Origin of the sequence: Lysinibacillus sp. NPDC097279, from assembly GCF_044761745.1 — a bacterium.
Classification (GTDB): Bacteria; Bacillota; Bacilli; order Bacillales_A; family Planococcaceae; genus Lysinibacillus.
The window spans coordinates 327,089-369,568 of the sequence record NZ_JBIWDA010000004.1 but is presented as its reverse complement, the minus strand read 5'-3'; the positions used below and the strand labels follow the sequence as shown (position 1 = coordinate 369,568).

The 42,480-nt window shown below is 38.3% G+C and carries 39 protein-coding genes, 16 tRNA genes, 1 rRNA gene and 1 other annotated feature (1 of these 57 running past the window's edge); of the genes, 39 read left to right on the top strand and 17 right to left on the bottom strand.

What is annotated here, in order from left to right; all coding sequences use genetic code 11:
* The 20 genes from rrf to ACIQ1H_RS17715 all read left to right on the top strand — a co-directional run.
* A 5S ribosomal RNA gene (gene rrf, locus ACIQ1H_RS17810) occupies nucleotides 1-95 on the top strand; the annotation flags it as partial.
* A gap of 18 nt (nucleotides 96-113) precedes the next feature.
* Nucleotides 114-190, top strand: a tRNA-Asn gene (locus ACIQ1H_RS17805).
* Nucleotides 191-195: 5 nt separating this feature from the next.
* A tRNA-Ser gene (locus ACIQ1H_RS17800) sits at nucleotides 196-287 on the top strand.
* Nucleotides 288-310: 23 nt separating this feature from the next.
* Nucleotides 311-385, top strand: a tRNA-Glu gene (locus ACIQ1H_RS17795).
* Between the two features lie 20 nt (nucleotides 386-405).
* Nucleotides 406-481, top strand: a tRNA-Val gene (locus ACIQ1H_RS17790).
* 25 nt (nucleotides 482-506) lie between these two features.
* Nucleotides 507-581, top strand: a tRNA-Met gene (locus tag ACIQ1H_RS17785).
* 6 nt (nucleotides 582-587) lie between these two features.
* Nucleotides 588-663: transfer RNA gene (locus ACIQ1H_RS17780), tRNA-Asp, on the top strand.
* Nucleotides 664-682: 19 nt separating this feature from the next.
* Nucleotides 683-755 (top strand) — tRNA-Phe (locus ACIQ1H_RS17775).
* Nucleotides 756-765: 10 nt separating this feature from the next.
* Nucleotides 766-841: transfer RNA gene (locus ACIQ1H_RS17770), tRNA-Thr, on the top strand.
* A gap of 9 nt (nucleotides 842-850) precedes the next feature.
* Nucleotides 851-934: transfer RNA gene (locus tag ACIQ1H_RS17765), tRNA-Tyr, on the top strand.
* A gap of 13 nt (nucleotides 935-947) precedes the next feature.
* Nucleotides 948-1,021 (top strand) — tRNA-Trp (locus ACIQ1H_RS17760).
* A gap of 12 nt (nucleotides 1,022-1,033) precedes the next feature.
* Nucleotides 1,034-1,109, top strand: a tRNA-His gene (locus ACIQ1H_RS17755).
* A gap of 36 nt (nucleotides 1,110-1,145) precedes the next feature.
* Nucleotides 1,146-1,221, top strand: a tRNA-His gene (locus ACIQ1H_RS17750).
* A 4-nt stretch (nucleotides 1,222-1,225) separates the two neighbouring features.
* Nucleotides 1,226-1,300, top strand: a tRNA-Gln gene (locus ACIQ1H_RS17745).
* Nucleotides 1,301-1,305: 5 nt separating this feature from the next.
* Nucleotides 1,306-1,380 (top strand) — tRNA-Gly (locus ACIQ1H_RS17740).
* A 7-nt stretch (nucleotides 1,381-1,387) separates the two neighbouring features.
* Nucleotides 1,388-1,461, top strand: a tRNA-Cys gene (locus tag ACIQ1H_RS17735).
* A 51-nt stretch (nucleotides 1,462-1,512) separates the two neighbouring features.
* Nucleotides 1,513-1,593: transfer RNA gene (locus tag ACIQ1H_RS17730), tRNA-Leu, on the top strand.
* A 158-nt stretch (nucleotides 1,594-1,751) separates the two neighbouring features.
* Nucleotides 1,752-1,937, top strand: a complete 186-nt coding sequence (locus ACIQ1H_RS17725; protein WP_402890533.1) for a hypothetical protein — start codon at nucleotides 1,752-1,754, stop codon at nucleotides 1,935-1,937.
* A gap of 1 nt (nucleotide 1,938) precedes the next feature.
* The gene (locus ACIQ1H_RS17720) at nucleotides 1,939-2,289 is read left to right on the top strand and encodes a VOC family protein (RefSeq protein ID WP_402890531.1); all 351 of its coding nucleotides are present in this window, start codon (nucleotides 1,939-1,941) and stop codon (nucleotides 2,287-2,289) included.
* Between the two features lie 213 nt (nucleotides 2,290-2,502).
* On the top strand, nucleotides 2,503-3,591 hold the full coding sequence (locus ACIQ1H_RS17715; protein ID WP_402890529.1) for an S-layer homology domain-containing protein: 1,089 nt from the start codon (nucleotides 2,503-2,505) through the stop codon (nucleotides 3,589-3,591).
* 37 nt (nucleotides 3,592-3,628) lie between these two features.
* Here ACIQ1H_RS17715 and ACIQ1H_RS17710 read toward each other — a convergent pair whose 3' ends face one another.
* Nucleotides 3,629-4,372, bottom strand: coding sequence for an arylamine N-acetyltransferase family protein (locus tag ACIQ1H_RS17710; protein ID WP_337980410.1), 744 nt, complete (start codon nucleotides 4,370-4,372; stop codon nucleotides 3,629-3,631).
* Nucleotides 4,373-4,569: 197 nt separating this feature from the next.
* Between ACIQ1H_RS17710 and nagB the strand changes: the two genes are divergently transcribed.
* Complete coding sequence (gene nagB, locus ACIQ1H_RS17705) at nucleotides 4,570-5,283, top strand: glucosamine-6-phosphate deaminase (protein ID WP_402890552.1); 714 nt, start codon at nucleotides 4,570-4,572, stop codon at nucleotides 5,281-5,283.
* A 100-nt stretch (nucleotides 5,284-5,383) separates the two neighbouring features.
* Complete coding sequence (locus ACIQ1H_RS17700; RefSeq protein WP_402890526.1) at nucleotides 5,384-6,286, top strand: S66 peptidase family protein; 903 nt, start codon at nucleotides 5,384-5,386, stop codon at nucleotides 6,284-6,286.
* Between the two features lie 153 nt (nucleotides 6,287-6,439).
* On the opposite strand, the gene ACIQ1H_RS17695 is transcribed toward ACIQ1H_RS17700, so the two are convergent.
* The 3 genes from ACIQ1H_RS17695 to ACIQ1H_RS17685 all read right to left on the bottom strand — a co-directional run bounded on the left by ACIQ1H_RS17695 (nucleotide 6,440) and on the right by ACIQ1H_RS17685 (nucleotide 9,508).
* Nucleotides 6,440-8,014: a catalase gene (locus ACIQ1H_RS17695; RefSeq protein ID WP_337980412.1), complete on the bottom strand. Its 1,575-nt coding sequence runs from the start codon at nucleotides 8,012-8,014 to the stop codon at nucleotides 6,440-6,442.
* Between the two features lie 280 nt (nucleotides 8,015-8,294).
* Entirely contained in the window at nucleotides 8,295-8,804 is a 510-nt protein-coding gene (locus ACIQ1H_RS17690; protein ID WP_402890522.1) for a hypothetical protein, read from the bottom strand.
* Between the two features lie 14 nt (nucleotides 8,805-8,818).
* Nucleotides 8,819-9,508, bottom strand: a complete 690-nt coding sequence (locus ACIQ1H_RS17685; RefSeq protein WP_337980413.1) for a B3/B4 domain-containing protein — start codon at nucleotides 9,506-9,508, stop codon at nucleotides 8,819-8,821.
* Between the two features lie 59 nt (nucleotides 9,509-9,567).
* Between ACIQ1H_RS17685 and queG the strand changes: the two genes are divergently transcribed.
* Together queG and trmL are read left to right on the top strand one after the other, a co-directional pair.
* The gene (gene queG, locus ACIQ1H_RS17680) at nucleotides 9,568-10,698 is read left to right on the top strand and encodes a tRNA epoxyqueuosine(34) reductase QueG (RefSeq protein WP_402890519.1); all 1,131 of its coding nucleotides are present in this window, start codon (nucleotides 9,568-9,570) and stop codon (nucleotides 10,696-10,698) included.
* 14 nt (nucleotides 10,699-10,712) lie between these two features.
* Nucleotides 10,713-11,186 (top strand): tRNA (uridine(34)/cytosine(34)/5-carboxymethylaminomethyluridine(34)-2'-O)-methyltransferase TrmL, encoded by a 474-nt coding sequence (gene trmL, locus ACIQ1H_RS17675; protein WP_402890517.1) that lies wholly within the window; start codon nucleotides 10,713-10,715, stop codon nucleotides 11,184-11,186.
* A 183-nt stretch (nucleotides 11,187-11,369) separates the two neighbouring features.
* Here the strand turns inward: trmL and ACIQ1H_RS17670 are convergent, their stop codons facing one another.
* Together ACIQ1H_RS17670 and ACIQ1H_RS17665 are read right to left on the bottom strand one after the other, a co-directional pair.
* Entirely contained in the window at nucleotides 11,370-12,404 is a 1,035-nt protein-coding gene (locus ACIQ1H_RS17670; protein WP_402890515.1) for an LLM class flavin-dependent oxidoreductase, read from the bottom strand.
* Nucleotides 12,405-12,416: 12 nt separating this feature from the next.
* A complete protein-coding gene (locus tag ACIQ1H_RS17665; protein WP_402890512.1) occupies nucleotides 12,417-13,262 on the bottom strand; it encodes a VOC family protein in 846 nt (281 codons plus the stop codon).
* 423 nt (nucleotides 13,263-13,685) lie between these two features.
* On the opposite strand from ACIQ1H_RS17665, the gene ACIQ1H_RS17660 reads away from it, so the two are divergent.
* On the top strand, nucleotides 13,686-13,856 hold the full coding sequence (locus ACIQ1H_RS17660) for a hypothetical protein (RefSeq protein ID WP_173479841.1): 171 nt from the start codon (nucleotides 13,686-13,688) through the stop codon (nucleotides 13,854-13,856).
* A gap of 716 nt (nucleotides 13,857-14,572) precedes the next feature.
* Complete coding sequence (locus ACIQ1H_RS17655) at nucleotides 14,573-15,403, top strand: aldo/keto reductase (RefSeq protein WP_402890509.1); 831 nt, start codon at nucleotides 14,573-14,575, stop codon at nucleotides 15,401-15,403.
* A 49-nt stretch (nucleotides 15,404-15,452) separates the two neighbouring features.
* Here ACIQ1H_RS17655 and ACIQ1H_RS17650 read toward each other — a convergent pair whose 3' ends face one another.
* The 3 genes from ACIQ1H_RS17650 to ACIQ1H_RS17640 all read right to left on the bottom strand — a co-directional run bounded on the left by ACIQ1H_RS17650 (nucleotide 15,453) and on the right by ACIQ1H_RS17640 (nucleotide 19,381).
* Nucleotides 15,453-17,627 carry a 5'-nucleotidase C-terminal domain-containing protein gene (locus ACIQ1H_RS17650; protein WP_402890506.1) on the bottom strand — a complete coding sequence of 725 codons (2,175 nt, stop codon included), beginning with the start codon at nucleotides 17,625-17,627 and terminating at the stop codon, nucleotides 15,453-15,455.
* Between the two features lie 284 nt (nucleotides 17,628-17,911).
* Complete coding sequence (locus ACIQ1H_RS17645) at nucleotides 17,912-18,751, bottom strand: RluA family pseudouridine synthase (RefSeq protein ID WP_337980416.1); 840 nt, start codon at nucleotides 18,749-18,751, stop codon at nucleotides 17,912-17,914.
* A 204-nt stretch (nucleotides 18,752-18,955) separates the two neighbouring features.
* A complete protein-coding gene (locus ACIQ1H_RS17640; RefSeq protein WP_173479836.1) occupies nucleotides 18,956-19,381 on the bottom strand; it encodes a disulfide oxidoreductase in 426 nt (141 codons plus the stop codon).
* A gap of 234 nt (nucleotides 19,382-19,615) precedes the next feature.
* On the opposite strand from ACIQ1H_RS17640, the gene ACIQ1H_RS17635 reads away from it, so the two are divergent.
* Nucleotides 19,616-20,731 carry a GAF domain-containing sensor histidine kinase gene (locus tag ACIQ1H_RS17635; RefSeq protein ID WP_173479835.1) on the top strand — a complete coding sequence of 372 codons (1,116 nt, stop codon included), beginning with the start codon at nucleotides 19,616-19,618 and terminating at the stop codon, nucleotides 20,729-20,731.
* Nucleotides 20,732-20,743: 12 nt separating this feature from the next.
* Entirely contained in the window at nucleotides 20,744-21,391 is a 648-nt protein-coding gene (locus ACIQ1H_RS17630) for a response regulator (protein WP_402890502.1), read from the top strand.
* A 489-nt stretch (nucleotides 21,392-21,880) separates the two neighbouring features.
* On the opposite strand, the gene ACIQ1H_RS17625 is transcribed toward ACIQ1H_RS17630, so the two are convergent.
* Nucleotides 21,881-23,002, bottom strand: a complete 1,122-nt coding sequence (locus tag ACIQ1H_RS17625; protein WP_402890500.1) for a response regulator — start codon at nucleotides 23,000-23,002, stop codon at nucleotides 21,881-21,883.
* 411 nt (nucleotides 23,003-23,413) lie between these two features.
* On the opposite strand from ACIQ1H_RS17625, the gene ACIQ1H_RS17620 reads away from it, so the two are divergent.
* On the top strand, nucleotides 23,414-24,346 hold the full coding sequence (locus tag ACIQ1H_RS17620) for a helix-turn-helix transcriptional regulator (protein ID WP_402890497.1): 933 nt from the start codon (nucleotides 23,414-23,416) through the stop codon (nucleotides 24,344-24,346).
* Between the two features lie 75 nt (nucleotides 24,347-24,421).
* Nucleotides 24,422-25,165, top strand: a complete 744-nt coding sequence (locus ACIQ1H_RS17615) for an effector binding domain-containing protein (RefSeq protein ID WP_402890494.1) — start codon at nucleotides 24,422-24,424, stop codon at nucleotides 25,163-25,165.
* 46 nt (nucleotides 25,166-25,211) lie between these two features.
* Here ACIQ1H_RS17615 and ACIQ1H_RS17610 read toward each other — a convergent pair whose 3' ends face one another.
* The 4 genes from ACIQ1H_RS17610 to ACIQ1H_RS17595 all read right to left on the bottom strand — a co-directional run bounded on the left by ACIQ1H_RS17610 (nucleotide 25,212) and on the right by ACIQ1H_RS17595 (nucleotide 28,750).
* A complete protein-coding gene (locus tag ACIQ1H_RS17610) occupies nucleotides 25,212-26,120 on the bottom strand; it encodes a cation diffusion facilitator family transporter (protein WP_402890491.1) in 909 nt (302 codons plus the stop codon).
* 75 nt (nucleotides 26,121-26,195) lie between these two features.
* Complete coding sequence (locus ACIQ1H_RS17605) at nucleotides 26,196-27,539, bottom strand: hemolysin family protein (RefSeq protein ID WP_255639588.1); 1,344 nt, start codon at nucleotides 27,537-27,539, stop codon at nucleotides 26,196-26,198.
* A gap of 425 nt (nucleotides 27,540-27,964) precedes the next feature.
* Nucleotides 27,965-28,375: a hypothetical protein gene (locus ACIQ1H_RS17600; RefSeq protein WP_402890488.1), complete on the bottom strand. Its 411-nt coding sequence runs from the start codon at nucleotides 28,373-28,375 to the stop codon at nucleotides 27,965-27,967.
* 171 nt (nucleotides 28,376-28,546) lie between these two features.
* Nucleotides 28,547-28,750: a YheE family protein gene (locus ACIQ1H_RS17595; protein WP_173479828.1), complete on the bottom strand. Its 204-nt coding sequence runs from the start codon at nucleotides 28,748-28,750 to the stop codon at nucleotides 28,547-28,549.
* 221 nt (nucleotides 28,751-28,971) lie between these two features.
* Here ACIQ1H_RS17595 and ACIQ1H_RS17590 point away from each other — a divergent pair, with 221 nt between their 5' ends.
* From ACIQ1H_RS17590 to ACIQ1H_RS17580, 3 genes are all read left to right on the top strand, one after another.
* The gene (locus tag ACIQ1H_RS17590; protein ID WP_337980421.1) at nucleotides 28,972-30,114 is read left to right on the top strand and encodes a DUF445 domain-containing protein; all 1,143 of its coding nucleotides are present in this window, start codon (nucleotides 28,972-28,974) and stop codon (nucleotides 30,112-30,114) included.
* Nucleotides 30,115-30,132: 18 nt separating this feature from the next.
* On the top strand, nucleotides 30,133-30,477 hold the full coding sequence (locus ACIQ1H_RS17585) for a YlbF family regulator (protein WP_173479826.1): 345 nt from the start codon (nucleotides 30,133-30,135) through the stop codon (nucleotides 30,475-30,477).
* A 137-nt stretch (nucleotides 30,478-30,614) separates the two neighbouring features.
* Nucleotides 30,615-31,277, top strand: coding sequence for a ribonuclease H family protein (locus ACIQ1H_RS17580; RefSeq protein WP_173479825.1), 663 nt, complete (start codon nucleotides 30,615-30,617; stop codon nucleotides 31,275-31,277).
* Between the two features lie 54 nt (nucleotides 31,278-31,331).
* Here ACIQ1H_RS17580 and ACIQ1H_RS17575 read toward each other — a convergent pair whose 3' ends face one another.
* Nucleotides 31,332-31,712, bottom strand: coding sequence for a hypothetical protein (locus ACIQ1H_RS17575; protein ID WP_402890483.1), 381 nt, complete (start codon nucleotides 31,710-31,712; stop codon nucleotides 31,332-31,334).
* Between the two features lie 189 nt (nucleotides 31,713-31,901).
* Here ACIQ1H_RS17575 and ACIQ1H_RS17570 point away from each other — a divergent pair, with 189 nt between their 5' ends.
* On the top strand, nucleotides 31,902-33,407 hold the full coding sequence (locus ACIQ1H_RS17570) for a coproporphyrinogen III oxidase (RefSeq protein ID WP_402890480.1): 1,506 nt from the start codon (nucleotides 31,902-31,904) through the stop codon (nucleotides 33,405-33,407).
* 309 nt (nucleotides 33,408-33,716) lie between these two features.
* On the opposite strand, the gene ACIQ1H_RS17565 is transcribed toward ACIQ1H_RS17570, so the two are convergent.
* Nucleotides 33,717-34,790: a CdaR family transcriptional regulator gene (locus ACIQ1H_RS17565; RefSeq protein WP_402890477.1), complete on the bottom strand. Its 1,074-nt coding sequence runs from the start codon at nucleotides 34,788-34,790 to the stop codon at nucleotides 33,717-33,719.
* 205 nt (nucleotides 34,791-34,995) lie between these two features.
* On the opposite strand from ACIQ1H_RS17565, the gene ACIQ1H_RS17560 reads away from it, so the two are divergent.
* The 5 genes from ACIQ1H_RS17560 to ACIQ1H_RS17540 all read left to right on the top strand — a co-directional run bounded on the left by ACIQ1H_RS17560 (nucleotide 34,996) and on the right by ACIQ1H_RS17540 (nucleotide 40,018).
* On the top strand, nucleotides 34,996-36,135 hold the full coding sequence (locus ACIQ1H_RS17560) for a glycerate kinase (RefSeq protein ID WP_402890474.1): 1,140 nt from the start codon (nucleotides 34,996-34,998) through the stop codon (nucleotides 36,133-36,135).
* Nucleotides 36,136-37,482, top strand: a complete 1,347-nt coding sequence (locus tag ACIQ1H_RS17555) for a GntP family permease (RefSeq protein WP_402890472.1) — start codon at nucleotides 36,136-36,138, stop codon at nucleotides 37,480-37,482.
* Nucleotides 37,483-37,557: 75 nt separating this feature from the next.
* Complete coding sequence (locus ACIQ1H_RS17550; protein ID WP_402890469.1) at nucleotides 37,558-38,733, top strand: MBL fold metallo-hydrolase; 1,176 nt, start codon at nucleotides 37,558-37,560, stop codon at nucleotides 38,731-38,733.
* Nucleotides 38,720-38,965, top strand: coding sequence for a DUF3006 domain-containing protein (locus ACIQ1H_RS17545; RefSeq protein ID WP_402890466.1), 246 nt, complete (start codon nucleotides 38,720-38,722; stop codon nucleotides 38,963-38,965). The genes ACIQ1H_RS17550 and ACIQ1H_RS17545 overlap by 14 nt, the downstream gene beginning before the upstream one ends.
* Nucleotides 38,966-39,229: 264 nt before the next feature.
* The gene (locus ACIQ1H_RS17540) at nucleotides 39,230-40,018 is read left to right on the top strand and encodes an HAD family hydrolase (RefSeq protein ID WP_173479818.1); all 789 of its coding nucleotides are present in this window, start codon (nucleotides 39,230-39,232) and stop codon (nucleotides 40,016-40,018) included.
* A 479-nt stretch (nucleotides 40,019-40,497) separates the two neighbouring features.
* Here ACIQ1H_RS17540 and serA read toward each other — a convergent pair whose 3' ends face one another.
* Nucleotides 40,498-42,105, bottom strand: a complete 1,608-nt coding sequence (serA, locus tag ACIQ1H_RS17535; RefSeq protein WP_402890463.1) for a phosphoglycerate dehydrogenase — start codon at nucleotides 42,103-42,105, stop codon at nucleotides 40,498-40,500.
* A 142-nt stretch (nucleotides 42,106-42,247) separates the two neighbouring features.
* Nucleotides 42,248-42,480 (bottom strand) — a binding site (T-box leader) (it continues 5 nt past the right edge of the window).

Below are 42,480 nucleotides of genomic sequence, written 5' to 3'. Positions count from 1 at the left end.
GTCACACCCGTTCCCATACCGAACACGGAAGTTAAGCTCTTTAGCGCCGATGGTAGTTGGGGGCTTCCCCCTGTGAGAGTAGGACGTCGCTAGGCTATACATAATAAAATCATTCCGAAGTAGCTCAGTTGGTAGTAGCACCTGACTGTTAATCAGGTTGTCGCAGGTTCGAGTCCTGCCTTCGGAGCCATTCTTGGAGAGTTGTCCGAGTGGCCGAAGGAGCACGATTGGAAATCGTGTAGGCGGTTAACACTGTCTCAAGGGTTCAAATCCCTTACTCTCCGCCAGCACTTACGATTCCAATTAGTAAGGCCCCTTGGTCAAGCGGTTAAGACACCGCCCTTTCACGGCGGTAACACGGGTTCGAATCCCGTAGGGGTCACCATTTATAACGAATACCCAGATGGAGGATTAGCTCAGCTGGGAGAGCATCTGCCTTACAAGCAGAGGGTCGGCGGTTCGAGCCCGTCATCCTCCACCATTTTATAAAATTAAATTAGTATTGTCGCGGGGTGGAGCAGTGGTAGCTCGTCGGGCTCATAACCCGAAGGTCACAGGTTCAAATCCTGTCTCCGCAACCAAATAAAGGTCCCGTGGTGTAGCGGTTAACATGCCTGCCTGTCACGCAGGAGATCGCCGGTTCGATCCCGGTCGGGACCGCCATTTTTTAAATAATAAATATGGGTCAGTAGCTCAGTTGGTAGAGCATTAGATTGAAGCTCTAAGTGTCGGCGGTTCGATTCCGTCCTGACCCATCGTTTTTTTGCCGGTTTAGCTCAGCAGGTAGAGCAACTGACTTGTAATCAGTAGGTCGTGGGTTCGATTCCTATAGCCGGCACCATGTTTTCCCGGAGGGGTAGCGAAGTGGCTAAACGCGGCGGACTGTAAATCCGCTCCTTAGGGTTCGGCGGTTCGAATCCGTCCCCCTCCACCAGTTTTTATTTAATAGGGGCATAGTTCAACGGTAGAATAGAGGTCTCCAAAACCTTTGGTGTGGGTTCGATTCCTACTGCCCCTGCCAATTAATTTTATGGCGGTTGTGGCGAAGTGGTTAACGCACCGGATTGTGGTTCCGGCATTCGTGGGTTCGATTCCCATCAGTCGCCCCATTAATATAAAATTAAAATTAAAACTATAAAGCAATGGCGATTGTGGCGAAGTGGTTAACGCACCGGATTGTGGTTCCGGCATTCGTGGGTTCGATTCCCATCAGTCGCCCCATTGTTGGGGTATAGCCAAGCGGTAAGGCAACGGATTTTGATTCCGTCATGCCCTGGTTCGAATCCAGGTACCCCAGCCATTTATGCGGAAGTAGTTCAGTGGTAGAACACCACCTTGCCAAGGTGGGGGTCGCGAGTTCGAACCTCGTCTTCCGCTCCAATAATATGGCGGCATAGCCAAGTGGTAAGGCACAGGTCTGCAACACCTTTATCACCGGTTCAAATCCGGTTGCCGCCTCCATATTTTTTTCTTAATCGGATACTCCGATTTTTTTTATCTCTAAAGTATTATGCCGGTGTGGCGGAATTGGCAGACGCGCACGACTCAAAATCGTGTTCCTTTGGAGTGTCGGTTCGACCCCGACCACCGGTATCCAAAGTGAATTTAAAAGACTTCAACAACTGTTGAGGTCTTTTTTGTTTTTAAAATAATGGCAGATAACAAGCGTAAAGTAATAGGTATTTGATATAATAGAGTTTGTATATTCAGAATTATTATATTTTTAGATGTTAGGATTGGAGGTAATACTTATGAAAAATAAACTATTATCATTTTCACTACTCTTAGCAGCTATTTTTTTATTTCTAGATGCCTTTACAAATATATTTAGCGATTATGCAATGATTAAAAAAATAGTTGCGATCGTGCTTATTTGTTTAGCAGGTACTTTCATCTATTTTTCTTTAATTTTTACAAGTGAAAAAAGGGGGAGATGAATTGGGTCGAGTAATAGGATTTGAGCTAAATAGTCAAGATCCTGAAAAAGCAGCGAATTTTTATTCTAAAGTTTTTGCATGGGAAATTGCGGAGCCTCGTTGGGATTACTGGGCTGTCACAACAGGTGCCAGCGAGCAAAATGGTATTGACGGTGGAATTGGTAAAGGTCCAAGCGATTATCCACATGGAGTACGTGTGCAAATTGAAGTAGATTCGATCGATGACTCTATTGTGAAAGCTTTAGAGAATGGGGCTACTATTGTCCGAGAAAAAATGGAATTTAATGATTTTTTTCTTGCCTATTTAGTAGACCCTACTGGACTAGGTTTTGGTTTAATTCAAAATAAGTAAAATGAATAAGCTTTAACGCCTCTGCAAAGTTGCAGGGGGTTTTTTATTTTACAAGAGTTATGAAGTCTATTAGAAGTGTAAGCGTATTTTGAAACGGGTATGGAATGATTAGTGTTAATTGCAAGAAAACTATTAAAAATATCTTTTTAGTTAATATTTATTTTACTTGATGAATAGGATAACAAGGATGGGAGTAAATATAGGGGGAATAGCATGAAGAAAATAAGTAGGATCTTAATTGTAGTGATGATTTTTGGGTTATTACAGATTCAGCCAGTATACGCAGCTAGTTTTAAAGATGTGTCATCTGACAATACGTTAAGTACCGAAATAGATTACTTAGTTGAGCGGGGGATTATTAAAGGTTACCCTAATGGCACTTTCAAACCCAATGATTATGTAACTAGGGCACAGGTAGCTGTCATGTTAACTCGTGCGGTAGGGTTGAAAACGACGAATGTCAAAAATCCAAAGTATCAAGATGTGCCGACTTCACATATCTATTATAAAGAAATCGCTGCTACCCAAAATGCGGGGATATTCGAGGCAACAAAAAAATTTAATCCGAATGGGACGCTGACGAGAGCAGATATGGCTGTTGTTTTGCAACGTGCATTTAAATTAAAGGGAACGAGCCCTTATTATTTTACAGACGTTACAGAGAAGACGCCAGGCTATAAGGAAATATTAGCGGTAGCGAATAATAATATAACGAGCGGTTATCAGGATGGTTCCTTTAAACCAAAATTGCCGTTAACACGTGCGCATTTTTCAGCATTTGTTGCACGTGCCATGACCCTTTCAAAGCCGAATTTACAAAAGGATCCTGCATATAAATACACTTATGCATTTTACTCACCAGATGATGGCCTACGATACACATTAAATTATCAATACAGCCATAATGATAATAAAAACGATGTTTGGTCAATTGCTAATACAACGAATAATAAGCAGTTTAATGATGAGTTATTATATTATGATGGCTCTGTATATGCACAAGCAATTGCTCAGGAATATAGCTCACATTACGACTTTTATATAGGGCTACCTCTTAGAATTGGTGTAATAGTTCACGAAGACGATGAAGGTCCAGTTAACGGCAATCGAATAACTGTTCAAACGACGGATGGAACGGTTCGAGCAGGTGGTGTTAACTATAAAAATGTAGCTGTATTAGAAGAAAGTTTTAAATATATTGATGTAGTGAAAACCTATTATTTTGTAGACGGTATTGGTTTAGTCAAGGAACTGCACAATGGCGAAGTAGTATATGAGTTGCTAAAACGAACAGCAAATTAAAAGCGTAAAAGGATGCATCCAACAATGCATCCTTTTTTTAAGTGATCGATATATGAAAATAACGTTCAAGTGCTTGTTGCCACTCTTTCTCAGTGTGGGTTGTATAAGTAGTTAATGAGTGCCCTTCATATATACGGAATTCATTATTGAACATAGTATGTCGACCAGAAGAAGTGCGAATCATTGCGATTTTATTTTTTTGTTGAGAAAGTCGTGGGGCAAAATTAGCATCATTATCGTTATCTGTGAAGTTATAAAGTAGGCGCCAATTGTGTGGTGTTTGCTCATAAAGCATCCATCCATACGTGTCATCCCATTCAATTTTATAAAGCTCTTTCCCTTCTCGATGTTCATGATGAGCAATTAATGGAACTGGTTTACAAGGGGCTAGTGCACCTACTCCAACGTCCGAGATATAAGGTACGCCGTCAAATTGGACGAGAAGTAGCTGATGCATAGGAACTTCTTCAAGTGGTGTATCTGCATCCATATTGCGCCAAAATTGTGCATAGCGATTCGTTACAGAAAAACCGAGCTCACGAAGTAACCAGCTATATAAAATATTTAGCTCGAAGCAATTGCCTCCGCGTTGTTGAACGATAATTTTTTGAAAAAGATCAGGAATAGCAAAGGAGATGCCACGTTTCAAGGCAACATCTATATTTTCATAAGGTATCGTATGTAGATGTTTTGTTTGTAGTTGACCAAGTAGTTTTATAGACGGCTCTATAGATCCTTGAAATTGAAGATAATTTAAATATTGTTGTATTTGAGAATTCATAAAATCGCCTCACTTCCTTACTATTTAACATAACCGAAATAGCAATAGAATACACGTAAAAAAATTGATAAAGAAAATAATAGAAATGCAGCTAAATAACTTGTAAAATTAATATATTCACTACTAGATAGTAATGAATTTCCCATTTTTAGTTAAAAATAACGATTCTAAAGGTAGGTATATAAATGACGAATGCAATAAAGTGGATAGAAGTAAATTCTTACGATGAAATGAGTGAGGTAGCTGCACATATTTTTACTGAGCAACTACAAGCAAAACCAGCAAGCATTTTAGGATTAGCTACAGGTGGTTCACCAGTTGGAATGTATAAAGAATTAGTGAAGCATCAACAAGCTGGTAATATTTCCTTTAAGGAAGTTACAACATTTAATCTTGATGAATATGTAGGTATAGAACAAACTAGCCCTGCAAGTTACTGGACGTTTATGCATGAGAATTTATTTAATCATGTAGATATCAACGAGGAAAATATTCATTTACCAAATGGTAAGGCAAAAGATTTAGCCGCTGAATGTGTAGCATACGATGCACGGATTGCAGAGGCTGGTGGAATTGATTTACAGTTGCTTGGTATTGGGGTAAATGGACATATTGGCTTTAATGAGCCTGGTACATCATTTGATTCACTTACAAACATTGTAGAACTTACAGAATCAACTAGAACTGAAAATGCCATTTATTTTGATCGTCCAGAAGAAGTACCTACACATGCGATTACAATGGGTATTCAATCTATTATGAATGCAAAGGCAATTGTTTTAATTGCATTTGGGGAAAAGAAGCTAGAAGCTATTGAAAAGCTACGAAGTGGAGAAGTGACAGAAGCGTTCCCAGCTAGCAGATTATTAAATCATCCGAATGTTACTGTTATTTATGGTGGTACAAAATAAAAAACAATGCGTAGACTTCATTTTGTAGTCTACGCTTTTTAATTTTAGTCTGATAAATGATGCGTATGCTAGAATGAGAGATAGAATTGGAGGGGGTAGTGTGATAAGTACAGTCGCACATTTAGAAAAAGGCGATACAGTTGGACTAGTATGTTTGTCCAGTGTTATGGAGCCAGAAAAATTAGGGGATGCATTAGCGTTTCTAGATGAGTTAGGCCTCCGCTATAAAATAGGGGACACGATTACGGCAAAGCATGACTACTTAGCAGGTAGTGATGATGTGAGACTTGCTGATTTTCATGCAATGGTTCAAGACCCTGAGGTGAAGGCAATTTTTTGTGTAAAAGGTGGATATGGCTCTGCTCGTATTGCTAGCAAAATTGATTATGAGCTATTAGCGGAAAATCCAAAAATTTTCTGGGGCTTCTCTGATCTGACATATTTGCATTGTGCAATAAATGAATATGCAAATATCGTAACCTTCCATGGACCAATGCTAAAGGCTGCAAATAAAATGGATGAGTTATCGAAAAAAATGTTTGTACAGCTATTTTCTCCAATGGAAATACAGTATACAGAAAGTATTTCTCCATTAACAACGATTGCACCTGGGATAGCACGTGGACCTATTATTGGTGGTAATTTACGTCGCCTTGTTAGCACCTTGGGCACAAAATTTGAGGTTCGTACTGAAGGTAGAATTTTATTGATCGAAGACATTGGAGAAACGATTCCACGGATTGATTCGATGCTACAGCAGTTAAAGCAGGCAAGAAAGCTAGAACAATTAGCAGGTGTCGTTATTGGCTCATTTACGCAAACAGAAGCAAATGACGATGCTCTGCTAACGTTAATGAAAGAGTATTTTAGCGACTTAGGCATACCAGTCGTCGCAGGTTTTAAAATCGGGCATGAAACAACGAATATTGCCATTCCATTAGGGGTCGAAGCCATTTTAGATGCACAGGAAAAAGCGCTCCGTCTTTTACCTGGTGTTTATTAAAATTGTTTGAGTGCCTGACACTTTAATTTCTAAAGAAAGACGCAACCATCGCTAATGCGTGCTGGTTGCGTCTCACCTTTTGTGTGTTCCCACGGGTGTCTAAGTGGATCATATTAGTTCTGAAAATTCAAAATCGTTTGGGTGCCTGACACTTTAATATGGTTCGGCATCGTGTCCTTTGTCGACTGCCTCTTTCGGTGCATTGTCACCGTCAATATTACCGAGAGGCTTTGCAGAGGATGCATTTGTTTGTGCCATTTGTAAGCCTTCATTTAATAAGCGTCCGTATTCTTCATCTGCCTCAGAAGCTAATGCAATCATCGCCTCTTGAATAGCGGTATTACAAGTCGATAAATCTCGGATTAAGTTTTCCAGCAGTTCATCTCGTTCCCATTGCTCAAAATTACGATAGGTTTCACCTGCTTGTTTCGTATTGCTTTGGCGATCAATGGATTCTCGAACAAGATTTCCTTCAATAAATGGTGTATATTCCTTGGCCGTTTGAGCGGCTTCTTTTAAGCCATTTAACATCGATGGCTCGTAGTTAATATGTGGATTTTGTCCAGGTGCTAAATCACGTTTATACATCATTTGCCCACCACTCTGATTGGTTGCTACTCGCTTCTTAGGCGCATTAATAGGAAGTTGTAAATAGTTGGCACCAACTCGGTGACGCTGCGTATCAGAATAAGAGAAGGTACGCCCTTGGAGCATTTTATCGTCTGAGAAATCCAAGCCATCGACAAGGACACCCGTACCGAAAGTAGCTTGTTCAACCTCAGCAAAGTAGTCTTCAGGGTTTTTATTTAATACCATTTTCCCTACTGGGTACCAAGGGAACTTGTCATTAGGCCAAAGTTTCGTATCATCCAGTGGGTCAAAATCAAGCTCGGGATGAGGGCCGTCCTCCATAATTTGCACATTTAACTCCCATTCAGGATAATCACCACGTTTAATAGCATCATATAAATCTTGTGTAGCATGGTTGAAATTTTTCTGTTGGATTTCTTCTGCTTCTTTTTGCGTTAAGTTTTTAATGCCTTGTATTGGCTCCCAGTGGTACTTAACAAGAACAGCTTTGCCCTCACTATTAACCCATTTATACGTGTTAACACCAGAGCCTTGCATCATCCGATAATTGGCTGGAATGCCCCAAGGTGAATACACAAAGGTTACCATATGGAAGGATTCTGGAGAACTTGCGCAGAAATCAAAGAAACGCTCAACATCTTGAATATTTGTAATCGGGTCGGGCTTAAACGCATGAATCATATCAGGGAACTTCATAGCATCACGAATAAAGAAAATTTTTAAGTTGTTACCAACCAAATCCCAGTTTCCATCTTCCGTATAAAACTTTACTGCAAAGCCTCGCGGATCGCGTAACGTTTCTGGAGAATGCCCTCCATGGATAACTGTAGAGAAGCGGACGAATACGGGTGTTTGTTTGCCTTTATCCTGAAAAACTTTTGCTCTTGTATATTTAGAAATGGGGTCATTACCGACAACGCCGTATGTTTCAAAGTAGCCATGTGCTCCTGCTCCACGAGCATGTACGACACGCTCAGGTACTCTCTCACGGTCAAAGTGACTTATTTTTTCAAGGAAATCATAGTTTTCAAGCGTTGCTGGCCCTCGATTTCCAACAGTTCGTAAATTTTGATTGTTTGTAATCGGGTGGCCTTGGCGATTTGTTAATGTATCATCTTTTTCATGAGAATGGTTCATTACGATTGCTCCTTCCAATTGTACTAAGCAAAGTTTGTCCAATTGATTGGCAAAATAGACATAAAAAAACTCTCCTACACACAAGGTGCAAGAGAGTTTACGGATGGCGTTTTTTTAATGATTATATGCTCGAGTTTTGTTATGCCTTTGCCAATGGTTGGTTATAGGTCATCGGTCATAAAGTAACAGGTCACATGTTATTGGTTTATTCTAGTTGTCTACCTAAGTAGTTTTGAAAAAACAGCCATCCGACTCGGTTTGGAGTCTCACCGCCCCGAGCTTAGAAATAGCGAGAATCGTCGAATTGTATTTCAACACTATAGTTTTTGGCATTAATTAAATTAGAGAGCTTATGTGCTTCTTTCTCAAGTTGAAGAGAACGTTCACGGTATGCATCTGGTTCGTACATAGCAATATCATAGAGCATTGTACTTTCGCCATAACCCATGCGTACACTTTCTTTCTCATGTGTGCCAAAATGTTTACATAGTTCTGCTTCCGCGCGAAGCTGTGAAGCCAATTCGATTGCCTCTACAAGTGCGAGCTTCTCGCCCTTAAAGTCTACCGTATTTTTAATATTCGCTTCATAGACAAGACGATCTAATATCCGTATATCAAGACGTACTTGAGCTAGCTCACTTTCAACAACAGTCATGGGACGATTGCTCGTTTTAGGTGCTTGTCCTTTTTCAACAGTCACAAAGGCACTTCGGTGTAACTCACTAATAAGTTCCTGAACCTTTTTGGTTAAAATGCTTTTAAGTTTAACTGCTTCTGCAAGATTAATCATGAAAACACGTCCTTTTATAGAGTAGTAGATGGTGTTGTAGTCGTTAAAAGGGCAATTTGATAGTCTCCACCATGAATTTGGTTGAACATTTTACCAGCAGATGCAAGAAGCTTTTGCGCATCCTCAGTTGAAAGAGAGGGGCGAAGATAGAAAATATGTAGCGCTTCGGTTGTCGCCTCGGAGACCGCCGTACGTTTTGAATCGACGAAAGGTGAACCAAATGGTCCCACCTCATCACGGCTAAACATTATATTATTCAACGTATTAAAGCGTCCATTTAAGCCTTCATAGCTGGTTTCTTCATTGCCAAGTGCAATTTCAACGTTACCTTTGAGATGAGCTAAATCATAGATGCCAACGGGAATTTCATATTGAAGAGAGAAAAAATTATTTACATCTACACCTGAATGAAACGGTGTTAAATAATTTTGCTTACTAACTCTGCGCATTAAACTTTCCGCCGAGTGACGATAACGGTTCGGATCTGCGCCAAGCTTTTTCCAAAGTTGTCGCCATTCTGCAATGCCTGAGCGCTCTGTTACAGGTTGTTCCTGCATTTCTAAATAGAGGTTTTCTTGATACAATTGCAAGCGACCTTTAATCATTTGGGGCGATTCTGCTACGACAATTTTGGTATAATGAATAATGCCGATTTTCAGCTCTGGAAGTTGCGTTAACAACGATGGATTAAGTGATACTTCCATAAAAAATCACCTACTTTATTTATTTTAATTATTATATCATGTAAGGAGTTGGAAATAAAATGAACATACATGACCTGCAACGAGAATTTGTGGCGTATGCAATGTCCATTGGCGTTGATAAAATAGGTTTCACAACGGCAGCTCCCTTTACAGAATTAAAGAATAGACTGCGTCGTCAACAAGAGCTCGGTTTCCAATCAGGCTTTGAAGAAAGTGATATTGAAAAACGAACGGAACCCCTTCGATTGTTAGACAGTGCAGAAAGTATAGTCGCTATAGCGGTCGCCTATCCTTCGCGGATGAAAGATGCACCTATTGGTAAAAAGGGGGCTCGACGTGGCATATTTTGCAGAGCTTCTTGGGGCATCGATTATCATACTGCATTACGAGAGCGTTTGACATTACTAAAAGCTTGGCTGGAAGAACGAGTACACAATGTGCGCATTGAGTCGATGGTAGATACAGGTGCGCTTTCAGATAGGGCAGTAGCAGAGCGCGCAGGTATAGGCTGGAGCGGGAAAAACTGTTCAATTATTACTCCAGAGTTTGGCTCATATGTGTATTTGGGAGAATTAGTGACAAATATCCCTTTTGCGCCAGACAAGCCAATGGAAGATGAATGTGGTGATTGTCGTTTATGCTTGGATGTTTGTCCAACAGGTGCGCTAATCAAAGGTGGGCAGCTAAATTCACAGCGTTGCATTGCCTTTTTAACACAAACGAAAGGGTATCTTCCAGACGAATTCCGCTCACATATAGGGAACCGCTTATATGGCTGTGATACTTGCCAAACCGTTTGTCCAAAAAATAAAGGGAAAATCAATTGGATACATGAGGAATTTAAGCCTGATCCAGAGCTTGCAAAGCCTTTACTAACACCCCTTTTAACAATTTCCAATCGAGAGTTCAAAGAAAAGTTTGGACATGTATCGGGCTCATGGCGTGGTAAAAAGCCAATTCAACGCAATGCTATTTTAGCGTTAGCCCATTTTAAAGAGGAAGCGGCAGTACCTGATTTAGTTGGGCTTCTGGAAAAAGATGAACGGCCAGTGATTCGTGGAACGGCAGCATGGGCATTAGGCAAGATTGGCGGGGAGCAAGCAGAAATAGCATTACTCGCTGCAAAGAAAAAGGAACAAGACGAGGAAGTCCTCGTTGAGATAAACAAAGGATTACAATTTTTTAGTTAAGGAAGTGTGTCGTTATGCCATTGCATATCGTTTTATATCAACCAGAAATTCCAGCAAATACAGGGAATATTGCACGTACTTGTGCTGGTACTAATACCTCACTACATTTAATTCGTCCACTTGGTTTTTCGACAGACGATAAAATGCTTAAACGTGCTGGCTTGGATTACTGGCATAGTGTCAACGTGGTGTACCACGATTCACTTGAGGATTTTTTAGAAACATCTAAAAATGGTGATGTATATTTAATTGAAACATATAGTGAAGAACCATTTACAACGCATGATTTTAGTAATAAAGATCGGGACATTTACTTTATGTTTGGCAAAGAAACAACAGGGTTGCCTAAGGATTTTGCCTATGAGCGCAAAGACATGTGCCTACGAATTCCGCAAAGTGAACATGTCCGTTCATTGAATTTATCGAATACAGCTGCCATTGTTATTTACGAGGCTCTACGACAACAGGGCTATCCTGGTTTACAGTAAGAAAAGAAAAAGTGTTAGATTGACTGCAATCAATCTAACACTTTTTTGCTTCAACAGATTGCACAAGTTGATGGTAGCGAAGACGGTGATTCCCGCGGAAAGCATCTGCCATAGCGAACATCAACTATAGCAAAAACTATGAACATCTTTGCCCATGTGTCCTAGCCTCTTTTTTACATTGATTTACTCTTTAAGTGCTTTATTGACCGCTGGCATAATGTGCGTGCCTAGTAGCTCAATGGATTTAGCCACTTGATTAAATGGAACTGCACCAATATCGAGCTGTGCCATAAAACGAGAGTGACCAAATAGTTCATGCTGCATTAATATTTTTTCTACAATTTCATTTGGACTACCAACAAATAGAGCGTTATGACCAGCCGTCATGCCATCAAAGCTTTCTTTAGATAAATGATACTGCATACCGCGCTGTGCATTAACATAATGCCAATAATTTGAGTAGTATGGATAAAATTCTTCCTTAGCCTGCGCTAAACTTTCAGCAAAGTAAGCGTGACCTGATACTGTGATTTTTGCTTTATCCATATTATGTCCTGCTGTGGCCAATGCTTCACGATAGACATCAACTAAATGTTTAAAGCGGCTTGGATCTCCACCTAAAATGGCTAAGTTTAAGCCAACTCCATAGCGTCCCGCGCGAATGGCGCTTTGCGGTGTTCCACCAACTCCAACGTGAATAGGAATTTCACGACTAGCACGTGGTGCAATTTCAGCATTATGAAGCGGTTTGCGATATTGACCACTCCACGTTACACGCTCTTCTTTGTTTAACTTTAAAAGTAATGCCAAGTTTTCCTCAAAAAGAGCATCATAATTATCCACATCATAGCCGAATAGCGGGAAAGATTCGATAAAGGCTCCTCGTCCAACGGCAATTTCTGCTCGACCATTTGATAATAAATCGAGAGTTGCGAAATCTTCGTATAAGCGTACAGGATCAACCGTACTAAGCACAGTCGTCGTACTCATTAATTGAATGTTTTTTGTTCGCTGTGATAGCGCTGATAATACAACGGGTACTGCTGAAATTGCATAATCTAAGCGGTGATGCTCTCCAACACCGAATACTTGAAGACCTGCTTCATCAGCTAGTTGCCCATATTGCATAACTTCTTCTAATCTTTCTTTAACGGTTGGCATATAGCCATTCACTGGATTTTGTCCGATATCTGCTAATGTATATACACCAAATTCCATAAGATAGCCTCCTTAAAATTGAAGTAAAATTACATTACCAGCAGGATCCACTGTTTGGAAACCGCCATTCATATCAGTAACAGCTACGCCAATTTGACGTAAGTTTGCTTTTATTTTATCTGCTTGCACTTCATTATCCAAACGAAGCGTATACGATTTTAAACCAATTTGATTTTCCCCAAGATTTGGTGCGCCTTCAGAATACCAAGTATTTAAGCCGATATGATGATGATAACGTCCTGTAGATATAAATAATGCTTGCTCACCATAGCGTGTGACAATGTCAAAACCTAAGCCTTTTGTATAAAACACCTCAGCAGCAGCTAAGTTTGATACAGATAAATGAATATGTCCCATTACTGTATTAGCAGGAAGTCCTTCCCATGCCCCATTAGCTTGGACTAATATCGAAGGAATATTAAGTGGCTCAGTTACCATATGCACTTGGTCGTTTCGCCAAGTCCAGTTATTTTCAGGACGATCTACATAAATTTCAATACCATTTTCGTCTGGATCTCGTAAATAAAGTGCTTCACTTACATCATGATCGGATGCGCCAAAATACACTCCTGAATGACGGAAATGAGTAATGATATTTGCTAAATCACGACGTGTTGGTAATAGTAATGCAAAGTGATAAAGTCCACTAGTAGTGCGTGTTTTTTGCTCGACTGTTTCTAGCTGAACAATAGTTAGCAATGCTGTTTTACCATCAGCAGTTAAGGTAGCTCGAGTAGATTCCTGTTGTAAAACTTTAAAGCCTATAATTTCTTGATAGTATGCTAGTGAGCGATGTAAATCACTTACTTTAATTTCAACATTCGTAACATATGTGTTCGGTTTTTCATGAAAATGCATAGAAGTAAACCTCCGTTTTTTTTAGTTATGATTAATTATCAAGTTACTTTATGTAAGTAAGTATATTTAATAAAGTAGAGTAAGTCAAGTAATTATGAAGTCACAAAAAAAGAAGTAACCGCAATGGCTACTTCTGTAAAAATAAGAAAATCACTAAGTAGCATACTTAGTGATTTTCTTGAGCATTATTTGTCCGCTTTGTAGTCGCCTTCGTACCCAGCAGTGAAAATAGCAGCTAAGAAAGCAACAGTTACACCAATAATTAATAATAACTTCATGGAAGAACCCTCCTCATGTTTATAAGCAAATCTCTTTTTAGTATAGCCTATCTATTATAAAAATGAAACGACCTTGCTAAATAAAATATGTCAGAAATGGTTCAGACTTTAATATTTCGGGAAAACTATTATAGAGGTGATAAAAATGGAAAAAAAGGTTCCGAATATAGAAAACGGCACAATGGCGAGAAATTTTAAAGAGTTGCAAGATCTCGGTAAACAAATGGAGCATCTTCGTGATGGACAAGAACTTGCAGAGGATGACCGTATTGCAGACCCGATTCAGGTAGATGAAGAACCCGAAGACAAGCAATAGGAAAGCGACTCTCACAGTATGCGTGGTGAGCTATGGTAAAAGTTGATTCCGCTGAGCAGGGCCAGGCAAGGATTCCGCGGAGCAAGGCAAGGATTCCGCGGAGCAGGGCGAGAATTCCGCGGAGCAAGGCAAGAATTCCGCGGAGCAAGGCAAGAATCCCGCGAAGCAAGGCAAGAATCCCGCGAAGCAAGGCAAGAATCCCGCGAAGCAGGGCCAGGCAAGGATTCCGCGAAGCAGGGCAAGAATCCCGCGAAGCAAGGAGAGAATTCCGCGGAGCAGGGCAAGGAATCCGCGAAGCAAGGCAAGAATTCCGCGAAGCAAGGCGAGGATTCCGCGAAGCAGGGGAAGGCGATAATTCCGCGGAGCAGGGAGAGAATCCCGCGGAGCAAGGCAAGGATTCCGCGGAGCAAGGCGAGAATTCCGCGAAGCAAGGCGAGGATTCCGCGGAGCAGGGTCAGAATCCCGCGGAGCAAGGTGAGGCGAGAATTCCGCGAAGCAGGGCAAGGATTCCGCGAAGCAAGGAGAGAATCCCGCGGAGTAGGGAGAGAATCCCGCGGAGCAAGGCAAGAATTCCGCGAAGCAGGGCAAGGATTCCGCGGAGCAAGGCCATGCAATAATCCCGCGAAAACATAGCAAAATACCTGCGCGACAAAAAACATTATTTTTAATCCAATTTTTTGTATAATGTAACTAGGAAAAGAAAGGGGCTGATGTTTTTGAATTTACAATCTACAAAAACGTTAACAAATGGTATTGAGATGCCTCGCTTTGGTCTAGGCGTATACAAAATGACAGAACGTGATGAAACGTTACAGGCTATTGATAAGGCGTTGAGAGTGGGCTATCGTGCGATTGATACTGCTTCGTTATATGGTAATGAGGCAGAGGTAGGTGAGGCGATTCGTCACTCAGGCATTAAACGTGAGGATATTTTTGTGACGACAAAGGTTTGGAATACTGACCAAGGGTATGATGCGACGCTGCGTGCTTTTGAAGTATCATTGAAAAAATTAAATATGGATTATTTAGATTTATATTTAACGCATTGGGCAGTGCCTGAAACATTTGAGGAAACATACAGAGCGATTGAACGTTTGTATGATGAGAAGTTACTGCGAGCAACAGGTGTGTCGAATCATCATGAACATCATCTACAAAAACTATTATCAAAAGCCAATATTGCGCCAATGGTCAATCAGGTTGAATTGCACCCATACTTACAACAAGATGCACTTAAGACATTTTGTGCAGAGCATGGAATTGCTGTGACAGCATGGTCACCGTTAGGTCGTGGAGGGGTGCTTGATAATTCAACAATTCTAGAAATTGCACAAGAGGTAGGGAAGTCTGCTGCACAAGTAGTGCTTCGTTGGCATTTGCAAAAGGATACATTGATTATTCCAAAATCAGTGACTCCAAGTCGTATTGAGGAAAATGCACAAATTTATGATTTTGAATTAACGCAGGCACAGATGGATAAAATGGCAACGCTAAATCGCAATCAGCGTTTTGGTCAAGATCCTGATAATTTTAAATTTAATTTTTAACGATAAAAATCCCGCTATCAAACTTGCTGAAGCGGGATTTTTTGTCGTATTATTTAGATTCTTTTACATAAGGAATGTAGTTAGAAAGCATTTTTGCCATATGAGCACGTGTAGCATTGTTATTCGGCATGAATTTGCCATTTGAACCGCTAGCAATTTTTAAATCTTGCATAAGTGCGATAGCGTTTTGTGTTTCTTCGTTGTATTTAGAAATATCACTGAAATCAGCAGTTAATCCAGTTTTTGCATCGTGTTGTAAGTTATAAGCACGTGCAAACATTAAAGCAAGCTGAGAACGAGTTACTTTTGCTGTAGGATTGAATTTGCCATTTTGACCTTGAACAATTCCTGCTTCAGCAAGTGCCGTAATCTCTTTTTGTGTCGCTGCTTCTAAACTAGTAATATCTGAGAATGTTGCTTCACCTTTAGCTTCAAGTTTTAAGACACGTGCAATAAATGATGCAGCTTGTGCACGAGTTAAGTTAGCATTTGGTGAATATGTTGTTGCAGATGTACCTTGTGTTAAATCACGGTAGTAAAGATCACGAACGTAACCTTCAGTTTCAGAACCTTTTGCAATATCAGTAAATGGAATTGTAGCAATAATGCGACCTTCTACTTTAGCATCTACTTTTTTAAGTGTGTTTAAATGATCGATGAACATTTCAAAGTCAACTGTACCAGGTTCACTTACACGACCATCTGCATAAGCTTTTGCTAATGTTTCATAGCCGTCGCCACCTTTAGCAGTGAATGTGTTTGTTGCACCTTTATAGTAAGCAGCTTTATCTAGTTCTTTACCATTTAATTTAATAGATTTCACGCGTTTGCCAGCTGGCGCTTTACCATCAAACTCTACTTGTAGGCCAGAGAAATGAAGGAAGCCACCTGATTCTTTCGGGAACTCTTTTACACTATGTTCAGCAATTTCATAGAGTTCAGCACCAGTTAATTTTACGATGCCAAGTGCATTACCGAAAGGCATTACTGTCATTACTTCACCAACAGTGATATCGCCAGCGTCAATACTCGCACGAATACCGCCACCGTTTTGGAAAGCGAATTGTACTTCAGGGTCGATTTTTTTAGCTCCAGCAAGCATACCGTCTGTAATAACGTTACCTAGATTCGTTTCACCTGCACGAACACCCCAAAGTCCACGTTTACCATCAAGTTCTGTAACAGCTGTAGTGCCCGTTGATTGTTGTTTAACAGCTTCGATTTTTGCACTATATGGTGCTAATAATTTTGCTGCTTCAGCATCTGCTGCAACTGGATTTTCTTTATCATTTAAAGCATGTAATTGACCAAAGTATTCAACAACAGCACCGTTATCGTCGAAAGTTAGATCAAGCTCACCTAAGTTTTCGCTGTATTGACCAGTTTGTACGATAATAGTTGGGTTTTTGAATGATGTTTCAGCTTTTACAGCTTTATCTAATTTCGTATGTGTATGACCGCCAACAATTACATCGATACCTTCTACTGCTGCTGCAAGTAATTGGTCATTATCGAAGTCTTTAGAGTCATCATAGCCAATGTGTGTAACGGCAATAATTTTATTTACGCCTTGTTTTTCAAATTCAGCTACTGCTTTTTTCGCAGAGTCGATATAGTTAGCAAATTGTACGTTTGCAACACTTGAAATTGAAGGTGTTTCTTCAGTTGTTAAACCGAAAATACCCACTTTTTCTCCATCGATTTCTTTAATAATACCGTCATAGATTTTACCGTTTTGGAAATCTTCTACTACTGTTTTGAATTGTAAGCCATCAAATAATGAATCTTTAGAGAAATCTAAGTTACCGCCAAGTAATGGGAATTCTGCACCTTTAACAAAATTTGCAAGAGCAGCATGGCCTTCTGGGCTTGACCCTAAATCGAACTCATGGTTACCAAATGTCATTGCATCGTAGCCCATTAAGTTCATTAACTTCATATCAACTTCTCCAGTGAATTGATTGAAGTATAGAGTACCAGAGAATACATCCCCAGCATCTAATAGTAATGAGTTTGCATTCGCAGCACGTAGTTCTTTTATTTTAGTTGCGCGTTGTGGTGCTGCTTCTACGTGTGCATGTGTGTCATTAGAGTGCAAAATTGTTAAATTGAAGCCCTCTTTAGTAGTTGTTGGTGCTGATTCGGCAGCATGTGCAGCAAATCCAGGTGTAGCTAGTAAACTTGCAGCTAGAGTTGTTGCGGCAATACTTTTAACCCATTTCATAATAATGATTTCCTCCCTCATTTATATGTCAGATGACTGACAATTTACTCTATTCTAACATGAAAGAAATCTATCGTCATTACCAATATTGGAAAATCAATATTAAAATTATTGTAAAAAACATATGAAGTAAATATGAATTCGTAATTTTATACTTTAAATAGAAACAAAGTAAAAAAAAGGTTCATCTATAAACGACTCATAATCAATAAATCTACCAAAAAGTGATATTTTCCATAAAAAAAGTACAAACCCTGAAAGTGGTTTGTACTGTAGCATTATAGCTATTCTTTATCTTTTACTATAATTAATTTATTTAAAAACGGGTGGTCAAATTCTAATTGAATGGCATGTAGTTCATAATCACCGCTAGCTGTTTCGCGTGCACCATACATCGTATCGCCGATAATCGGATGACCGATATGCGCCATGTGAACACGAATTTGGTGTGTACGACCTGTTTCTAAAACAAGGTGGACAACACAAGAATGTTTATAGCGTGCAACAACCTCATAGTGTGTTACAGCATGCTGACCTGTGTTTGATACGACACGTCGTGTAGGATGGTGACGGTCTTTACCAATAGATTCAGCAATAGTTCCCGATGTAGTACGAAGATTTCCTTGCACCTCTGCAGCGTACGTACGAATAATTGTTTTCTCTTCAATCATGCGATCAAAAATGGATTTTGCAAGTGGATGCTTTGCAACTAAAAGTAAACCTTCTGTTCCTTTATCAAGGCGATGAACATGTTCTGCATAGTCTCGACCTTGCTCTTTCATATGAGCCATAACGTGATTCATACAAGTGTGCGTATCGCGCTCATCATTAGGATGAGTGGACATGCCCTTTGGTTTAGAAACAATTAAACAGTGATCATCTTCATACACAACATCAATTGCACAAACAGGCGTCGGCTTATAGCTAGAGGCAGGGATAGGAAATGAAAATTTAATGATTGTTCCTGCAGGAAGTGGGTCCTTCCATTGTAATGGTTCTCCTTCAAGTGACGTGACTGCCTTCTCCATACGTAATTCGTGAACTAGCTTTTTCCCTAGGCGCCAATTAGTACGTAGCAGCTCCTCAATCGTTAGATGATTGTCTTTTATTTCATATTGAAACATCTATTTTCCTCCATGGAATGAGCGTTATCGAACACCCTTGTCATTTTTTTAGACAAAAAAATCCGCTCCCTTTCTGCACAAGGACGATTCACAAAATACCAGATGTTAAAGCCACAGCATAATCTGGCTTGAATCGCTATCCCGCAGGCATATCGCGAATTTTTTGTCGGACACTATGTGGTAAATCAAAAAATACTTATCGCATTATTTAGCAGTCTTTGAAGCTTTAATTAAATACAAGCTTGCGCCTACAATTAAAATAAATGCTGTTAATGCTAAAAACGGGATGGTAATGAAACCAAGCCAGTTTATGTATTGACCAGTGCAAGACACGGCACCACAAGAAGGTGCAGAAGCAGCTAAAAAGCTTAGTTTCTGAATTCCATAATGATAAAGTGATACAGAGCCACCAATTACGGCAAATACTGCCGTTGTTACAGCGATACGAGCATTTTTTTGAATAAAGGCAATAGTAGTCATTATTGCTATAGGATACATAAAAATACGTTGGATCCAACACATTTTACAGGGCTCATAGTGACGAATTTCAGAAAAATATAGTGAGCCTAGTGTTGCAACGACAGAGACAATCCAAATAAACAATAAGCTATTTTCCTCTTTTTTTGACATATAAAAACTCCCTTTATGCTAACGATGTACTTGTTACGATTATATGTGTTTTGAATTTAGAAGTAAAATGTTTCAATTATAGAGTTTATCTAATGCTGTCTCGTTAGTATATTCACACAATTATATATAAAAACAATGGAATTTCAGTCTAAAGTATGAACGGCTCAGGCAGACACCTTTGACTTGGAAATGTTATCATTAAATTACGTAATGCCAATAAAAAGAGGTGTTTTTGTGAGAGAGAACGAGCACTCCAATATTAGTATTTTAAAGGAAATTGCTGAGTTATTGAATGAAGAAACAGAAATCAACACTACATTAAAAGGCGCGCTTGTAAAGTTTTTAAATGGTACGAATTTTGAAACGGGCTGGATATTTTTTATTGATGAAAAGGGACGATCAGAGCTTGTTGTCCATGAAAATTTACCAGAGGCACTTGAACATAATAATTGCCATTATTTAAAAAAAGGAGGCTGTTGGTGTGTATCTCGTTATCGTAATGAAGAATTAAAAAAAGCTTCTAACATTATTGAATGTCAACGTATCGAAAGTGCAATTGCTGCAAACGTTGGCGATCACGAAGGAATTACACATCATGCTACGGTACCGCTGCAATCAGGGCAGGAGCGTTTTGGTGTTTTAAATGTAGCATCCAAAAATACAGTGCGGTTTTCAGAGGAAGAGCTTGCCTTACTGGAATCGGTTGCCTTTCAAATGGGCTCTGCCATTAAGCGCATATTATTGACTAAGCAGGAGCAGGAAATGGCGCTCGTGAAGGAACGTAATCGTCTGGCACGGGACTTACATGATTCAGTAAATCAGCTTCTTTTCTCTGTAACGTTAACGGCGAGGGCTGGCATTGAGATGAGTAACGACACTGAGGTAAAAGAAACATTTAAGGAGATACAGCATTTAACACAAGATGCTTTAACAGAAATGCGTGCACTCATATGGCAACTACGGCCAAAAGGGTTAGAGAATGGACTGTTAGAGGCGATAAAAGTATATGCTGAAATGCTCGGATTAAAGCTTCATGTAACCGTATCTGGTGTTTTACAGTTTCCATCTCGTATTGAGGAAACGTTATTTCGTGTTGCACAGGAGGCGCTTAATAATGTGCGTCGTCATGCTGGTGTACTTGAAGCGGCACTTTATATTACGGTAACAGCCACTGATATATTATTAGTTATTCGTGACGAGGGACGAGGCTTTGTTATTGATCATAATACTAAGCTCCTATCCATAGGCTTGCAATCGATAAAAGATCGAGCTAAATCGGTGGGGGGGACAGCTGACTGGGTAAGTGAAATTGGTAAAGGCACGGAGCTGCTAATCCGCTTGCCATATTAAGGGGGGAATAAAATGATTCGTGTTCTAATTGCAGATGATCATCATGTAGTCCGACGAGGATTATTATTTTTTTTAAAGACACAGAAAGATATTGAGGTTGTTGGGGAAGCAAAAAATGGTTTGGAAGCAGTTGCGCTAGCCGAAAGCATACAGCCAGATATTATCTTAATGGATTTAGTAATGCCTGAGATGGATGGTATTCAAGCAACGAAACGCATAAAATCTAAGTTTCCGCACATTGAAGTTTTAATGCTAACGAGCTTCTCTGATCGAGATCATGTTGTCCCAGCAATGGAAGCAGGGGCAGCAGGATATCAGCTAAAGGATATTGAACCTGATGAGTTAGTATCATCGATTCGTCGCATTATGCAGGGGGAACATACTTTACACCCAGAAGCAACTTCAACACTTGAGATGGATCGTCAAGAATCGGAAAATGCACTACATGTTTTAAATCCATTAACTCCACGGGAGCAAGATGTACTTGCAGAGCTTACAAAGGGAAAAAGTAACCGAGAAATTGCTTCATCTTTATTCGTTACTGAAAAAACAGTAAAAACGCATATTTCCAATATTTTTACGAAGCTACAAGTACAAGATCGAACACAAGCCGCACTCTATGCAGTAAAGCATGGATTGACTGAAGGCAGCGGCCAGTAGGCAATCAATAAACGTGGCTAGGACAAAAGAGAAAAAGTGTTAGATTGACTGCAATCAATCTAACACTTTTTTGCTATGCCGTTGATGTCCGCTACGGCAGTGCTTTCCGCGGGCACCCCGTAAGCCGCAACCCTCGCTAACGCGCGGATTGTTGCGTCTTACGTTGCGTGCGTTCCCGCAGGAGTCACCGCCTTCGCTACCATCAACTAGTGAACGCTGCTAATTTATTATTCTTGCAAAAGAAAGAGATGTGGATTTCAGATAATCTACCACTTTTTTGCTATGCCGTTGATGTCCGCTACGGCAGGTGCTTTCCGCGGGCACACCGCCTTCGCTACCATCAACTAGTGCTATTTGAGAAAATTATTTATTGCTAAAGATCATGAATAGCTAAAGTTCTTCACCATAGTAAATAGCAGCAAAAAATACGAATGTTTTGCTACTGTTTCTAAATTTAAAAAGGTTGGCATGCTTTTCTTTCCATGTAATTTATTGATTATAACTAAATAATTTCTTCGACATTTCTAGTAAAGTGGAGCTCGGAGTGAGTGCTAAGTCTTCTTTTAATTTTTGTTCATAGGATAAAAAAATAGTGTATGCCTGTTTATGAAATCCCGCATTAATTAACAATTGTAAATATTGTTCAAGCTTATGTTCATTATAAGGATCAAACTCTATTAAACGTTTGAGATAGTCAATAGCTTTTTCCGTTTCAGTTGCTATGCTCGTTTGAAATCCTTTCTCTAATAACTCTATGTATGATTTAGTAAGCTTATCTCTATCAGAGGTAGCCCATTCATAATCATCAAATACGAGTAAGCCGTCCTTATAAATAGCAAGACATTGGTTAATTAATGTAATCGGAGGATAATCGGACTTCTTAAAATCATTAAAACAATCTTGGAATTCGTATAAATCACACAAAATATTTGGTTTCTCAAAAATGTAATATTTATTAGAAAATATTATACAGTTCGTATAGCCCATATTATTTAATGTTTTTCTTAAATAAGATAGTGCTGTATGAAGATTAGATTTGGCACGAACATAATCTAAATTAGGCCACAGAATTTCAATTAACACATCTCGATGAATAGGCATGTTAGGATGCAATATAAAATAGGCGAATAATTCTTTTGTTTTCTCCGTTTTAAAGGAGACGAGACTATTGTTGCTATAGGTAGCAAATTGATTAAAGCATTGGACGTTTAAAATCGTATTAGAAGTTTGTTGTACCAACTGTTGCATAGAAAATTCATGTTCAATACGTGATATTGTTTTTTGTAAGCTTGCTTGGCTAATCGGTTTAAGTAAATAATCAAGTCCTCCTATTTCATATGCTTGGATTGCAAATTCTGAATACGAAGTTATAAATATAACAATTACATGTGGATGATTGCTTTTTATAATATCAGCTACTTCAAGTCCATTCAGTTCATCAAGCTTTATTTCTAAAAATATTACTTCAAATTCCAGTGATGGAAGGCTATTTAAGAATAGCTTTACACTAGTGAAAGTTTTGATAACCTCTATTTGTTGAAAGTTTTGTAGCTTATTTTGAAAATAGTGTAAAGCTAGAGGTTCATTGTCTATTAAAACGGCTCGAATCACATCAAAATCTCCTTTATACAATTAAATTGAAAACCATTAAACTCTAGTACATTGTTTTTGAAAAGGTCTCCCCATTATATAGAGGATAAAAGTTTTTTATGTAGTGTTAAGAGAATTGAAATAATTGTATAAGCGTTTATTATTAAACTATTTTACAAAAAGAAAGTTGCGATAGTTAAACTAGAAAATTGACTGAAGGGATTTAAAGTTTCTTTTTTTCTTATTTTGTAAAAACATTCTAATGAATGTATTATGTAATAGCGGTTATTATAGTACATTTGACTTAAAGAAAACTCAAAAGGTACTTAAAAAATACTTAAAAATAATAGGATATAAGTAATTGAAAATTACTTTGTTGTGGAAAAGTAGTGTGTGTTTTAAAAATATGTACAAAGTTGAGGAATTAGACAAATGAAATTAGATCGTTTACTAACGATGACGATGATTTTAATTAATCGTAAAAAAGTAAAGGCTCAAGAATTGGCAGATTTATTTGACGTATCCGTTCGTACAATTTACCGCGATGTTGAAACCCTTAGCTTTGCAGGGGTACCTGTTGTAAGTCAGCAAGGAGTAAATGGAGGAATTAGTTTAATCGATGGATATAGAATGGATAAGCAAATTTTAACGAAGGAGGAACTAACCTCTCTATCGATTGCGCTCAAAAGTGCCTTGACGTCATATGAGGATACACATGCTAAAGCCGTTTTAGAAAAATTAACGGGGATTGCAGATGACAAAGTGAAAAAATCGATGGATCATGTATTTATTGACCTCAGCCCTTGGGGACAAAATATTATATTAAAAGAACAAATAACGTTATTGAAAAAGGCAATTGAGGACGAGCAATGTGTCAGCTTCTTGTATTCAACTGCGCATGGGACGATGACAAAGCGCTTAATAGAGCCACATACTTTAGTACAGAAGGGGAAAGTGTGGTATATCTATGGCTATTGCACATTAAGAAATAGTTTTCGGTTATTTAAAATTTCAAGAATGAAGGATATTAAAGAGGCATTCGTATGTTTTGAACGCAAGGCAGTTCATTTAGCAGAACTTCCTTGGGATAAAGCTTGGCAGCAACCACACAACTTAGTGGCAATCACGCTGTCATTCGAAGAATCAATTCGAACACTAGTGGAAGAAACATTTGGGGCAGAACATATAGATAATGAAAAATCAATCGTGCAAGTGTCATTGCCTGAAGATGAATGGCTCTATGGATTTCTGCTGAGCTTTGGGAATCGCATAAAGCTTATTGATCCACCTTATTTAGTTGATATTGTGCACAAACGGGCACAGGAAATTGTCGCATTATATCAGGAAACAAAAGGTGAGAAATAACCTTTCAATTGATGACATACAGATGTCAAGTTTGCTTTGTTATAGTGAATACAAATGAACGAAGGGTGGAAATAAATGATGCAAAGTTATTGCCAAAGCTGTGGAATGCCATTAGTGAACGCGGAATTATTAGGAACAGAAAAGGATGGACAAGTATCACAGGATTATTGCGTATATTGCTACGAATTAGGAGAGTTTAAACAGCCAAATATAACTGTTGAGACGATGATTTCTTTATGTGTACCGCATTTAAAAGAAGAAGGTATGGTAGAAGAAGAGGCACGACAAATGTTAGCTTCGTTTTTACCTAATTTAAAAAGATGGCGAACACGAGAGGTCAAACAACCAGTTGTAAAGGAAAAACAAAGTTTTCAAATAGTAGGGATAACAGCGCGCACAAATAATGCGAATGAATTAACTCCTACAGCGAAAATACCACAATTATGGACAGATTATTTTCAGCAAAATGTTGCAGGTCAACTGTTCAATCAAGTGAATGAGGGCGTTATGTATGGACTGTATTCTGATTATGAAACAGATGTTAACGGAGATTATTCAATAACACTTGGAGTGGAAATATCAACTGACAAAGATGTGCCAAAAGAGATGTCCATAAAAACAGTTCCTGCCTCTAAATATTTAGTCTTTAGTTCCGAAAAAGGATCAATGCCAGACATTGTTATTAAAGCTTGGCAAGATATTTGGGCTTGGTTTGCAAATGCAGAAGTGGAACGAACGTATACTGGTGACTTTGAAGTATATGATGAACGATGCCAACCTAATGAGGCTCAAGTCGATATTTATATAGCAATTAAGTAATTTTTTAGAGCGAAGCGAAATATTACAAAAAGCCAGTCTCTTACCATCAAGTGGTAGGAGGCTGGCTTTTGTGTGTAGGCGGCAAATCTTCGACGTGTGGTTCAATATGCACGAGTACGTGACAGAAGTGATTTTCCCGCATAATTGTTCGTTCAATTTCTTCAGTAATACGGTGGCTTTCAAAGACATTTAAGTAAGGATTCACTGTCACAGTTACATCTATAAAGTACATATTGCCATGTGCGCGTCCTTTGAAATCTAAAAGCTCAATAACGCCGCTTACATTGCGAATTAAAACCGATAAAGTCTCGACTTCATCGATATCAAATGCATCTGTAAGACTTTGAACAGCTTCCCAAAATATTTCCACGGCCGTTTTTAGTATAAGAAAAGCTACAACAAGTGCTGTCAATGTATCTATGATTGGGAAGCCGAAAATTGCACCGAATATCCCGATAGCTGTACCAATGCTGACAAGTGCATCTGAACGATTGTCATAAGCGGCAGCTTTGACAGCAGCACTGCGAATTTTTTTTGATAAAGCTAAATTATAACGATAAACAATATACATTACTCCAGCACTCCCAATTGCGACAAATGCTGTTAACATTGATGGAGTTGTGCCACTTGGTTCCCATAGCCCTTTTAAAGACGCAATCAAAACTTGTAAGCCGACAACAAGCATAATGAATGATGCAACGAGTGAAGCAACCGTCTCAGCGCGCAGATGGCCATATTGGTGATTTGAGTCTGGTGGTCTTTGGGCAATACGCAAGCCGATTAATACGGCAATAGATGCAATAATATCTGTTGTATTGTTTAATCCATCTGCTTTTAAAGCTTCAGATGTTCCAATGTAGCCAATTGTTAGCTTTGTCGAGCTCAGAATTAAGTAAGTAGCGATAGATAACCAAGCGCCTTTTTCCCCTTGACGTAAATTTGTATAGAGCTCCATTTTGTTTCCTCCTCGCAAAACTTTCGGGCATTATAAAACGACCCCCTTATATGAAAGGGAGCCGTCTTAGCTGTGTTATTTATAGTCTTTCGATTCTTCGATGTCATTTACTAAATCAAGTTCAGGTAATTTCAGAACTTCTAAGTATAATATGTGGTGACCGTCTAGTTCTTTAGCTGTGAATTCAAAACCTTGCTCTTCAATGCTATCACCTTCAACAGCATCGAAACGCTTCGTCATGAACCAACCACCAATCGTATCGATATCATCATCTTCTATGTCAGTACCTAGCATATCATTGACGTTTTCTAGTAGCATTTTTGCATCTAAAATAAAATGATTTTCTGCAACTTCTTGTACTTCAGGGATTTCATCTTCATCAAACTCATCTTGAATGTCCCCGACAATTTCCTCGATAATATCTTCAATGGTTACAAGACCCGATGTTCCACCATACTCATCCATTAAAATAGCCATATGAATACGTTCACGTTGAATCTTGAGTAATAATTCATTAATTTGCGTTGTTTCCATAACGCGAATAATCGGTTGCATATAGTCAATCACTAGTTTATCACCATTTGCTGGGTCTTTAATGTAAGCAGTTAATAAATGCTTCATATTGACTAAGCCAATAATATGGTCTTTATCACCGTCGATAATTGGATAACGAGTATATTGCTCGACACCCATTAAATCGAATACTTCTTTAATCGTAAGCTCTTTCTCAATTCCGACGATTTCAGTACGTGGCACCATGATTTCTTTTGCAAGGCGATCTGAGAACTCAAAGATACTGTTTACATATTCATATTCTGCGTTATTAATTTCTCCACCTTTTAAACTATCCGACAAAATCATACGCAATTCTTCTTCAGTATGCGCAACTTCTGATTCTGACATCATTTTAAGACCAAATAGACCTGTTAAACCACGAGCAGAGCCATTTAATAATTTAATGATTGGATACGTAATGTTATGGAATAAAATTAATGGACCAGACAAGTTTAATGTAACAAATTCTGCTTTTTGGATGGCTAAAGTTTTTGGCGCCAATTCCCCGATAACTACATGCATAAACGTTACAATAGAGAATGCAAGTATAAATGAAAGGATAGATGTTATGCTACCGTTCAGATTTAGAAACTCGAACACTGGATGTAAAATGATTTCAAACGTTGGTTCACCTAGCCACCCAAGTCCAAGTGCTGTAATTGTAATACCTAACTGACAAGCGGATAAGTACTCGTCTAAATCCGATACAACACGTTTTGCATTTTTCGCTTTTTTATGGCCTTCTGCGACTAATTGATCAATACGGGTAGTTCTCACTTTTACGATTGCAAATTCAGTTGCAACGAAAAATCCTGTCATTATGATTAGTAGGGCGAATGCCGCCAACCTTATGGTTATTTCCAATATGTCTCCGTCCAAATAATTCCTTTGTCCCCGCCCGAATGAGGGAAGTAAACAAAGTGTACACCTCCTATGATTTAAAAAATTGTTGGATGTTTTAATCATAAGTTATTTATAACTAAAACACAAATATTGACAACGACTTTTTTATACTATTTTATGAAGCCATTACTTTTAAAAGAAATGAACATTATCTAGATGACAAATGATTGAAAATCAATATGCATTATGCTAACTTTATATGGAGCAAGGATAGTTTATTTAGAGAAAGAAGCATTTGCATCTCATATAAAACGACACGTCAAAAATCTCAAGAGTGCTTTACTTGTGGATTTTTTTAAATGAATTATTTTTAATATGCAACAAAAAAAGAGGTTGTCTCCGTTTAGGAGATAACCTCTTTTTTGCGTTGATATGTATCGAAAAAATTATTGTTGGAAACGTAATTTAAGACAAGCCTTTTCTACATCATGCACAGACTCTTTTATAGGGATGGTGCCTGAAAAAGTTGAAATGATGATAGGTGCTTTATCTGTTAGCCCTTGTTGGGTAAGAATATAATGATTGCCATTATAAATTAAATACATTTGTTTATTGGCACGTTTTCCTATTCCAGTTGGAGATTCAAAAATAGCTTTTAATTGGCTACAATACTCACTGTAAAAATTACTGCTAAAGCCAGATAGTGCTTCAAATTTTTTACTATCGATAGTGCTAGCCTCATCGACTAATCCGAAAATTTTTGCGGAAAATTCAGAAAAAAGTTCTTTTACTTTTGCACGAATTAATGCTTTCGAATTATAGTTGTTTAAGTCATCAGAAAGTGCGACTTTACTCATTGAAATAGCCTCCTGCATAAAAAACATTATAGAAATAAATTCATTTATTAAATGTATAAGAAAAATACAGGAATATCAATATAAATAAGCACTTTTCGTATAATAGCAGTGATTTTACTAGTAAATATTAGGTATTTTTAAGTGGATAAAAGCAAAAAAATATCGTTATTATTAGTCATAAATATGGAAAAGCATAAGTTCGTGAATCATTTTTTTAACATCTTCTTCATTCGGAGGAATAGGTCCAATCCATTGGATAACGCCATCCTTTAAATATTCTGCAGCATAACGTTCACGTTGATAGAAAAACGAAATGGCCCATCCAGGAAGCTGTGTATTTTCAAATAAAGGTTTAAAGCTAAAATGCTGAATCATATACAAACCCCATTTCTAATGATATGTATTTAATATTATTCAAGGATAGCAGGCATTTTGCAACTAAACAATTTGTAATGTATTAAAGATAGGTACAATTATGCTTTATCGTAATTAAATGGAGGGTATTTCTTTCGTTGGATTTCATTGCTCTGCTATAATGAGTCCAATAGGCGACAAAATACGCCAAAAGTGAATATGATTGAAATGAGAGGATGCTAATGGACAATTTTATAGTGACATTATTATTTATGGCAATCATCGGTGCTGCAATCGGAGGTATAACAAATCACTTAGCAATTAAAATGCTATTTCGACCTCATGAAGCGATCTATATTAAAAATTGGCGCGTGCCATTTACACCTGGTCTTATTCCAAAAAGACGTGATGAATTAGCGAAGCAGCTTGGATTGACTGTCGTCAATTATCTACTGACACCTGAGACCTTTAGGAAAAAGTTTTTCTCAAAAGATATTCAAGATAAAGTAGAACAATTTGTACAAACAAAAGTAGAAGAAACATTTTTTACGGAAGATAAAACGATTCAAGATTGGTTAACTTTAGCCGGTTTCTCCAATATGCCTGTGACGATTGAACAAAAGGTAGAGCAAATTGTAGCCGGACAATTTGAATCAGTTAAGAATACATTATCAACGAGAACAATTCGTACACTGTTATCGGAGGACATTCAACAGACGATTGATGCTAAAATTCCAGTAGCAGTTGGGCATATTTTGCAGAAAGGCGAAGATTATTTTTTATCGCCAGCTGGAGAAATGACGATAAAGGCGATGATTGATGACTTTTTATCGTCAAAAGGATCACTAGGCGGTATGCTTAATATGTTTTTAGGTGATTCTTCGTCACTTATGGGTAAAGTACAACGTGAGCTTGTGAAGTTTATACAGGCTCCTGGAACAACAGCGCTGCTAACGAACATTTTCACACAGGAGTGGGAAAAATTAAAGGATCGTCCAGCAATGGATTATTTAGAGGATATTGATTTTGAACCGATATTAGCAAATTTACAAAGCTATGTAAAAGATCAATTAGCAGTTGCAGAACGCTTACAGCATCCTATTTCATATTACTGGCCTAGCGGAAGTACTTGGATGAGGGAAACAATCGTGCCTCAAATGATTGAAAAGGCATTTACTAGAGCGGAAGATAAATTAGAAGATGTGTTAAAACGTTTAAATTTACAAGAAGTCGTACGTGAACAAGTCGATTCGTTCCCAGTATCGAAACTTGAAGAGCTTGTCCTTGGCATTTCCAAGCGTGAATTTAAAATGATTACTGTACTTGGTGCCGTTCTTGGTGGTCTAATTGGTATTGTGCAAGGTTTAATCGTCTACTTTATTTAGAAAGGGGAAAAAGAAATAATGGTTAATATTTATAATGAGATTAATGCTTTGGAGGCAACTTTCCGCAAAACGGAGGAATTTAAAGCATTAGAAGAGGCAGTAGCAGTCGTGAAGGCGGATGAGGATGCAATAAAGCTATTCCAAAACTTCCGTAAGATTCAAATAGATTTACAGCAAAAGCAAATGGCTGGGGAAGATTTACAGGAAGATGAACTACTGTATGCTCAAAAAACAGCTCAGCTTGCGCAACAAAATGAGAAAATTGTAGCAATGCTTGAAGCAGAGATGAAGCTAAGTGGTGTTATCGAAGAAGTAAATCGTATTTTAGTAAAACCAATCCAATCATTGTACGAGGGTATGTAAGTAAGCATGTCTATTCGCGATATACCGTTAAATATTTTGTGAGGAATAAATAATCGTATATTTGCACATATAACAAAGTAAGAAGGAAAACGTGTCTCGGCTATTCGAGACACGTTTTCACTTATGGAGGGAATTTTATGCATGTTTTAATTGAATGGACTTATAAAACACCAAAGGGTGCTGGAACGATTTTACGGTCAGAAGAAATGCCTGGAGCTCAAGCGTTATTATTGGCGGAAGATATGGAACGTACAGGACGTGTTAAATCGTTACAATTTATCGATCGACAAGATACGAACTGGTCTATTAAGGAGCTAAAAGCATATTTAAAAGAAGTTGATACGGAACCCCATAATATTACTGTCTATTTTGATGGAGGCTTTGATCGAACAACTAAACAATCAGGACTTGGGTGTGCCATTTATTATGAGCAAAATGGTAAACCGTATAGGCTAAGAAAAAATGCCTTTTCCGCGGAGCTTAAATCCAACAATGAGGCTGAATATGCAGCGCTTTATTTAGGGTTAGTGGAGCTTGAATTATTAAATGCTCATCATTTACCGATTAGCATTATAGGGGATTCACAAGTCGTTATTAATCAGCTAAACGGAGAATGGGCGGCATTGGAAAAGGATTTAGCAGGTTGGGCAGACAAAATTGACGCAAAATTAAGTGAGCTAAGCCTTCGACCAGACTATAAACTGATTTCGAGGAAAGAGAATGCCGAAGCAGACAGACTCGCAACACAAGCATTAAACGGAATTGATATTACAGGGTTGAGTGAAAGGTTAAAGGAATAACAGTGAGGGAGGCGTCGAATACTACTGACGCCTCCCTTTTGTTAAAAACTTGTCCTATGGAAAAAGCAGTTTATTTGCCGTATATTTTGGATATTTTTTGGCGAACTGCTGGAAGTTTATCTTGAAATGAGTAGTATTCATGAAGTTTCGTGCTAATCGTAATTCGTCAGAGTATAAAAGGATATGGTGGAAATGCTGTTGAATAAAGTTCCTTGCATGTTTATAATGCTCGTTGATAGAGATAGCCCCGTACATTTCGTGATGATTCATAATATAAATAAAATCACAAAGAACTTTTTGTTCGCGATATTTTAAAAATATGGTGAAATACATTGTCTTTTCGTCACATCGTTGTAAATCAAAATGATGGAAGGCAATTTCTACTTGCTGAATAAAGCTAGAAACAGAAGAACCGTTTTCTATTAATACACCCACTATCAACACCACCTTTCCTAAAAATTATAGGTAATAATAAATAAATTGTCTATAATTAGTCTAAATATTCTGTTAATTATAACTTGAAAATAGTAGCTTTGCTTATACTTATAAAAATTTGTTAAACTATTGAGGCAATCATTAATTTAGTAATGTACATTGGAATATTGAAAGAAGAGAGCGAAAACAATGAAAATTATTCAAATAGATCGAAAGTATCCTGAGGATTGGATTCGCGTATTAAATCATATTGCGAATTTGTTTTTTGAGGATTCAAAGTTAAGTACGACTGCGCAGGAAGCCGATATGTCCGTTGCTTTCAACTACCGAGTTGATGAACATTTTGCTATTTATACTAGCGCGGTGCTTGAGGTAGATGGTAAACGTTACACGAATGATTACCATATTGATTATGCGATAGAAGCGGTTGGTCGTGAGCAAAATATTCGACTGAAACGTGCACTATCACATGTGTTTTTAAATGTGCTAGAACAGCATACTGGTATGCATCAGCAATGGGGAATTTTAACAGGTGTGCGCCCGACAAAGCTTTACCATAAATTCCGCCAAGCAGGTATGGATGATAGAGAAATTGCGGAGGTACTCGTACGGGACTTTCGTTTGTCAGAGGAAAAAGTAGCACTGTTGAAGGACATTGTTGCCCGTCAGCTAGTCACTATTCCAGACTTAGACAATATCGGGAAGGAGATTAGTGTTTATATTGGCATTCCGTTTTGTCCAACAAAATGTGCATATTGTACTTTCCCTGCGTATGCGATTGGAAGTAACCGTAAGCAAGGTCGTGTAGAGACATTTTTAGATGGCTTGCACATTGAATTGCGTGAGATGGGTAAGTGGCTAACTGAGAACAATATGAAAATTACTTCAATTTATTGGGGTGGGGGCACACCAACTTCAATTGAAGCACATGAAATGGATGCACTGTATCAAACAATGTATGACGCTTTCCCGAATCCTGAAACGATACGTGAGGTGACGGTTGAAGCAGGTCGTCCAGATACGATTACACCAGAGAAATTAGCTGTACTGAAAAAATGGGGCATTGATCGTATTAGTGTAAATCCGCAGTCTTATACAGATGAAACATTAAAAGCAATCGGTCGCCATCATACGGTGCAAGAAACAATTGATAAGTTTTGGCTAGCACGCGAATCTGGGATGAATAACATCAATATGGATTTAATTATTGGCTTGCCGAATGAAGGGACGGAAGAGTTCCAACATTCGTTAGAGGAATCTGCAAAAATGCAACCAGAGTCTTTAACTGTTCACACATTATCCTTTAAACGTGCCTCTGAAATGACGCGGAATAAAGATAAATACAAGGTGGCAGATCGTGATACGGTTGCTCAAATGATGCAGATGGCACAAGTATGGACGAAGGAAAATGATTATGTTCCTTACTATCTATACCGTCAAAAAAATATTTTAGGCAATTTAGAAAATGTAGGCTACAGTAAAGCGGGAGAAGAAAGCATTTATAATATTGTGATCATGGAAGAAGTGCAGACCATTTTAGGTATTGGCTGTGGGGCCTCTTCTAAATTTGTTCATCCTGAGACAGGACGGATTACACAATTCCATAATCCTAAAGATCCTGCAGCGTACATTATGACGTTTGAAGACGCCATTGGCAAAAAAATTGAGTTATTAAATGAATTATATAATGCTTAAAGGGCAAAAAAGTAAAGTGTTAGATTGACTGCAATCAATCTAACACTTTTTTGGTGTGCGTATTCTGAAGAACTTAGCCATTTTTTCTTTGGCAATAGATAATATTTAGCAGAGAGCAATAGTTGATGGTAGCGGAGGCGGCGACTCCTGCGGGAACGCACGCATAGTAAGACGCAACAAACCGCGCGTTAGCGAGGGTTGCGGCTTACGGTGTGCCCGCGGAAAGCGCCCGCCGTAGCGGACATCAACCATAGCAAAAATTACGAAGGACTTTTCTTTATAAGTTATATGTCCCAGACTGGTTATGATTTATCGGAAAGTGCAGGCCATTTTTAAAATAACAGCATCCTCAAAATATTGTGGATCGTAGCCTGTCAGCTCTCGAATTTTATTTAAACGATAGGTAAGTGTATGACGGTGAATATTAAGCTGTTGTGCACAAAGTTTTAGCTGTAAATTACAATCAAAAAAAGTTTGTAACGTTTCAAGTTGTTTAGCATTCATATTTTTTAGCACACGATTTTGGAATGCTTGTACTTCCTCAGAGTCTCTCTTTTTAAAAAGAGAAAATAACTCGACATCTTCAAAAAACGTAATTTCTTTATTCATAAAGGCAAATTCAAGTGCAGTTTTAGCGCCGTTATAGCAATTTGGAAGTTGCGATAAATTTGGTACAGTTGGTCCAACACCAATTTGTAATGATGGTAGTTTATGCTTTTTTTTACGTAAAGCTTTCATCATTTGTTGTTTTTTCTGCTCATCATAGTTTGTTAGTAATATATAGTATTCATGAAGCTGGCTATGACCTGAAAGAACAGGCTGCTTATAAAATAAATCCTCAAAAAACAGAGGGAGGTTATTTTCTGCAGACGAAGGTGCATCTAAGCTAAGTAATACAATTTGAAAAGGTGCTTCAAGAGCGAATGGAAGCTTTTGAATGCGTTCTTGTAAGGCGGCGTCTATCTTACTGCCGTGCACTAACGCTTCAAATATGTAATCGTTATTTTTACGTTGCCACTCACTTTTGGATTCTACAATCGCTTGATGTGTCATGATTTCAGTTGTTAGTTGAACAAGGTTGGCAATTTCTAAAATTTCCTCAGAATCACCTGTAATACCGATCACTCCAAGAACTTCATCTTGATACATAATCGGCATATTGATGCCAGGTTTTGTATTGGGATAGGCATCAATGTTTTCTTTATTAATGATGAGTGTCTCTTTTGATTTTGCCACATAAAGTGCGCCTTCGTGTATATTTTCCACCCTCATTTTATCGCCAGAAGCTAAAATAACTCCAGTTGGACTAATTACATTAATGTTGCGACGTAATCGTAACATTGTTTGATGCACGATTTCTTCTGCTAATTTTTTTGTTAACATGCTTATACACCTCGCATAAATAAACCTCTGTTATATGACAGTTAATTTGTACATTCATTATAATGTTTTCTGAATTTATTGTCATTATAATAATTTGTAAGCGCTTAACTTTGGCTAGAAGAAATTTCTTGTATGCGATAAAACTATATCGTCTGACAGCTGAGCACCAATTTAAATATGAATGGATGTAAAGTGGGGGTATCAAATGAAAGTCATAATTTGTCCAGATTCTTATAAAGGTACTTTATCTGCATTTGAAGTTGCGAATGCGATGCATGAAGGAATCATAGATGCTGATCAATCGATTGAAACAGTTATTTTACCAGTGGCAGACGGTGGAGAAGGTACGCTAGAATCCCTTATTGCTTCAACGGGAGGTAAGTATATTTCAGAAAATGTGCTCGATCCGCTAGGCAGAACAATCGAAGCAAAGTTTGGTGTGCTTGGAGATGATGAAACGTGTGTCATCGAGATGGCACAGGCTTCTGGAATTATGCTGTTGCAGGACAGTGAAAAAAATCCTGAGCTTGCATCAACATATGGGACAGGGCAGTTAATAATGGCAGCACTGAATAAAGGGTTTCGAAAATTTATTATTGGAATAGGCGGTAGTGCCACAAACGATGCTGGTATTGGTTTATTAAAGGTACTAGGCTTACAGTTTAAAAAAGATGATGGGACATCTATTGCGAATGGCGTGTCAGCATTATTAGATTTAGCATCCATTGATAATAGTCAGCTCGATGCACGCTTGTCTGAAGCAACATTTACAATTGCATGTGATGTAGATAATCCATTGATTGGAGAGCGCGGCGCTACAGCTATTTTTGGCCCGCAAAAAGGTGTGAAAGAGCATGAGATTACTTATTTTGATAATTGCTTAAAGCAGTTTGCAGATATTGTGGAAAAGCAGTATCACATTCGTTTACATGATTATAAAGGGGCAGGTGCTGCTGGTGGTGTAGGTGGTGCATTAATTGCCTTTTTAAATGGTACTTTTCATGCAGGCATAGATATTGTTATAGAGGCTGTCCAGTTAAAAAAACAGTTGAAAGACGCACAAATTGTTCTTACTGGTGAAGGTAAATCAGATCGCCAAACATTACATGGCAAGGCGCCATTGGGGGTGGCAATGGCTGCAAAAACAACAAACACACAGGCGATGCTATTGTCTGGAGCCATTGATGAGGAGGATAAGTCTATTTTGCTCAATTATTTTGCTGTTGTGGAATCATTAGTAGACGAATCGACTACTGTCCAGCAAGCAATGCAAGAGCCTTATCGTTTAATTCGTCTAAAAACGAAAAAAATAATTGAGAATTATGTAAATATGGGGGATGAGTAAATGTTGTTCGTTATTATTTTAATAGGGGTATTATTTGTTGTAGTCGGAACAGCAAAGCTAAAGCTTCATCCGTTTCTAGCACTATTAATTAGTGCATTCTTTGTAGGCATTGCTTCTGGAATGCCATTATTAACGGTTGTTGAAAGTATTAATACGGGATTTGGAGGCTTGATGACAAGCATTGGTTTAGTCATTATAGCAGGAACAATTATCGGACTTATTTTAGAAAAATCAGGGGCTGCCTATCGTATGGCAGAAGTGGTATTGCGAATTGTTGGGCCAAAGCGTCCTCAATTAGCTATGTCTTTAATCGGCTATATTGTATCCATTCCTGTTTTCTGTGATTCAGGGTTTATTATTTTATCGAGTTTACAAAAATCATTAGCAAAGCGTGCAAATGTTACGATTGCCTCGATGGCTGTAGCTTTGGCTACAGGGCTCTTTGCTACACACGTGTTAGTGCCACCAACACCAGGGCCAATAGCGGCGGCTGGTAATATAGGGGCAGCAGATTATTTAGGAACAGTAATTGTTATTGGATTGTTAGTAGCAATTCCAGCGACTTTTGTAGGTTATTTATGGTCAGTTAAAGTAGCAACAAAAATTCGCGTGCCTGAAGATGACTTAGAGGCATTGGATTATGAAGAAATCATTAAATCATTTGGTAAAATGCCATCAACATTTAAATCATTTTTACCGATTGTGCTTCCAATTGTGTTAATCGGGCTAGGATCAATCGCAGCATTAGTTGGGGATAGTGAAGCTACGTTTAATATGATTTTACGTTTTTTAGGATCACCAACAGTTGCTTTATTTTTAGGTGTAGCAGCAGCGATGTTGTTATTACCTGAAATAAGTGAAAAAACGTTAACTGGTTGGATAGGTGATAGCTTAAAAGAGGCTGCTCCGATTTTATTAATTACTGGAGCGGGCGGTTCTTTTGGAACGGTTATTAAAAATGCTGGCGTTGGTGAAATGTTGCAAGAAATGGATTTAGGTATGTTTGCATCAGGAAGCCTATTCCTCCTTGTACCATTTATCGTAGCGGCTGCGCTAAAAACAGCACAAGGCTCTTCAACAACAGCGTTAGTTATAACATCTTCTCTAGTAGCTCCAATGCTTATAACGCTTGGTATTGAAGGCGCTGTCCCATTAGCATTGGTGGTAATGGCAATAGGAGCAGGGGCAATGACGGTTAGTCATGTAAATGATAGCTTTTTCTGGGTTATTACGCAGTATAGTGGAATGGAAGTGACACAAGCGTACAAAGCCCAAACTGTTGCGACACTATTACAGGGGCTTGTAACGATTGTGATTACGATGATTTTGTGGTGGATTTTAGTTTAATTTGCTTCAGCAGAGAGCAGCCTTCGGGTTCGCTCTCTTTTTTTGTATAATAGAAAATAGAAAGGACGATATGTAATGAAAAAAATATTCGCTGTGCTCCTTTGTATTTTTGTATTAGCAGGTTGTACATCAGCATTAGAAACAGAAAAAATACCAGTGGCAGCAGGCCATGAAATGCGTGTGCATTTTTTTGATGTAGGACAGGGCGATTCAATTTTAATTGAGTCACCGAATGGTAAAACGATGCTCGTTGATGGAGGTGTGAAAGGGGCTGGGCAACAGGTCGTTTCACATATAAATGAACTTGGTATAGATAAGCTTGATATAGTCGTCGCGACACATCCAGATGCGGATCATATTGGCGGTTTAATCCCTGTATTGAATTCGATTCCTATTGAACAGTTTTATGATTCTGGGAAAGTACATACATCACAAACGTTTGAAGAAATGCTATCACTTATTGATACGAAAAATATTCCGTATAATGTGCCGAAAACGGGAGATAGCATTGCTTTTGATGATGAACTAGAAATAAAAGTACTGAATGCTAACGAAGATGCCTCAGATAATAATGATGCATCGATTGTGCTAAAAGTTACCTATGGAAATATTTCATTTTTATTAACAGGTGACGCAGGTGTAGCTCTAGAAAAAGAAATGATGCAACAAAATGTGAAGGCGACTATTTTAAAGGCAGGCCATCATGGTTCCAATACAAGTAGCTCTCAAAGCTTTATACAAGCAGTGCAACCAGAAGTAACTATATTAAGTTATGGCAAAGATAATAAATATGGACACCCACATGCTGAAGTTGTAGAGCGTTTACAGGCGATCGGAAGTAAAATTTATGCAACAGCCGAGGCTGGAACAGTTACTGTTTCAACAGATGGGGTAAGCTATAGTGTAAGTGCGAAAGAGTGGTCAGGTGCCATTGCTGAAAAACCGAGTTTGAAACAAGATGTAGAAATTATTAGCAAGGATTTAATAGAGGAAATAGTTGCTATAAAAAACAATGGTCAAGATACAGTTTCGTTAAAGGGTTGGCAACTTGTATCAATAGAAGGGAATCAAGTTTTTAATTTTCCTAATGTATCATTACAGCCAGGAAAAACAATTTATGTCACTAGCGGAACGACAGCACGTGAGGGACAAAATTATTTAAAGTGGACAACAAGACAGATTTGGCTAAATGATGGAGATAGTGCACAATTACTTAATGCGAAAGGGGAAGTTGTAAGTGAACTCGACTAAATACACATTAGACCGCATTGAAGATGGCTATGCAATTTTTTTAAAATATCCAGAGGAAGTTGAGCAACTAATTCTACCTATCAACACTGTGAATCAATCGTTACAAGCAGGTGATCGCGTCTTAATTAAAGAAATTGATAACACTTACCATATTGACATATTAAAAGAAGAAACAGAGCAAAAGAAGGCCGAAGTGCAAAGTTTAATGGACAAATTACGCCGAAAAAATTGAGTGCCAGTCACTCAAACAATTCTGAATTAAAATGGCGATGCCAGTAGCGCTAACTAAGTAAAAATCCACGAAGACTCCTGCGGGAATAGCACAAACATAAGTCGCAACAAGACGCGCGCTAGCGAGGGTTGCGGCTTACACTGTGCCCGTGGAAAGCGTAGTGGATTTTTACGATTTAACTATGCTAACTATTTTGAAAATATGCTAAAATAAGCGATATGAATGCTTTTTGTTCAAGTAGAAAAGAAGCTAGGAGCTGACACAATGTCAATAAGTACAATTATTTTTGATTTGGATGATACGTTGTTATGGGACAAAAAATCTGTAAAAACAGCATTTGAAAAAACATGCGCATACGCAGCAACAATACATACGGTGGATTCAACTGAATTAGAGGAGGCAGTGCGCAAAGAAGCACGTGCACTTTATGAAAGCTACGAAACATATGACTATACAGTGTTAATCGGTATTAATCCATTCGAAGGACTTTGGGGAACATTTGATGATCCAACCGATTCATTTCAAAAGATGAAAGAAATTGTGCCTGGATATCGCTCAGAAGCGTGGACAAAGGGCTTAGCTGCACTTGGAATTGACGATGCAAAGTTTGGAGCCGAACTAGGCGAACGCTTTGTAGCAGAACGTAAAGTGTCGCCACTTTTATATGAAGATACTTTTACTGTTTTAGATGAACTGAAAGGCAAATATCAACTTATATTATTAACGAATGGCGCACCGAGCTTACAAAATTTAAAGTTAGAAATTACACCTGAAATTGCTCCGTATTTTGACCATATCATCATTTCTGGTGATTTTGGAAAAGGGAAGCCAGATGCGTCCATCTTTGAACATGTCATGGAAAAGGCGGGCATTACTGCTGACGAGGCAATTATGGTTGGCGATAACTTAAATACAGATATTTTAGGTTCATCTAGAGTCGGCATGCGTAATGTTTGGATTAACCGTGAAAACAATGTACCAACAGGAGCTGTCACGCCAACATATGAGGTAGATTCATTAACAGCCTTTTTAAAACTTGTGAAAGAGCTTTAATTCCTTATGAATTGTGCAACAAAAAACAAATATGCCTAAAAGGACTGATTAATAACTAATCAGTCCTTTTTTATTTAAAACTAATCTAGGTGATGACTACTGTGATTGATTTACGCTACGGGCGGGCGCTTTCCGCGGGCACAGCGTAAGTCGCACCCCTCGCTAACGTGCGTTCTGAGCAGGAGTCGCCCTCCACTCCAATTAACTTAATATATTGCTAGCAGTCTACTATAATTATGGCAAACAGCTTCATATGGAGGGGATGCTCGAAGAGTATAGCAAGACGAAAGTAAGAACTCTTTTTTGTCAATCGTCGGTAAAGCTTAATGAATCGCCGATAAATTCTCCAGCTATGTTTATAGAGCTTAGGCAATGTGCGCTATCATAGTAGTCGTTGCCCTCTATACGTAGAACATTAACTAGAAAATCACAAAAGGCAACTAGAGTTTACACTCTTGTTGCCTTTTGTAATTTAGTCATTAAAGATCAATTGCTTTAACTTCGTCAATGTTTTCAAGTTGTGAAACGTATGTTAAATCTTCTTCCGTAACAATATTATCGACTGTTAGCATCATTACAGCTGTTCCTCCAACTTCAGCACGCCCAACTTGCATTGTTGCGATATTAATATCTTTTTCAGCTAATTTTGTTGCAACTCGACCAATTGCCCCTGGTTTATCTGTGTTTTTAATGTAAAGAAGGTGTCCTTCTGGTACAACGTCTACTACGTAGTTTTCTACTTTTACAATACGTGCGCCAAGGCCATTTAATAATGTACCAGCAACAGTATGTGTTTCAGTAGCCGTTTTTACTTCAACTGTAATTAAGCTTGTGAAGCCTTTTGCAGTAGTAGTTTTATGTTCGTTAATTTTCATGCCAATACGTTCAGATAAGTAACGAGCATTGACATCATTAACGTGATTGCCATGGTTTTTAGCTAATAAACCTTTTAGAGCATTAGAAGTTAAAGGACGTACATCATAGTTGGCTACTTCACCTGCATAAGATAGATTAATTTCTTTAACTGGCTCAGCTGTAATTTGAGATAAGAATGAACCAAGTTTTTCAGCTAATTCAAAGAATGGTTCTACTTGTGCAAGTAGTTCTTTCGGAATTGAAGGCATATTTACTGGGTTTGTCACTGTACCTGTTTTGTAAAATTTAATAATATCGTTTGATACGTCAACTGCTACAGATTCTTGTGCCTCAATTGTAGATGCACCTAAGTGAGGTGTCGCAATGACTTGTGGTAAAGTTAATAATTTATGATCAGTTGCTGGCTCAGAAACGAAAACGTCCAATGCTGCACCTGCTACTTTACCTTCGAAGATAGCATCATATAAGTCATCCTCATTAATGATACCACCACGAGCACAGTTAATAATACGTACGCCATCTTTCATCATGGCAAACTTTTCTTTGTTAATAAGGTTACGTGTTTCTGGTAGTAATGGTGTGTGTACTGTAATGAAATCTGCCGCAGCACAAATTTCCTCGACAGTAGATTTCGTAACACCTAGCTCATTTGCACGTTCATCAGTTAAAAATGGATCATACGCCATAATATTCATACGCTGACCTTTTGCACGGTAAGCTACTTCTACACCAATACGTCCGAATCCAACAACTCCAAGCGTTTTATTTTTAAGCTCTACCCCTACATATGATTTACGATCCCACTTACCGTTTTTCAATGTATTGAAAGCTTGTGGAATGTGACGAGCAAGTGACGTCATCATGGCGATTGTATGTTCAGCGGCAGAGTTTGTGTTACCGTCTGGAGCGTTCACAACGATAATGCCGTGTTCTGTTGCAGCAGCTAGATCAATGTTGTCTACGCCTACACCAGCACGACCGATTAATTTTAAGCTTTTCGCCGCTTCAATTACTTCACGTGTAACGGTTGTTTGAGAGCGAACTAGTAATACATCTATATCAGCAATTTTGGCAATTAATTCTTCTGGTGCTAGTCCAGTGTCGATAATAACGTTTAAGTCTAATTCTTTTTCTTGGCGTAATGGAAAAATACCATCTTCACTTAGTGGATCAGCGATAAATACGTTAATTGTTTTTGTTGCAGTAGTCATTTGTAATTAGCTCCTTTTAATAAAAAATTAGTAGTGATGTCTAAATGAGTAGTCCACAGGGGTGATGCTACAGCATGTAAACAATCTTTTTTTCGAAAAAATATAAAAGCCTTCCGCGCCTTACGAACACAACTATTGTGTCGTAAGGGGCGAAAGGCTGAAAATATAGGTTCGCGGTACCACCCTTAATTACTGCTCGAAAAAAATCGATACAGTCTTAGCTATATGCGTAACGTGCATGTGACGGACAGGCTTACTTTTGGATGTTTCGGCATGTCTATTCGGGAGTGGAACTTTATCGTAGAAATCACTGATTTACACCAACCATCAGCTCTCTTTGGATTTTCTTGCGACTAGCGTGTCTCCGTCGTTATA

Coding starts and splice junctions, on each gene's coding strand:
- ACIQ1H_RS17725 (WP_402890533.1), top strand. CDS start 1,752: ATGAAAAATAAACTATTATCATTTTCACTACTCTTAGCAGCTATTTTT.
- ACIQ1H_RS17715 (WP_402890529.1), top strand. CDS start 2,503: ATGAAGAAAATAAGTAGGATCTTAATTGTAGTGATGATTTTTGGGTTA.
- ACIQ1H_RS17710 (WP_337980410.1), bottom strand. CDS start 4,372: ATGAATTCTCAAATACAACAATATTTAAATTATCTTCAATTTCAAGGA.
- ACIQ1H_RS17695 (WP_337980412.1), bottom strand. CDS start 8,014: ATGAACCATTCTCATGAAAAAGATGATACATTAACAAATCGCCAAGGC.
- ACIQ1H_RS17690 (WP_402890522.1), bottom strand. CDS start 8,804: ATGATTAATCTTGCAGAAGCAGTTAAACTTAAAAGCATTTTAACCAAA.
- ACIQ1H_RS17685 (WP_337980413.1), bottom strand. CDS start 9,508: ATGGAAGTATCACTTAATCCATCGTTGTTAACGCAACTTCCAGAGCTG.
- queG (WP_402890519.1), top strand. CDS start 9,568: ATGAACATACATGACCTGCAACGAGAATTTGTGGCGTATGCAATGTCC.
- trmL (WP_402890517.1), top strand. CDS start 10,713: ATGCCATTGCATATCGTTTTATATCAACCAGAAATTCCAGCAAATACA.
- ACIQ1H_RS17670 (WP_402890515.1), bottom strand. CDS start 12,404: ATGGAATTTGGTGTATATACATTAGCAGATATCGGACAAAATCCAGTG.
- ACIQ1H_RS17665 (WP_402890512.1), bottom strand. CDS start 13,262: ATGCATTTTCATGAAAAACCGAACACATATGTTACGAATGTTGAAATT.
- ACIQ1H_RS17660 (WP_173479841.1), top strand. CDS start 13,686: ATGGAAAAAAAGGTTCCGAATATAGAAAACGGCACAATGGCGAGAAAT.
- ACIQ1H_RS17650 (WP_402890506.1), bottom strand. CDS start 17,627: ATGAAATGGGTTAAAAGTATTGCCGCAACAACTCTAGCTGCAAGTTTA.
- ACIQ1H_RS17645 (WP_337980416.1), bottom strand. CDS start 18,751: ATGTTTCAATATGAAATAAAAGACAATCATCTAACGATTGAGGAGCTG.
- ACIQ1H_RS17640 (WP_173479836.1), bottom strand. CDS start 19,381: ATGTCAAAAAAAGAGGAAAATAGCTTATTGTTTATTTGGATTGTCTCT.
- ACIQ1H_RS17630 (WP_402890502.1), top strand. CDS start 20,744: ATGATTCGTGTTCTAATTGCAGATGATCATCATGTAGTCCGACGAGGA.
- ACIQ1H_RS17620 (WP_402890497.1), top strand. CDS start 23,414: ATGAAATTAGATCGTTTACTAACGATGACGATGATTTTAATTAATCGT.
- ACIQ1H_RS17615 (WP_402890494.1), top strand. CDS start 24,422: ATGATGCAAAGTTATTGCCAAAGCTGTGGAATGCCATTAGTGAACGCG.
- ACIQ1H_RS17610 (WP_402890491.1), bottom strand. CDS start 26,120: ATGGAGCTCTATACAAATTTACGTCAAGGGGAAAAAGGCGCTTGGTTA.
- ACIQ1H_RS17600 (WP_402890488.1), bottom strand. CDS start 28,375: ATGAGTAAAGTCGCACTTTCTGATGACTTAAACAACTATAATTCGAAA.
- ACIQ1H_RS17595 (WP_173479828.1), bottom strand. CDS start 28,750: ATGATTCAGCATTTTAGCTTTAAACCTTTATTTGAAAATACACAGCTT.
- ACIQ1H_RS17590 (WP_337980421.1), top strand. CDS start 28,972: ATGGACAATTTTATAGTGACATTATTATTTATGGCAATCATCGGTGCT.
- ACIQ1H_RS17585 (WP_173479826.1), top strand. CDS start 30,133: ATGGTTAATATTTATAATGAGATTAATGCTTTGGAGGCAACTTTCCGC.
- ACIQ1H_RS17580 (WP_173479825.1), top strand. CDS start 30,615: ATGCATGTTTTAATTGAATGGACTTATAAAACACCAAAGGGTGCTGGA.
- ACIQ1H_RS17570 (WP_402890480.1), top strand. CDS start 31,902: ATGAAAATTATTCAAATAGATCGAAAGTATCCTGAGGATTGGATTCGC.
- ACIQ1H_RS17565 (WP_402890477.1), bottom strand. CDS start 34,790: ATGTTAACAAAAAAATTAGCAGAAGAAATCGTGCATCAAACAATGTTA.
- ACIQ1H_RS17560 (WP_402890474.1), top strand. CDS start 34,996: ATGAAAGTCATAATTTGTCCAGATTCTTATAAAGGTACTTTATCTGCA.
- ACIQ1H_RS17555 (WP_402890472.1), top strand. CDS start 36,136: ATGTTGTTCGTTATTATTTTAATAGGGGTATTATTTGTTGTAGTCGGA.
- ACIQ1H_RS17550 (WP_402890469.1), top strand. CDS start 37,558: ATGAAAAAAATATTCGCTGTGCTCCTTTGTATTTTTGTATTAGCAGGT.
- ACIQ1H_RS17540 (WP_173479818.1), top strand. CDS start 39,230: ATGTCAATAAGTACAATTATTTTTGATTTGGATGATACGTTGTTATGG.
- serA (WP_402890463.1), bottom strand. CDS start 42,105: ATGACTACTGCAACAAAAACAATTAACGTATTTATCGCTGATCCACTA.